The following is a 41,869-nucleotide window of genomic DNA, read 5'->3' as shown; positions in this document are numbered from 1 at the left end:
CTCGCCGAAAGCTTCCTCAGCATGGTCCATATCGCCGCCGCCAGATACTGGCTCAAATTTGTCCACGCCGCCTAGGTTAGTATCCGCTTTCACTGCCGCTTCCAGTTCCGCGCGTAGCGCGCCGAGCTCGGCGTCCTTGATGCGCTCAATCCGATCGAGCTGCGCGGCTACGAGGGTTCGAAGCTGATGGGACACGTCGACTTTATGCTGGGCGCGCGTCGTCAGAATATTCGTCTGCTCCCGGACGCCGGTTTCAGTGCGCTGAAAGCTGAAAACGACAGCTTCGCGAACCAGCGGCGTGCCAAGCAATTTTTCCCCGGTCCCGTAGTGCGCGATTGCCTCACTTCTCAACTTCTGGATGCGCTTGTGCGTCGCGCGCAATGACGCCGGCACGTCGCTATCGTTCAACAACGCCATGCGATTGTTGCCGCCCTGCGCCGTGGCGCGGGCGTACAGAATGATGGCTTGGGAGAACAGTGCCCCGGTGATGGTCGCGTCATCCTCGCGAGAAAGTTTCTCCTTCGCGAGGTCGTTCCGATCCTGCATGCGCTCGATCACATTTAGGCAACGGCCACACTCGCGGAGATCCTCGCTGATCGTCCCCAATGCCGCTACCCGATCGACCAAACCGACAAATTTCAGGTGCCGGCGCTGCGGGCGGAGCCAATCGGCCAACGCTTTCAGATCCGTGCTGTGCATGACCTTCGATCTGATGCTTTCGCCATCGTGAGAACGCGGCACGATCCATACCATTCAGGGAGGTGGATTGGCGAATGAATTGGAAAGGGGAAAATGCCAGGTTCTTCAGGGACGGCCGACAGCCATCGTTTCGCACACTGCCGCAGGATTGCTGGATCGCACGCCGCCGACAGGTTCCGGCGCGAGCGGACGTTCGAGCGCCGGCCGCTGAATGGCGTAAGTTGGTCGGGAGCCGCCAGGCGGCTTCGCGCCTCAATGTTGGTCGTCTGCTGAAACTTCCCACCCTCCTACAAGCTGCCGTCGTTTTGATCGAGCTTGCCCGCTTCTCCGGTAGGGCATGGCGACTCGGCGGCAATTTTGCTGAACATCCCCCGCCGGCTATATCTTGCGCCGATCAGCTGCGGCGTGACGCCGTGCCCGACTTGCCAGCTTATTTGAGCGCGCAAAAAATCCTTGGGGGGCGAAGGTGACGGACGAGACTGTCAAAGTCCTGATCGTGCTGGTCCACGGGACCTGGAACCCCACCTCGCTTTGGCTCCAGCCAAGATCCCATTTCCGCAACCGGATAGCCGCCGCCCTGCGGAGCGAAGGAGTGAAGGAAGTCCGATTCTCAAGGCTGATCTGGAGCGGTGCCAACAATCACCAGGCGCGTGCCGCGGCGGGAGATGCACTGGCCGAGCGGCTGAAGTTTCTTCGATCGCGCTTCCCGACGCATCGCCTCATCGTGGTGGGGCATAGCCATGGAGGTAATGTCGCCCTGCGCGGTGCCCTTCTGCGTGACGCGGGCGGCCAGACGGTCGATGGCGTGGTAACGCTGGCCACGCCCTTCCTGGCCTTTGAGAAGGTGAATCCTGCGACCGCACTGCTGATCGCGGGGCTTCGCAATGCCGCCTGGATCGGGCTGACGCTGCTGCCGATCGCGGCGCTCGGTCTCGGCTTTTTCTGGCTGATCCATGCGACGATGCCCTGGCTGCTCGACCTGAAGCTGGGCATGCTGCGCTTCGGCCGGAATTGGCCGATCCAGCTTTGCGAGCTGACGCCGCTCTCGGCCCATTGCACCGCCATCCTGCACGGCACGCTGGCATCCTTCGAGGCCCTGTCGAGCTTCCTGCTGCTTGTCGGAATGCTGATCGTTGCCTTCGCCCAGGCACCTCGGACGATCGCGCGGCCGCGCGCTGCCTCTCGCAAGACGGCCATGGCGCTCGCCTGCTTCGACACGCGCCGGCAGGCGCCGGCCGTGCCGCTTTTCGTGCTCACCGCGCCGCTGGACGAACTGGTCCAGGTCCTTCTGGGCGCGCAGTGGTTGCACCGTACCGGTCTCTGGCTCGCGCGCAGCTTTGTTCTGATCGTGCTCGCGAGCGGCCTGGCGGCGGCGGGCATCGGCCTGTTCGCCTTGCTCTGGCGCCAGGAACAACTGCTGACGAATGCGGGCAGCTCAAGCTGGGATGTCGTCCTCCTGGCACTGCTCTGCTTCAGCGTCGCACCCCTGTTATTTGCCTTCGGCGCCGGGCTGGCGCTGGCGCTCGGCTTTCTGGCGGGACGGGCATTGCCCTTGGTCGATACGCGATCGGGATCCGCCAATCTCCATTGGGCGGCTCGGGCACGCCATCTGCCGTTCGCGAATACTCTGGTCAAGTCGAGGCGCTTCCGATTGGCCGAGCTACGCGGAGGCGGCTCCATGCTGCGGCATTCGCTGCTCTATGGGAGCGATCCGGCGATAGACGGGGTGGCTGCGTTCATTCTTTCCCTCCCGCCGCAGGTGCGTCCGGTATAGCGATGCGGGGGTTGCGGCGGGTCCGCTCCGGCACCAACTCGCCGATGCAGCCGCCATCCTGGGTGCGCTCCGGGAGACGGTGGAACATGATAGAGAAACAGGCCATCGCCTCCGGGTCGGATCGCGCGCGCTATGACGACCGGATCGTCTATCTGCCGCGGGTCGACTTGCTTCGCCCAGGAGACATCTTGCTGACGCGCAACGCGGAGGCGGAAAGGCGCCGCGACATGAAGCAATCCGACATCATCCAGCGGATGACGGGCGGGAGGTTCAGCCATGCACTGATTTGCTCCTCGCCGCCGGCCTTTATCGAAGCGGTCGGTTCGGGCGTCTCGATCCTGTCAATGGCGCGCAGCTTCACCCATGACGTCGAGAATGTCCGCCTGTTGCGCCTGCCCGACGCGGATATCGCCGCCAGGGCGGCCCAGCTTGCCCAGGACGAAGTCGGTCGCGACTATTCGGTCGCGCGCGCGGTCGGTTCGATCCTTCCGGTCGAGCTCGTCGAGCGTATGGTTCGCGATCATGGCACCTTCTGCTCCGCGCTGGTCGGACAGGCCTTTGCACGCGCCGGGGCGGCGCAGTTCGCCGCGACGCCGGCCGACCGGATCACGCCTGCGACGATCGAGAAACTGAAGGGGCTGGAGGACCTGACGGAAACGGTCTTTCGTCCTAAACTCGCCCCCAACAATCTCGAGGAAATGTCGGCACTTGACGGCGACCGGGCGCCGACGCTTTCTTCCGAGCAGACCCGGATCTCGGCGGATTGCGCCCGGAAGCTCTGGCCCCGCGCGACCGCGATCACCGAGGAGTATTCCGAGCTCGACCTGGAAGTGGTTCCCACCCTGTACGGGATCTTGCGGTTCGTGACCAAGGCCGTCGAGAACCGGGACGATATCGGTGGGAATCGGCATACAGGCTTCGATCAGGCGCTTGCCGAGCTCGATTGCGAACTCGCCGCCTTCATACGCGCGAGCCGGTTGAGCGCATTGTTCCGCGATATCAGCGCGCATGACGACGCGATCCTCCAGCGCAACCTGAGAGAATCCTTTCAGGTCCGCCCCGATATCGACGTCGAAGCGATGCGCGCCTTTCTGGTCGCCGGGCGTGCCATGTACGAGGCTCGTAGCCAGTCGGTGCAGAACTGGCAGGATTGGGGCCTCGAACGCTCGGCGGCGATGGCTGCCTGGGCCGAGATCGATCAGGTGGCGGCGAACGCGACGCGCCTGCGCAACCTCGTGGTCGAGGAGGTCTTGGTGCGCCTGGGAATACCGCTCCCCTAGGAATGGTTCGAGCGCATCGCGAATATTGCGAGCCTCGATGGGCACGCTGTAATCTTGCGCGATGAAGACCAAGATGAAACGGATCCGCGTGGACGCGCTGAGGCCCGGGGACATTGTCCTCACCGCGCGGCGAACAGCGAGCGGCAAGGGCGTCCGGCTGTCCACGGCGGGCACGGTGTCCCACGCGATGATCTGCGTCCAGCAGGGCTCGATCATCGACTCCACCTCTGACGGGGTGCAGGCGCGCAACGTCCAGCGCGAATTCTTCTGGCCCGCCGATCAGGTCCATGCCTTTCGGTTGAAGGAGCCCCTGGACGAAGCGACCCTCTTGCGGCTGGTGGAGTATACCCGCTCGCAGATCGGCACGCGCTATTCGCTGCGGGAGGCCGCGCGCAGCGTCACCGGCGGTGCCAGGCCACGCGGGAAGCGACAATTCTGCTCTCGCCTCGTCGCGCTGGCCTATGCCTATATCGGCATCCATCTCGTCGCGGACGAGGATTACTGCACGCCCGAGGAGTTGCGGCGCAGTCCCTTGCTCGATCAGCTCGAGGACCCGACCGAGACGGTTTCGGCCGAGGAAGTAGCATTCTGGCGCGATCGTCCCGATCCGATCAAGCGGACCCATGACAGCCAGACCCGGATCTTGCGGGTTGCCCGCAAGTTCGACGCGACGATCGAGAATTTCGAAGGCTTGCCCAGGCTGGTGCGCGAACGCCCGGATGCGGACGCCGCCATTGCCGAGGTGCTTATGTCGTCAGGCTATCTGCGGATCTGGGACATGGAGCTCAAGGCAAATCCCTGGCGTTTCGATCTCGAGATCATGGAATCGCTGGCGACCCCGGATCGCGTCGGGGAAGTTCGGGACTATTGCGGTACGACGATCGCGGAGGCCTATTCCGGTGGGCACCGCTTTGCCGTCGTGCTGGGGGCGCATCGCGCGGAATTCCAGATATGGCCGCGCACTTCGACCGCATTGCTGATCGCCTTGTACGAGCGCCTGGTCCGCGACGATCAGCGGCGGCGCGAAACCGCCCTGCGCTGGCTGCAGCGCCATTTTCCGGATGACGCGGTGAAGCGGCTCGAGCGGGTCGAGCCGCACTCGGCCCTGTGGTTCCACTATGTGGACCGGGTCGAGCCTGCGCTGGGGGAGGCCGCGCGACGCGCGATCGCAAGCGAGGGTGCATTGCAAGTGTGTTCGAGCTGCGGCGACCTGCCACGCGACTATCGGCTAATCAATGCCGCAGACGCCATGCCGGGCGTGCCGTCGCTGCGCCTCTGCGACGACTGCGTCGCGATCCGCCGTGCGATGGGCGAAGCGCTTGTGCTCTTGCCTTGACCGTAACGGATGCACGCTGGCCGAGGCGGGCATATCGCCTGGTGGAGCCAGGTCAGTGACCACCCAGTCCGAGCGGCAAGCCTATCCAGCTTGCTTCGAGCGATCCCAGCTTGCAGCCGCCGGTTTCCGCCGGGCTGGTCGCGCCGATCAGCGCCGCTATCGCGTCGGCGATTTCGCGCTGACAGAGCTGGTTCTGGTCGAAATGGGCACGTAGCGCCTGCAAGCGCGCGGCCTCTGCCGGCTTCAGCCAGGGGCCGACTGCCTGGAGCGAATCATCGATCGCGACCCGCGAGCTGCCCGACAAAGCCCAGCTCATCGCTGTTTGCCTGCCTTCCAGAATAGGGCCGAGATTGAAGAAAGCCCGATAGGTCGCCGGCAGGCCGATGGCCCGCGCGCCCGACAGTCGCTTGGCGCCGAGCACGCCGCGCGAGGTGCGGGTCATCAGAAAGGCCTGCAGCACCGAGGTGAAGCCGGTGCCCGCCTGGAAGCGGGTCGCGTCGGGCAAAGCGACTCCAAGCGTGATGCGGGCAGTTCCCGCCGGGTCCATCCCGTTGGGATATCGGGCCAGATCTGCCTTGGTGGCCGGATTGCCGAACGCGGCGTCGTCATTGTTGATCTCGATGATCAGGATCGGGCGGCTCGGCGCGACGGTCGAGCGCAGGTAGCGTGCGACGTCGTAAATGGTCTCCAGGCCGCCATTCTCGAAATAGCCGCCATCGACGATATGGTAGCTGCCTCCCTTCGGATAGGGGATCGTGCCCGCCGGACTGACAAGCGGAAAGCGCGCCGAATTCAGCACCGCGGTCGAAGTCGAGACCGAAGAGCCCATCAGGTCGAAGAAGTCATGGCTGTCCTCGAAGATGTTCGCGTCGATCCAGACCGGCGCGGTGATGACTCGCTTTCCATTCTCGACCAGCGTTCCGTTGGCCAGGACGAGGGGTACCCATGGCCCGTTGCCCTGTAGCGAATTTTCCCAGATGCGGCGGAAATCGCCGGAGAAGCGGTCGGGATTGCTATGGTCCTTGCAGCCGCGTTCCTCCTTGACCGCGGACGACCAGCCATATTCGAAGCCTTCCTCAAGGCTGTGCGCCCGGTCCTGGAAGAGCGGGAATGGAACGAATTTCTGGACCAGATCGGGATAGAGCAGCCCGGCGATCGCGGGCGAGAGATAGTCGCCGCCGGCAAAGGCCTGGTCGAACTTCAGCCTTTGTTCGTGCGAATAGGCGCAGTGCCCGGTTCCCATCGGGTGGTCCGCGACCCAGGCCGCATAGCCGAATGCTCCAAGCGTGCCGCCGGACACCGAGCTGATCGCGAAGACGTGGCGCGCGAAATTGCCGTTCGTGCGGTCGTCCAACGCACGCAATACCGTCGAGGTCCAATAGCCTGCCCGGGAAGCGCCGCCGGCGGTTGCCACCAGGATGATCGGACCATCATAGTCGCGATTGGCGGCCTGCCATTTTGCATAGGCTTCGAAAAGGCTCGGGCGCGGCGCTTGCAGGGGTGCGGCGGCTGGCCGGATTCCATGATTGTCGTTGATCATGCTGAAGAGCAGCAGGAGGATCAAGCCGATCGTGAAGATCGGCAGCCGGACGCCCGAGACGAAGAAGGCCAGCGCGCTGATCGTCGCGATGATCGAGCCGATCGCTCCAAAGGCGATCGCGCCCGAACCGACAAGATTGGCGAATAGCGTGCGTGCGTCTGGAAGCGCGAAGATCAGCAGCATCAGGAGAGATAGCCCGAAGGTAGTGACGATGAACGCGTCATCGCCTCGGGTGAGACCGATATCTGACCGCGATCCGGTGCGCAGCAGGAACGGGCCGAAGATGAGTGAGCGGTTTCGGAACCAGCGATTGTCCCGCATCCGCTCCACCAGCGTGCGCCGTCGCACGAAGAAGAGAAGCATCACGATCGCCGTCAGGACGAAGAGCAGCAGGGCGATCCAGACGTTCCGGGGGTGCGATGCGCCCAGCTCGATGATCGCGCGAATGGCGGTTAGGATCGGTGCCAGCCCGAGGATGCGGCGGACCCACAGGAACCAGCCAGGTTCGGCATCGTCATGCCGCGTCCTGGTGAGAAGATGCGGCCAGTACCAGGCGATCAGCCCGCTCCAGATACAGGTGCCGAGGAGGCAGGCCCATTTGAAATAGGAAGCGACGGCCGGCCAGGACCAGATGCCTTCGGAAGGGCCCCGGATGTAGAGGTTCGACGAGTCGACCAGGCTGCGCACGACGTCCTTGCCCTGGGGCAGGCTCAGGACGAGTGCCACCAGCAGGACCGGCACCAGGCTGATGCGTGCATCGAGAAGTCTCAGCCATGTAGACCGAATCGAGGCGGCGGCCTGTCTAACGCGGAGAGCGCAGTCCCATGTCTTCGGTTCGCTCGCCATATCCGTTTCTGTTCCACTACCTCTAACCGTTAAGGATTTGAAGTTGCCGCTCTCCGAGTGCCATCCCAGGTAAGAGGGAAGCGTAATAACCTAACTTAATTCACGACGTTGCAAAAGTGTATTGCGCCAATACAGCGTAACTACTTTAATAAGATGTTTTGTCGGTCACGATTTTGATTGGTCTTTGCGGAAGGGCGCAGCGACGAGAGGAATATGCGTGTCCACGGATAGGGGGTCAACGGGGATCAACGGCAGATGGCAGCTATCGAACTTACTGCGCCAAGAGCCGAACGTCGGCTCGCGGCCCATGTACGGCCATAGGCCGCCTCGGTTATTGCCCCTCGGCCTTCGCGAACTTTGCTGTGAGCACTTTTGCGCCATCGCGGAGAAAATCGAGATGGTCGGACCAGTGCTGCATCATGCGCACGCGTTCGTCCCAATACTCGCCGCGGGTATAGGCACGACGCACCGCATTGTTGTCGCAATGCGCCAGCTGCCGCTCGATCGCATCGGCATGCCATAGCCCCATTTCGTTCAGCAGCGTTGCGGCCATCGCCCGAAAACCATGCCCGGTCATTTCGTCCTGAGCATAACCCAAGCGGCGAAGGGCAGCGTTGATGGTGTTTTCCGACATCGCTCGCTCGGTCGATCGGCGCGAGGGAAACAGGAACGAACTGTAATCGGCATCGTGCTCGATCGAGGCAATGAGCCTGAGCGCTTGATGGGAGAGCGGGACGATATGCGCTCGCCGCATCTTGGTCTTGTGCGGCGGAATCGTCCAAATCGCTTTGTCGAGATCAAAGTCGGCCCATTCGGCAAAGCGCAGTTCGCCCGGTCGGACAAAGACATGCGGTAAGAGCCGAAGCGCCACCAGGGTATTCGCATGCCCCTCGAACGCATCGATCGCGCGGAGAAGCTCGCCTGCTGCCTTGGGCGTGGTGACGGCGGCCCGATGGACGGGCTTTGGAACGATCAGTGCGCCACGGAGGTCTGCCGCCACATCACGCTCGGCGCGCGCCGTAGCGATCGCATAGCGAAATATCTGTGAGCAGGTGCTGCGGAGCCGCTTGGCGGTCTCATAGCGTTCCTTGCCTTCCATTTTTCGCAGCATCACCAGCAGCTCTTGCGCCGAGATGGACGCGATCGGGCGTTTGCCGATCGACGCGTTGATGAAGCCGAGCAGCCAGCGCAGCTTCTTCATCGTGACCGCCGAACGGCCTTCCTTCTCGATCTTGAGCAGCCACTCATCGGCGACCGCCTGGAAGCTGTTGGACGCAGCCACCGACGCCGCGATACGGTCGAGCTTGATCCGCTCTGCGGGATCATCACCCCGCGCCAATACTCTCCGCGCGGCGTCGCGCTCGGCGCGCGCTTCGGCGAGCCCCGTCTCCGGCCAGACACCGAACGCCAGCGTCCTCTGCTTGCCGAGATGGCGATAATTCATCCGCCAATAGCGTCCGCCAGACGGAGTCACGAGCAGGTAGAGCCCGTCGCCATCGCCAAGCTTGTACGCCTTGTCGCGACCCTTCGCCGCTTTGATCGCCACGACCGACAACGTCATGATGGTATCTCCCATCTGGACGACCGGCAAATGCCATCAAAAATACCATCAGATTGCTGGTATGCAGTGATATTTGGCCGATCCAACTGGGATGACTATACCACGAAAAACCCTAGAAAACAGCCATTTACGGCACATTCTGGGATGCCTTGGGAAGGCATTTTGGTGACCCCTACGGGAATCGAACCCGTGTTTTAGCCGTGAGAGGGCCACGTCCTAACCGCTAGACGAAGGGGCCGAGCGCGGTCGAAGGCGCGATCTAGGGCCGCGCCTGCATGCCGTCAAGCCGCGACGCGCCGCCGTTCGGTCATCTCGACGTTGAGCATTTCGGCGAGCAGAAACGCCAGCTCAAGGCTTTGCCCGGCGTTGAGGCGCGGGTCGCAGTGGGTGTGGTAGCGATCGGCCAGGTCCATCTGCGTCACGTCCATCGCGCCGCCGGTGCACTCGGTGACGTTCTGGCCGGTCATTTCGACATGGATGCCACCCGCAATCGATCCCTCGGCGCGGTGAACCGCGAAGAAGCCGCGCACTTCGGCGAGGATGCGGTCGAACGGGCGCGTCTTATAGCCATTGTTGGTCTTGATGACATTGCCGTGCATCGGATCGCAGCTCCACACCACCGGATGCCCCTCGCGCGCCACCGCGCGGATCAGCTTGGGCAGGCCGCTCTCGATCTTGTCATGGCCATAGCGCGTGATCAGCGTCATCCGCCCCGCGACGCGGCCCGGGTTGAGCGTGTCGAGTAGCCGCAGCAGCGCATCAGGCTCAAGGCTCGGCCCGCATTTCATGCCGATTGGGTTGCCGACACCGCGCAGGAATTCGACATGCGCCGATCCCTCAAAGCGGGTACGGTCGCCGATCCACAGCATGTGCGCCGACGTGTCATACCAGTCGCCGGTCAGCGAATCCTGCCGCGTCATTGCTTGCTCATAAGGCAGCAGCAGCGCTTCATGGCTGGTGTAGAAGGTGGTGCCCTTCAGCTGCGGCACGGTGTCAGGATTAATCCCGCAGGCTTCCATAAACTCGAGCGCTTCGCCGATGCGGTCGGCGACATCGGCGAATTTCTTGGCCCAGGGGCTGCGGCCCATGAAGTCGTGCGTCCAGCGGTGGACTTGGTGGAGGTTAGCATAGCCGCCGCTGGCGAAGGCGCGCAGCAGGTTGAGCGTCGCCGCCGACTGGGCATAGCCCTGAATCATCCGCTGCGGATCGGGCGTGCGGCCTTCGGGGGTGAAAGCGATGTCGTTGACATTGTCGCCGCGGTAGCTCGGCAGTTCGACGCCATTCTGGACTTCGGTATCAGTCGAGCGCGGCTTGGCGAATTGCCCCGCCATCCGCCCGAGCTTCACCGTCGGCAGCTTCGACGCGAAGGTGAGGACGACTGCCATTTGGAGCAGCACGCGGAAGGTGTCGCGGATGTTGTTGGGGTGGAATTCGGCGAAGCTTTCGGCGCAATCGCCGCCTTGCAACAGGAAGGCCTTGCCGTTCGCGACGCGCGCCAGATCGGCGGTCAGGTCACGCGCTTCGCCGGCAAACACCAGCGGCGGATAATTGCGCAGCGTCGCCGTGGCCGCCGTCAGTGCGGCGGGATCGGGATAGCTTGGCAGCTGGCGCGCTTCATGCGCGGTCCAGCTTTCGGGGGCCCAGTTGGTGGCCATTGTCGCGTCCAGTCATTCAAAAAATCGGCAATCCCATGCGCCCAATCTCAGAAGGCTTCAATAGCCAGCGTCTAGATCGACGACGTTAGTCATCGGCGCGCCCGCCATGAAAGCCGCAAGATTTTGCAGGAACAGTGCGGTCGCGCGCTGGAACATCTTGGTCTGGCTGCGGCCCGACAGATGCATCGTGTGGATGCTGTTGGGGGCGCTCCACAGCGGATGTTCGGGCGGCAGCGGCTCGGGGGTGACGACGTCGAGGAAGGCGCCTGCGATGCGGCGCTTGGTCAGCGCTTCGATCAACGCATCCTGATCGACCATGTCGCCGCGCGCGATGTTGATCAGCCAGGCGCTGGGCTTCATCGCGGCAAGCTCCGCCGCGCCGATCAGCGCCTTGGTCTCGCTGGTCGAGGGTGCGGCGAGGATTACCCAGTCGAAGTCGGCGATCTGCGTGGGCCATTGATCAGGGGTGAGCGTGTCGTCGCGCCCCGATCGGGTGACGCCCGTCACTTCGACTCCAAACGCGCGCAGCCGGTCGCCGATCAGCGTGCCGATCGCGCCCATGCCGATGATGAGCGCGCGGGTTTCGAACAGCTCGACCTGGCCCGGCGCCGAGATCGTCCATTCGTGGCGATCGGCGATCCGCACGACTTCGTCGAAGCGCTTGGCGGCGACGAGTACCCCCATCACCGCATATTCGGCGACCGCAATCGCGTTGATGCCGACGCCGTTGGTCAGGATCGTCCCGCGCTCTTTGAGCAGTGGCAGCGGGAAGGCGTCGAGCCCCGCGTAGATGGTGCTCACCCATTTGAGCTTCTCGCCCGCCGCGACCGCTTCGCCGGTCCACGCGGGGCGCTGCATGTCGACCCAGGCAATATCGGCATCGACGACCTGCGCCAGCGCTTCTTCGTGATTGGCGAACCACGCGACCTCAAGCCCAGCGGGCAGTTGCGGCTCGATCAGCGGGCGGGCGAGTGCCGGGAGGACAGCCTTCACGCGGCCACCGACTCAAGCGCGCGACGGTACGCGGTCATGTCCCAATCGGGCCAGCGCGCTTGCGTGCGCTCGATCGTCGTCGGCGTCCAGAAGCGGTCGCCGGGGAGCGGAATGCCGAGGCAGGCGAGTTGTTCGGGCGCTGCATGGCCGATCAGCTTCTTCCAAGGGCGCATGAAGTGGAGCGGCCAGGCGATGCGGCCGATCATGTCGTTGCCCGCCGCCTTGTAGCTTGCGGTGATCGTATAGCGGTGCCCGCCGGGGCGCGTCAGGTTGGTGCCGCGGTGGTAGACGTCGATCCCGTAAGCGAAGATCGACCCCGCCGGGGCCGCGCCCGATCGCTCGCGTGCTTTCAAGGCTAGCTGCACGTCATCGGCACCCGTAGCCGCCTGCGGCAAAGCAGCGTGCCCGCTGCCGACGATCAGCGCCGCATCGGGGGCGGCGACATAGTGGATCGCGCCAAGATCGTCGGTGACATCGGTGACGTAGATCATGAAGTTGATAGTGCGCTCGGCCGCATCGTCGCCGGGGACGGTCAGCGTGTGGTTGGCGAAATCGCAGTGGAACGGCTGGTCATAATCGGCATCGCCGGTGAACTTGGCCCAGGCGTCGCATTGGTAGAGGTGGACATGATCGACTCCCAGCGCTGCCTTGGCAAAGGCGATCAGCTTTGCGTCGAGGCCGATCAAGTTGATCGCGGGAGATGCGGCAAAGGGCAGTTGCTCCTGATTGAGGAACTGCGCGGCGTCGAACGCGCCAATTCCCCCCTTGGACTTGCGATCGATTGCGTTGCCGCGCTGGCCGCGCCCGTCGAACAAGGCATCGCAATCGGCGCGGACGGGCGCGATCTCGTCTTCGCTGAAGAAGCGATCGAGGATGACCGCGCCGTCGCGGTGCCAGATGGTGAGATCGTCGCGCGTTGCCGCTGTGCTGTCGTCCATCGGCCTTGCGCTTCCTTCAATCAGAACCAGGCGCGGTCGCCCTGGACATAGCGCCGCTCAAACTCGTCGTCGGGCGTCACCAGATAGATGATGAACTCGATGAAAGCGATCACGCTGACGATGATCGTCGGGATGAACAACAGGATGATCCCGAACAGCGTGCTGCACAGCATGATGATGCCGGCCGTGTTCTTGCCCAAATAGAATTTGTGGATGCCGAGCCCGCCGAGGAAAAAGGCGAGCAGTGCGGCTACGATCTTGTTCTTGTCACCTGACATCGCGGCTCCCCCTGCTACCCGATAGATGGAGACGGCATGGCCGCCTTCGATTTGGAAGTCGACCGCTTGCCCGGGTGCCGGACGCAGATCGTCGCGCCAGTCAGCCCGCGTGAAGCGGTAGCGCTGCTGGTCCTCACCAGCGATGTCGCCGTCGCCGGTTGCCATATTGCCGTCGCCGGTTGCCATATTGTAGCCGAGTATCTTGCCGCGCATCGCTTGCCCCCGTCGCTTGTGTTTGACTGATCATGCCCAGCCCTCGCCGCAGGGCAAGCGAATCCGTCAGCTTAGGGTCGTTTTCCAGTCCCAGCCGAGCGGGTCGCCATCCATAACCTCGACCCTGGCGGCGGCGAGGTCGTCGCGGATGGTGTCGGAACGGGCGAAGTCCTTCGCGGCGCGCGCTTCCTTGCGCGCAGCGAGGCGCGCGTCGATGTCGGCTTCGTTGAGGGTGGCGGTGGCGGGACGGACGCGCAGGTCGGTGCGGGTCAGCGTGCCGAGTTCGAGACCCAGCACGGCGTCGAACACCAAGGCTGCCCGCAGGCGCACCGTTGGCGACAGCTTCTTGTCGGCCAGCAATTCGTCGAGCACCGGCAGCGCCTTGGGCGTGTTGAGATCGTCGCTGACGGCGGCGTCCAGCCGGTCGAGATAGGGCAGGGGGTCGCCCTTCTCGCTGCCATCGTCGCGGCTGCGCAGGCTCTCCAGCGCCATCACCAGCCGCTTTAGCCGCACCGATGCGGCCGCGAGATTGTCCCAAGTGAACTCGAGCTCGCTGCGATAATGCGCCTGCAGGCACATCAGGCGGTAGGCGAGCGGGTGGAAACCGGCATCGACCACCGTTTGCAGCCGCAGGAATTCGCCCGCCGACTTCGACATCTTGCCGCCGCGATCGACCAGGAAATTATTGTGCATCCAGATGCGCGCGCCTGTATCCGCGCAGCCGCAAAACGCCTGATTTTGGGCGATTTCATTGGGGTGGTGGATCTCACGGTGGTCGATCCCGCCGGTGTGGATGTCGAACGGATGGCCCAGATGCTGGAGGCTCATCACCGAGCATTCGAGGTGCCAGCCCGGCGCGCCTTTACCCCAAGGCGAGTCCCATTCCATCTGGCGCTGCTCACCCGGCGGTGACGTGCGCCAGATCGCGAAATCCTGCGGATGGCGCTTACCCGACACGGGATCGATCCGGCTTTCGCCGTCGTCGGTGGTGGCCCGCGCTAGGCTGCCGTAGTTCGGCACTTTCGACGTGTCGAAATAGAGCCCGCCGTCGATCTGGTAGCAATCGGCCACGATCTTCTTCGCAAAGTCGATCATCTGCGGGATGTGGTCGGTCGCGACGGTCCATTCGCTGACGGTGGTGATGTTGAGCCGGGCGACATCCTCTTTGAAGGCCGCCGTATAATGCGCGGCGATTTCCCAGATTGATTTCGCCTGCGCTGCCGCTGCCTTTTCCATCTTGTCGTCGCCGGCATCGGCGTCGCTCGTCAGATGACCGACATCGGTGATGTTGATGACGTGCTTGGTCGGATATCCTTTCCAGCGCAGCACGCGGCCGAGCGTATCGGCGAACAGGAACGCGCGCATGTTGCCGATGTGCTGATAGTTATAGACTGTCGGCCCGCAGGTGTAGACGCGCACGTCGTTCGCATCGATCGGCGTGAATGTCTCGATCGAGCGAGACAGGCTGTTGTAGAGCATCAGTGGGGCGGCGGTCATGGCGCCAGCGCATAGCGGGCGCGTGACGCGCTCGCAAATGGTGCGCGCGTGCTTGCCTTTTAGGACTTGGCTGCGTATGGGGCACCGCTTGCGGCGCGAACGAAGGTTCGTGGCGACCTAAATCTATCGATTCGGAGACTGTGCGGTTTATGCAAATCATCGTGCGCGACAATAACGTCGACCAGGCGCTGCGTGCCCTGAAGAAGAAGCTGCAGCGTGAAGGCGTCTATCGCGAGATGAAGCTGCGTCGGCACTATGAAAAGCCGTCGGAAAAGCGCGCGCGCGAGCGTGCTGCCGCTGTCCGTCGGGCCCGCAAGATGGACCGCAAGCGCGCCGAGCGCGACGGCGTCCGCTAAGCCTTTTCGGGCGGTATTCGCCCGCTAGAGACTGTCCGGCGGGCACCTCCCTGTCTGCGCCGGAACGACCGAATCAACGCCTTTTGCGGGTAGCCCAACAATGTCGACCACGACCGTGCCGATCAAACCGACCAATCGCAGCGTGCTCTACATGTTGTGGGCGGGTATTTTGATCGCGATTCTGGGTGGCATCGGGCTTGCGACGCTCACCCCCGGTGATCCGATCGTGTCGTTCCTGGCGAAGAACCGCCGCGCACCCGGCGTGGTCGAGACGGCATCGGGCCTGCAGTATAAGGTGATCAAGCCCGGCACTGGCACGGCGACGCCGACCAATGCCGATGTCGCGTTGATCAATTACGAAGGCAAGTTGTTGAACGGCGAGACGTTCGACAAGTCGCAACAGCCGACGCCGCTGCCCGTGAAGGGCGTCGTCCCCGGCTTCGGTGAGGCGCTGCGCCTGATGAAGAAGGGGGCGAGCTACCGCTTCTGGATCAAGCCGTCGCTCGGCTATGGCGCCAAGCCGCCCGAAGGCGCGCCCCCCCCCGAAGGCAAGGCCGCCGAACTCGCCAAGCAAGTGCTGGTGTTCGACGTCGACCTGATCGACTTCCTGCCTGAAACCGTTCTGCAGCAGCGGATGCAGCAAATGCAGCAACAGCAGCAGCTTCAGGGCGGTGCGCCCGGTGCCGGTGGCCCACCTCCCGGCACCATCCCCAACCCCTGATCCTGGTGGTCATCCGACCGCAGGATTGAACCCTGCGCGTCGTTTCGGATTAACATCGGTACCTTTTACCTGCACGCTGCGTTATCACGCCTGCACGCGCTGCACTTGTCCGCCTTCCCGGCGCGGTGCAGAGGCGGGGCCGAAAGGTACAGTGCATGTTCGAAGGGTTCGATCCCGTTATCCTCGCCAGGATACAATTCGGCTTTACCGTCAGTTTCCATTTCATTTTCCCGAGCTTTTCGATCGGGCTGGCGAGCTATCTTGCCGTCCTGGAAGGGCTGTGGCTGCGCACCGGCAAAGCGGTCTATCTCGATCTCTTCAATTTCTGGGTGAAGATCTTCGCGGTCGCCTTTGCGATGGGCGTCGTGTCGGGCATCGTCATGTCCTATCAGTTCGGGACCAACTGGTCGGTCTTTTCGGACAAGACCGGGCCGGTGCTCGGGCCGCTGATGGCCTATGAAGTGCTGACCGCCTTCTTCCTCGAAGCCGGTTTTCTGGGCGTGATGCTGTTCGGGCGCGAGAAGGTTGGACCGGGGCTGCATTTCGCCGCGACCTGCATGGTCGCCCTCGGCACGTTCATCTCGGCTTTCTGGATACTGTCGGCGAACAGCTGGATGCAGACGCCGACGGGCTATGCGGTCAATGCGCTCGGCCAGTTCGTGATGAAGGGGTCGTGGCTCGACGTTATCTTCAACCCCAGCTTCCCTTATCGGCTGATCCACACGGTGACGGGTGCCTATCTGACGACGGCGCTCGCCGTCGGCGGGGTGGGGGCGTGGCATTTGCTGCGCCAGCGCCGCGCGCCCGACGGCGCTTCGCCCGAAGCCGCGCGCATCATGTTTTCGATGGCGATGTGGATGGCGGCGATCGTCGCGCCGATTCAGATCATTGCGGGTGACGAACATGGCCTCAACACGCTCGCACACCAGCCCGCCAAGATCATGGCGATGGAGGGGCATTTTCAGAGCCATCCGAAGGGCGCGCCGCTGATCCTGTTCGGCTTGCCGAATCAGACCGAGCAACGCGTCGATTATGCAGTCGAAATTCCGAAACTGTCGTCGCTGATCCTGAAGCATGATGCCGATGCGCCGCTGGCCGGGCTCGATACGATCGCGCGCGACAAGCAACCGCCGGTTGCGATCGTTTTCTGGTCGTTCCGGGTGATGGTGGGGCTCGGCATGGCGATGCTCGGGCTGGGGCTGTGGAGCCTGCTCGCGCGGGCGCGGGGCAAGCTTTACGATTGGCCATGGCTGCACCGCGCGGGTGTGCTGATGTCCCCGGCCGGATTCGTCGCGGTCATTGCCGGGTGGATCACCACCGAAGTCGGCCGTCAGCCCTATACCGTCTATGGCCTGCTCGAGACGGCCAAGAGCGTGTCGCCACTCGCGGCACCCGCTGTCGGCGCATCGCTGGTCGCCTTTGTTGTCGTCTACTTCGCGGTGTTCGGCGTTGGCACCTGGTACATATTGAAGCTGATGGCCAAGGGCGTCCAAGCCCATGAGACCGAGCTGCAGGATGGCCCGATCCGGACAGCAGGCACCACGCCCGCGCCGCAAGTGCTGGCCGGGGGGACGGCGGCATGAACGTCAATCCCGAACTGGCCATGATCTGGGCCGGGCTGATCGCCTTTGCCGTCTTCGCTTATGTCGTGCTCGACGGGTTTGATCTGGGCATCGGCATCTTGTTCCCCGAATTTGCGGTCGGCGAGGAACGCGACCAGGCAATGAACGCCATCGCCCCGGTGTGGGACGGCAATGAGACGTGGCTGGTGCTCGGTGGGGGCGGGCTGTTTGCCGCTTTTCCGCTGGCTTATGCGATCGTGATGCCGGCCTTCTACCCGCCGATCATCGCGATGCTGCTCGGTCTGGTGTTCCGTGGCGTTGCGTTTGAATTTCGCTGGCGCGACCCGTCGCATCGCAAGTTCTGGGATTTCGCCTTTACCGCCGGATCGGCGACGGCGGCGCTGGCGCAGGGGATCATCCTCGGCGCGCTGCTGCAAGGCGTGACCGTTGCGGGGCGCGGCTATGGCGGTGGCTGGCTCGACTGGCTGACGCCTTTCTCGCTGCTGACGGGTGGCAGTGTGGTGGCGGGCTATGCCCTGCTCGGCGCGTGCTGGCTGATCGCCAAGACTGAGGGGCAGGCGCAAGCCCATGCCTATCGCCTCGCGCGCCGATATGGGGTGATCACTTTAGTGGCGATTATTGCGGTGAGCGCGGCGACGCCGTTTCTGTCGCACGGCTATGCCATGCGCTGGCTGGCGTTTCCGGGGGTGATCGTGACGGCGCAAGTGCCGCTGCTGGTAACGATTGCAGCCTTCCTGTTCTGGCGCGCGCTCGGGCGGCAAGCGCAATATGCGCCGTTCGTGCTGGCGCTCGGCATTTTTGCGCTGAGTTTTGTCGGGCTGGGCATCAGCATGTACCCGTTCATCATCCCGCCCGATGTCACCATCTGGGCAGCGGCAGCTCCCGCCGATAGCCAGGGCTTCATGCTGGTGGGGGCGGGGATCATGCTGCCGGTGATCCTTGGCTATACCGGCTGGGCCTATTGGGTGTTCCGCGGCAAGGTCGGGGCGGGGTATCATTGATGGCATCGGGGCCGTCATCCTGGCGCAATCGGATAGCATGGCTTCTGGCGATCTGGACGATGAGCGTGACCGCGCTCTTCCTGTTGGCCGGCGTGCTACGTATGTGGCTGACAGAATCATAAATTAAAACTCGGCGCGGTAACGTTTTCGATTCAGCCAAAAATCGATTTCGGTGGAATCGATGGTCGCGTATAAGGCTGCGATGGACGGCGAGATAGTGGCTCGACTCTTCTTCGCACATGCAATAACGCCCCGGTGAGGGCTCAGAGAATGACGTAGCGTTCGTGCCGGTTTCGATAGGTGCGCATCGCAAAATTGGTTTGTCGGCTGTGGCTTCAGGCCAGGGTTCTGGGGAGTTGGTTGAAAATGCTCATGCAGCTCAGCGCGGCAGTCCATCCGGCGCGCGGTTCGACCGTGCTGGCGTCACTGCGCCTACAGATCGTGACGATCTGGGTTGGTGCCGTTTTGCTGCCCGCCGCTGCTATAGTCGGGCTAGGGATCGTTCCGCTCGCGGACCTCACCTTATTGAGCAGTATGTTCACTGCGGCGGTCGCGCTCGCGTTCGGCCAGCTCATGATTCGGCGCGTGTCGTCATTCCCCGGTGCCCGGGCCTATTCTTTCATTCTTCCATCGCTGGCGGGATCGTTCGGCGCCGTCATCGTTGTCATGCTTCTGCTCCGCGTGTCCTATACGCGGTCGTTCTTCGGGTCGAGTTTCGTGATGGGCGTCATCATCGCTTTCATGATCAGCTATTGGGTCGATCGGTTTTCCAGGGTGCGGTTCCATGTCGTGCCGGAAGGCCGCGAGGAGCGAATTGCTTCGCTCTTGCGACTGACCAGTGCCGATTGGCCGATTTTGTCCGAAGCCGACACGCTCCCGCCGCGGCGGGAGCCAATTGTCGCCGATTTGGGCTGCGATCTCGGCACGCATTGGGAGCGGATGCTCGCCCGCGCCGCGCTGGCCGGCCATGCCGTTTACGACGCCAAGCAGTTGAGCGAGTCGCTGTCGGGCCAAGTCACGATCGAGCATATTTCGGAAAACAGCTTCGGCTCGCTGCTGCCGAACGACGCCTATCTCACGGTCAAGCGGATCGCCGATGTCGTCGGTTGCGTGCTGCTGTTGCCGGTGCTGCTGATCCCGCTGACGGCAATCGCCATCGCGATCAGGCTTGACTCGCCCGGCAACGTGTTTTTCGTGCAAGAGCGCATGGGGTATCGGGGGCGTGTCTTCCGAATGGTCAAATTCCGCACGATGCGGCCGCGACCTGTGTTCGAAGATAGCGAGGCCGCACGGGCCGATGCGATGACGCGCAACGACGACGACCGGATCACGCGCGTCGGTCGTTTTCTGCGCCGCTGCCGCGCCGACGAGCTGCCGCAAATCCTGAATGTCCTGAAGGGCGACATGAGCATAATCGGGCCACGGCCCGAGGCGCTGGCGCTGTCGCAGTGGTACGAATCCGAAATCCCCTTCTACTCCTATCGCCACATCGTGCGGCCGGGGATCACCGGCTGGGCCCAGATCAACCAGGGACATGTTACTGACTTGGATTCGATCGCGATGAAATTGTCGTATGATTTCTACTACATCAAATATTTTTCCGCCTGGATCGATATCATTATCGTGATGAAGACGGTGCCGACCGTGCTCAAGGGGCTTGGCGCACGCTAAGTCGGCCATCGCATTCCAGCAAAATCCGAAAAAAATCAGGGAGTAACAGCATGAACGTACGCGTCGCGCGGAAGGGAATCATTTTGGCTGGCGGCGCGGGCACACGGCTTCATCCGATTACGTTGGCGATGAGCAAGCAGTTGATGCCGGTTTATGACAAGCCGATGATCTATTATCCGCTCTCGGTGCTGATGCTCGCCGGGATCAGGGAAGTGCTGATCATCACCACGCCGCACGATCAAGCGGCGTTCCGCGCGTTGCTCGGTGACGGTAGCCAGTGGGGCATGCGGATCGAATTCGCCGTCCAGCCATCGCCCGGCGGTCTGGCCCAGGCTTTCCATATCGGCGCCGAATTCGTCGCGGGTGGACCGAGTGCGCTGGTGCTCGGCGACAATATCTTCCACGGCAGTGGCCTTGGTCGCTTGCTGGCAGCAGCGGATGACCAGGTCGACGGCGCGACCGTCTTTGGCTATCATGTGGCAGACCCCGAACGATATGGCGTGGTTTCGTTCGACGCCGACGGGCGCGCCGAAACACTCGAGGAAAAGCCGGCCGCGCCGCGCTCGAATTACGCCGTGACCGGGCTTTATTTCTATGATTCCCGCGTCGTCGATTACGCGCACCAGATCAGCCCGTCGCCACGCGGCGAGTTGGAAATCACCGACGTCAATCGCCTCTATCTCGAAGCGGGGACGTTGCGCGTGGAACTGATGGGGGCCGGCTATGCCTGGCTCGATACGGGCACACACGCCTCGCTCCTCGACGCGTCGCTGTTCACCAAGATCCTCGAGGATCGTCAGGGCATCAAGATCTGCTGCCCCGAAGAAATCGCCTGGCGTATGGGCTTTATCGATGATGACGGGCTGTCGAAGATCGCCGCGCCGCTGCGCAAGAGCGGCTACGGCGATTATCTGCTCAAATTGCTGACCGAGGGTGGCACGCGATGAACGTCATCGAGACGACACTGCCCGGCGTCCTGCTGATCGAACCGCGGGTGTTCGGCGACGCGCGCGGCTTCTTTCTCGAAACATGGAGCAAGCGCGCCTATGCCGAGGCCGCGCTCGATCTTGATTTCGTTCAGGACAACCATAGCCGTTCGGCCAAGGGCGTTTTGCGCGGCATGCATTACCAGATTGCCCATACGCAGGGAAAGCTGGTCCGCGTTGCCACCGGGAGCGTCTTTGACGTCGCGCTTGATCTGCGGCGCAGTTCGCCCACCTTCGGCAAGTGGGAGGGCTTCCTGCTGAGCGAGGAAAACAAGCGCGTGCTTTGGGTTCCGCCCGGCTTTGCGCATGGTTTCCTTTGTCTGGAAGACGGCACCGATTTCATGTACAAATGTACCGATCTTTATGCACCGGCGCATGAGCGCACGGTGCTTTGGTCCGATCCTGCTGTCGGTATCGATTGGCCGCTCGAGGGGATTGGCGAGCCGCTGGTGGCCGCCAAGGATCAAGCGGGCGCGTTGCTCGCCGACGCAGAGACTTTTGCATGAAAGTGTTGATAACGGGCCATCGTGGCCAGTTGGGCGACGCCCTGCTCAAATGCGCGCCGGCCGACGCCGAAATTACCGCCATCGATCGCGACGAGCTCGATTTGACCCAGCCCGACGCGGTGACGGCTTTCGTCGACGACTGCGCCCCCGACCTGATCCTGAATGCAGCCGCCTATACGGCGGTCGATCGGGCCGAGATCGATCAGGCGGCAGCGCAAGCGGTCAATGGCGATGCGGTGGGCACGCTGGCAAGCCTCGCCAGCAAGCGCGGCGCCAAGCTGATACACATCTCGACCGATTTCGTGTTCGGCGACGGCGCGTCGCGGCCGATCCCGCCCGACGCGCCGACCAATCCGCTCGGGGTCTATGGCGCGACCAAGCTCGACGGCGAGCACCGCGCGATCGCCAATGCGCCCGACGCGCTCGTCATCCGAACCGCCTGGGTCTATGCCCCGCACGGCGGCAATTTCGTCAAGACCATGCTGCGATTGATGGGCGAACGGCCCGAAATCCGCGTCGTCGCCGACCAGATCGGCGCACCCACCTATGCCCCCGGTCTCGCTGCCGCGATGTGGACGCTCGCCGATGCCGGCGCGCAGGGGATCATGCACTACAGCGATGCAGGCGCCGCTAGCTGGTATGATTTCGCCGTCGCGATCCAGGAAGAAGCGCTGGCGATCGGGCTGCTCGACCGTGCCGCGACGATCGTCCCGATCCGGACCGAGGACTATCCCACACCGGCCCGCCGCCCGGCCTATTCGCTGCTTGACAGCAGCGCGACTTGGGCCGCTTTGGGGTGGCCCGCCCCGCACTGGCGAACGAACCTTCGCACGATGCTTCAGGAACTGCTTCATGGCTAATCTGCTCGTCACCGGCGGCGCCGGCTTCATCGGCGCGAATTTCGTTCATTACTGGGCCGCGCATCATCCGAGCGATTCGATCATCGTCCTCGACGCACTGACCTATGCCGGCAATCGCGCCAATCTGGGCGGACTCAATTCGATCGAGTTCGTCCATGGCGACATTCGCGATACCGATCTGGTCAAGACGTTGCTGGGCGATCATGCGATCGACACGATCGTCCATTTTGCAGCCGAAAGTCATGTCGACCGATCGATCGACGGCCCCGATGCGTTCATCGATACCAATGTCATCGGCACCCACAGCCTGCTCAAGGCCGCCAAAGCGCGCTGGCTCGACGCGGGCAGCGGCATGCTCCACCGGTTCCACCATATTTCTACCGACGAAGTCTATGGCAGCCTGGGGCCGAACGACCCGGCCTTTGCCGAGACCACGGCATATGCGCCCAATTCGCCCTATTCGGCGTCCAAGGCGGCGAGCGACCATCTCGTGCGTGCTTATCATCACACCTATGGCCTCGACGTCACGACGACCAATTGCTCCAATAACTACGGGCCTTACCAGTTTCCCGAAAAGCTGATCCCGCTGTTCCTGCTGAATGCATTGCACGGCCGCGCACTGCCGATCTACGGCGACGGCATGAACGTGCGCGACTGGCTGCACGTCGAGGATCATTGCCGCGGGATCGAGGCGGCGATGCTCAAGGGCCGCGCGGGCGAAACCTACAACATCGGCGGCGGGCAGGAACTGCCCAATGTCGTGGTCATCGACGAGATCATCCGCACGGTCGACGCGGCGTTTGCCGCCGATCCGGCGCTGGCGGCGGCATTCCCAGAGTCGCCGGCCGCTCGCGGCGGATCGACTGCTGAACTCAAGACCTTCGTCAAGGACCGGCTGGGCCATGATCGCCGCTATGCGATCGACGAGACCAAGGCGCGCGAAGAGCTCGGCTATGCCCCGTCGCGCACCTTTGCCGAGGGTTTCGCCTCGACGCTGGCCTGGTATCTGGCGAACGAATCCTGGTGGCGCCCGCTGCTCGACCGTCCGAAGGGCTGAGGGCGGCGCCGTGCAGGCCAAAGTCCTATCCAATGCGATCTGGAACGCGATCAACGGCAGCTCGAGCGCGGTCGTTGCCGTGCTCGTGCCGCCATTCCTCACCCGGCTGCTGACGCCGGAGGCCTATGGTGCCTGGGCGCTCGCGCTCCAGATTGGCACCTATGTGTCGCTGTTCGGCTTCGGCATCCAGATGGCGGTCGGCCGCTATGTCGCCTATCACGAGGCGCGCGAGGATTATGCTGCGCGCGACGGCATCGTCGCGACGGCGTTCTGGTTCCTGGCATGCGCGAGCGTGATCGGCTGGCTGGCGATTTGCGGCGTTGCGCTGACGATTGAATGGCTGGTGCCGAACCTCGCTCCCGAACTGGTCGGCCAGACGCGCTGGGCCATCGTGCTGGTCGGGTTGGCGCTTGCGATCAATCTGCCGTCATCGGTTTTCGCCGCGGTCTTTACGGGCATGCAGAAATCGGATGTACCGGCCAAGATTCAAGGGCTTGGTCGACTGGCTCTTGCGTTGGGACTGGTGATCGCTGGGCTGTCTAGGAACTTGGGCGTATTGGGGCTAGTGTATGCCATCATTTCGATCGGCACGGTGGCGGGTCTCGCTTACGCGTGGCGTACGCGGACGCATGCCCCCGAACTCAGCATCGGCTACGTCGCTAAGAAACATGTGAGTGAGCTGGCCAGCTTTTGTTTCAGCCTGACGATCTGGAACTTCGCGATGCTGCTTATCAGCGGCCTCGATTTGCTTATTGTTGGGCGATACGATTATGCCGCCACGCCGTATTACGCAGTTAGCGCGAGCCTAGCCGCAGTAATCAATGGAATTCTAGGATCTCTAGCTAACGCTCTCGTTCCTCCTATCGCAAAGAGCTATGCAGAAGGCGCCCACGAAGACGCGATGCATACCGTTGAATCGGCTTCTAGATTCATTCTCTCAATAGCAGTCGTCGCGTCATCAATTTTTATATTCTGCGCTCGCGATGTTGCGGATTTATGGCTCGGAAAATCGTATGGGTACCAGTCTTCAGAAATAATTATGGTTTTGGCTACCGCAACTCTAATTCGTTCGATTTTAACGCCTTATGTCTCTGCTGCTATTGCGACTGGAGGACACCGATCCATCGCTTGGACACCGATTATTGAAGGGATCGCTAACGTTTCTTTAAGCGTTTGGCTTGGGTCAATGTATGGGCTGGCGGGCATCCTGACCGCAAAAGTCGTGAGTGCTTTCGTTGGGATAGGTCTGGTTCTATACGTGAACCCTCTGCGGAACGTATTCGACAATTATGACATTGTGGTTTATATACGATCAGCTCTTTACAGGCCCTTGGCGGCTATATTAATCATAAGCTTGATTGTAATTCCCGCCGACTATGCTCAAATAGACCGCAATATGGGAGGCGTGCTTTACATACTTCTGGTATTATCGGTGAGCTCAATTGCTTGCTTTTTTGTCGCGCTGGATAGTGCTGATCGAAAATTGGTCATCCAACAAATGAACGAATTACGTTCGAGAGGCAGTAAGATGATGCGCCACTTTGGAGGGATGTAAAGATGAATGATCCGAATGTAGATAACGACGACTATTTTGACCACGATCAGAGTCAATTGCTGGACGCGATAACGGTCACGGGCTCATCCGCTCTTGAGATCGGTTGCGCTACTGGTTCATTTTTGCAGGCACTAGGCGAACGTGGATATAGTCGCTTAATTGGGATCGAACTTGAGAACCAAGTTGCAGAACGAGCCCGTGCTCGCAATCCGAATGCGAAAATCATCTGCGGATCGATTGATGACATAGACGATGAAGAAATTGGGAGCGATCTCGATCTGCTCGTCGCCAGCCACGTGCTAGAACATTTGGTTGATCCCTGGTCAACGCTCAAACGGCTCGTTGATCTGCTTCGACCAGGGGGGCAGTTTATTGGTGCTGTTCCAAATATTCAGCATATTTCCGTTACGGTACCATTAATCACGCGAGGCCGGTTTGAGTATCAAGCCGAGGGAATTTTAGATCGGACCCACCTGAGATTTTTTACTGAACAGTCTGCAGCAGAATTGCTAGCGCGTTCTGGTCTAGAAGATTGCAAGGTTGTCCCCTTGCTCGGAGGCGGAAAATCGCAGATACTGAACACTTTGACGCTAAGCATCTTCAAACCGAATTTTTGTTGGGCATTTCAGTTGAGTGGATACAAGCCGTCTGTAGGCGGTTTATGATTGCTGCAATAACTGTTACGTATAATGCCATTAGCGCAGGCGTATTCCTTAAATTCTTGGATAGTATTGTTCCTCTGCTCGGCTCTAATGTTCGCCTGATAATTGTCGATAACTCATCAAGCGATGACACGAGGAATTTTCTATCTAATTTCAGTAGTCCATTTGTCGATGTCATATTGAATGATGTGAATGTTGGCTTTGGATGTGCGTGCAATCAGGCCGCACGATTTTCGGAGAGATATTCGCCGGATAGGTTTTTGTTTATAAATAATGACGTCTTTCTGACAGGTGATCCGATAGTTGCGCTTTCTGAATCGCTCGATTCGCAGGGAGGAGGCGCTATATCCCCTGTCATTATTTACGCCGACGGCACTCAGAAAATTTGGTATGAAGGAGGGGTGTTTAGCTCGCTCCGGGGAATCATAAATTACCACCTCAAGCAGGGCAGGGTTCGGACATCGGGCAAATTTGGCGTCGCAAGAACGCAGTTTGCGCCTGCTTGCGTGTTTCTCATTGATAGACTCGCGTTTGAAGATGTGGGTGGTTTTGATGAGCGATTTTTTGTATATTGGGAAGACGCGGACCTTTGCCTTCAACTAATTCGAAGAGGGTACTCTATATACTTGGATTATGAAGTAATCGTAGAGCATGTTGTTAGCGCGACGACAGGTGGCGCTAGGAGTGAATTTTCAATTGTAATGAACTGTAAAAACCATATTATATTTGTTCGAAAGAATATGGGATATTTGTCAGCTATATTTGCGGCGAGTATGTCCATCGCTAAATGGACTCTCAGACTACTGACCGGACAAGAGACAGTGAGAAACTCCTTGCTGGCCTATAGATCAGTACTTTCGGGCCTAGCCGCGTCGGTTGGTTAATGGATAGTCGGGGCGAAGCTGCAGGAGATCGTAGGGTGTACGTCGGACTTGCAAGGATGCAGATAACGAAATGGGGATGGAGCGCGCCGATAGTGGTTGCCGGGCTATGACACGCGGCGTGCTGGTTCCGCCGATGGCGATGCCGCAAAATGGCGACCGGACGTCAGTCATGGAGGACATCGGCCGGACGCTCGTTCTTGTGCTGATGCCGTTCCTGGTGCCGTCGATCTTGCGCTATCTGTTTGACGTCGGCTCTTTCACGACCGGTGTGGTTACTGCATGCGGTGTCATCTGCGTATTGGCGGTGATCGGCATTGTGCGCGCGCCCACGGCGTCGTCGCTGACCACCAGTTTTTTGATTTCAGCGCTGCTGGCAGTCGTCATCGGCTCCCATGCGATCATTGTAAGCTATTTCAACGATATCGATCTGGTCCGCGCGATAACGTCGCTGGTGCCACTGGTGACGGTGATTTTGACCACCACCGTGTTGCGGATCAATTTGTTCACTTTGCCGGACACGTCGGTGGATCGCATCGTCTGGTTCAGTTTCGCAGTCTTCGTGGTGATCGGTGTCAACGGCCTCGGCGGCTACCAACCGGCGAGCATCGTCGGCGGTGACAAGACCGTTTTTCCGTTCACGGAACCGTCGCATTACGCCTTGGCGATGGCGCCGTTCATCATCTATCTGGCGGTGCGATCCAAGTTGGTTGCTCGTTACAGTGTCATCTTGATTTCACTAGCATTAGCGCTGTTGCTTCAGAACCTGTCGCTGCTCGTCTGCACGTTGCTTGGCGCACTGATCCGTGCTGACCGTATTCTCGTGCTGTTGTCGATCGCGGGCGCACCGCTGGCGGCGAATTACATCGATCTTTCTTATTTCACCGATCGGCTTGATTTTAGCTACGGAACGACGAACTTGTCGACGCTCGTTTATCTGCAAGGCCTGGAACTTGCCGAGGGCGGTTTGCGAACGACAAATTTCCTGGGTATCGGCTATCAGCAGCTCGGCGTCGTGAACCTGTACAGCCCCACGACCAATCTGATCTATCGACTGCTTCGCGACGATCTCAATCTCTTCGATGGCGGATTTACCGGCGCCAAGCTCGTTGCCGAACTAGGGGTGTTCGGACTGGTGTTGGTCGCAACCTTTGTGATGCTCGTCGGCTTTTCGATCCTCAAGCTGCGGGGGAAGCGGGGCCAAGCGGCCCCGTCGGCATCGACCACGCTTGCGCTTGCCTCTGTGGTGGCGTTTTCGGTCGAGATGTTCGTGCGCGGCGCAGGCTATTTCACGCCGACGACGCTGCTTCTTCTCGGCGCCTTGCCGATCGCCTGGGCGACATGTTTTCGCCGGTCGTCAGGGGCGAAGGCATGAAGCCCAAGCTGGTCGGGGTGAACCTGACGTTCATCGAAGCGCGGCCGCTGACCGGGCCGGGATATCATGCCGTCGAAATGTTCGAGCAGATGGTGGCGCAATTGCCCGAGCGGCCACATCTCACGTTGCGCGGTTATGCCCAGGCCTCGGCGCGACACCATTTCAGTGACGCGGCGGCGCCGTACATCAGCTTCATCGATGGCGAGCGCGGACGCATCAAACGCGTTCTTTACGAGCAATTTGTCCTCCCATGGCGGACCCGCGCCGACAAGGTCGATTTGTTGCTGAGCCCTTCCTTCGTCAGCCCGCTGTTCGGCGCGCCCAAGCTCGCGGCGCACATCTACGACATGTATTACCGGGTGGAGCCGCAGTTCGCGAACCGGTTCCAATATTATTACTGGGGCTTGATGATTCCCGCTACTGCGCGTGTATCCAAGCTCTTGTTGACCATCTCGGAAAACAGCCGCCGCGATATCATCAAATATCTGGGTGTCCCGGCCGAGCGCGTGGTCGTGACGCCGTGTGGCAGTCGCCTGAACGATCGCTCACCACGTGCAGGCACAAGCGGTATCGAGGGGCCGTTTTTGCTGATGGTGGCGAACCTGATGCCAAACAAGAATGTCGGCGTGGTCGTCGATGCGGTCAAGCGGCTGCGCGCGCGCGGATTGCCCTTGCGGCTTATCCATGTCGGGTCGGATCCGGTAGATCAACTGAAACACGCCATCGCTGCGCACGACGCGACGGCCTTTGTCGAGGCGACCGGCAAGATCGATAATGAGCGTCTCGTCGCCCTGTACCAGGACGCCTTCGCGCTTGTCGTCGCGTCGCTCTACGAGGGCTTTTGCATGCCGATCGTCGAGGCCCAGTCGGTCGGCGGCATGGTGATTTCGTCGAACAGTTCCTGCCTTCCCGAAGTCGCCGGCGAGGGTGCGCTGTTTTTCGATCCGCACGATCCCGACCAATTGGTCGACCAAGTGGTGCGGCTCGAAGCCGATCCGGCTTTGCGGGGCTTGATGATCGAGCGCGGACGGACGAACGCCGCGCGGATGACGTGGAGTCACACCGCGCGCCTGACTTATGATGCGCTCGAAAAGGTGCTCGCCGGATGACCGAGCCATTCGTCCTGACCGCGTCATGCGTGTTGTACAACACGGCGCCTGAGGAAGTCGCTCGGCTGATTGCCCAAACGGCATCGATCCCGGTGCCGACGCACCTCTATCTGATCGACAACAGTCCCGAACCGGTCGCATTGCCGCTAACCGATCCGACCTGCGTGACGGTCATTCGCCCCGGCGCCAATCTGGGCTATGGTCGTGCGAACAATCTCGCCATCCGCGATTCAGCGGGACGATCACGCTATCATCTCGTCGTCAATAGCGACCTGCAGTTCGCCGGGCCGGATGTTGCTCGACTGATCGCGTTCATGGACGAACGACCTGATGTCGGATTGGTCTTGCCGCGGGTCGAATATCCCGATGGCCGCCTGCAGACTCTGTGTCGGCTGCTTCCCACGCCGGTCGACTTGCTGGCGCGGCGTACTTTTGTGGATACGCGCTGGGCGCAACGCCGCAATCAGCGCTATGAATTCACCGATTGGAGCTACGACCGGATTGCGAGCTTCCCGTTTCTTTCGGGTTGTTTCATGTTGATGCGTCAGGAAGTTCTACAAAAAGTCGGCGGCTTTGACGAACGTTATTTCCTGTACGGCGAAGACATGGATCTGTCGCGGCGCATGCATCAAGTAAGCGAGACGCTCTTCTTTCCCGACGTCAAGATCGTCCACGAATTTCGGAGCCGGGCTCAACCCAGTCGCAAGCTTCTGCAATATCTGATTGTGAACGTCGGGCGCTATTTCAACAAATGGGGCTGGATCCGCGACCCCGAGCGTGACGCCATCAATCGGCGGTGCCTCGAACAATTTCCCGACTTGATCGCGCAGCGCCGCAACAGATAGCGCTCAACCGGGAAATACACCACGATTTGCGAAGTCGAGCGCCGACTGCAGGTCGGCGAATCGCAGGATTGCTGCGCCGCCGAGCGTGATCGATGCGGCGTTGGTCGACCTGTGCAGCAGTCCAAGCGGCCCCGGCGGCGTTTCTGCGATGCGACAGAGCCCCACCAACATCCGCCAACCGCCTGCACGTAATTGGCCTTTGCCGCTTACCCCGAGCGCTCCGTTGATTTCGATCGTCGGGCCGATACCCCCCGCGCGATCGCCGAGCTCATAAAGATAAAGGGTGACGAGCCAGTCGCCGCTGGCGGGGCGGGCGCTGCCGATGAATGCATCGGCGTTGGCGGCCAAATCAATATGATGGGCCGTTCCCATGGCAACACGCGACCCCAACGCAGGCGTGGTGGTCGTTCCCTTGGGGTGACGAATCTCGAGGCCTTGCCCTGCGTCGCTTCGCCACAGCACCTGCTGGTTCCATAGCGGACTGCGCGCAACCGGCAGCGGCATTTCGAACCAGGGCGTGCGGAGCCCGGACGGTTGAGTCGGCGGCGCGATGCTGGTCGCCACGCCCGGCGGCGTGCCTTCGAATGCATAGGCATGTTCGTGACTGACCGACGAGGCATTGTCGCTATCGACGCTCAGCATCGTGAGATCGCAGTTGCGCGTCAGCATCGTCGCGGCTTTCAGGATGCAGTGGCCCGGCGGCGTGTTCTCGATCAGGATCGGCGCAGTGACCGCCTGCGCAAACAGAAATGCCGCGCGCGGATGTTTCCGCCCGTCGACTTCCAGGTCGCGCGCCGTGCCGGCGGCCTCGTTCCATTGATCCCGAATCACGATAGCTGGCGCCAGGCTGGCATTGAACGCCTTGATGTAAAACACGAAGCCTGCGCCGAGCTCGACGATGTTGCCGTCGAAGATGATCTGTCCCGACCCTGACGTCGGACTGTCGATAAATGCCATCGCTCGGCGGAAATTGGTTAGCCAAGATCGTGAAACGTTCATGCAGCCGCCATGCATGGCCGAAGCGCCGGTCTCGAGCTTGGTCCCGCGCACCAGAAAATGAAAGTCATTGGCATCGAAGCGGCAGCGATCGACCCAAAGTCCTATCGAGCCCTTTTCGCGACGGATCGCGCAATAGGCGCCCTCGAATCCCACGCGGGTAAATCCCGTTCCGCCCGAATAGGCGGCGTCGCGTCCGCTACCTGTCCCGGCTGCAAACAGCGTTCCCCGGCCAGCCACCGCCCCCGCCAGTCTAAGATCTGATATCTCGACACTTTGCGGGTCGCCGTTCTGGTAATCGGCGGATATCGCCACGCCGTCCGGATCGGCGGGTATGAGCGTCGTCGCGCCAATGCCTGCGCCCGTCAGGTTGACCGAGCGACTATGCAGCCGCAGCTGGACTCGGAATCTGCCTGGGGGGAGCGCTATCGTTCCCCCGCCCGTTCGCGCGACGTGGTCATAGACTCTCTGCAGCGAAGCGCTGTCGTCGGCTCGCCCGTCGCCCGCCAGTTTCAGATCCAGCGGCAGTGCCGCCGCGCTTTGAGCGCTGGCTGGAAACCGCACCGCGCCGGGCGCGAGCAGCATGCCCGCCTGCAGCATCCGGCGCCTTGATTCGTCGATCATCTTTTGCTGGACCCCTACTTGCACTCAAGTCCCAGATAGGGGGCGGCGACGCGCGCCGATAGGGCAGTTGCCGTGATGGAGCGAGCCGTATAGATCGCACCCATGGCCAAGATCGACGCATATCCCTACCTTGATCGCCGCAATGCGGCGCCTTTGGTCATGGTGTTGCTGCTGGCGGTGATCTCCGTTGCCGGCGGATCGTCCCGCGCCGATTTCGTCGGCCAGGCAGCCGTTCGCCTCGCCGCTGCGCTCGCGATCGGAGCCGTTCTGGTGCTTCCTGCGCCCGAGGCAAGACGCGATCTGCGGGTCGTCATGGGGCTGATGATCGCATCGACATTGGTGGTCGTCATCCAACTAGTGCCTTTGCCGCCGTCGCTTTGGGCGATGCTTCCGGGCCGGGAGCCGTTCTTGGCGCTTGTGCAGGCGGCGGGGCAGGGGGATCGGTGGCGGCCGATCGCCTTATACCCCGATGGCGCATTCAATGCGCTTGGTGCCCTGTTGGTCCCTTGGTCGATCCTTGCGTGCTACCGTGCGCTCGACGCCGACAGGACTGCAGTTGTCCTGTCGGCAGCTCTGCTTCTGGTCATCGCCAGCGCGTTCGTGGAATTGCAGCAGATTACGTCGACCGGTTTCCTGACCGACGGCGGGGCCAATGAAGTCGAATCGATTTCGGGATTGTTCGCCAACCGGAACCACCAGGCGCTCGCGCTTGCGATCGGTATCGTGTTGGCGGCGCGCTGGGGAAGCGCGGGCAGCAAGGAGCAGAATTGGCGCATCTGGGTCGCGCTTGGCCTGATCGCGCTTTTCATCTTGTCGATCGGCGCCACAGGCTCGCGCGCGGGATTGGCGCTGGGAGCGGTCGCGCTCGTCGGCGGTGCCGCCTTCGGGTGGCGTGCGGCAGCGGCGCAAACCATCGGCCGCGTGAACCGGCGAGCCTTCATCATCGCGCTGATCGCGGCCATCGCGGCAATTGTCGGCCTGGTGGCGATCAGCATCCGCAACGGGCGCGCGACCACCTTCTTCAGACTGGTCGACCAGCAGGGGATGAATGACCTTCGGGTCAGGGCCTTTCCTGCGGTAAAGGCGCTGGTCGCCGATTATTTTCCCGTGGGCACGGGGCAGGGCGGCTTCGATTATGCGTTCCGCTCGCGCGAGCCGTTGGCGCTGCTGAGCCCCAAATATTTCAATCATGCGCATAATGATCTCATCCAACCCATCATCGAGTCGGGCTTGGCCGGCCTCGTGCTGCTGACGATTGCAATCGGATGGATTGCGTGGCGGTCGGTGATCGTGTGGCGAGACGATCGAAATCTGCTTGGCCATTGCGGGGTTTTCATTCTCGCCTTGGCGATCGGCGCGAGCTTGGTCGATTATCCGGTGCGGACCCCGATGATCATGGCTCTCGCCATGATCGGCGCGATTTGGCTTAGTCCGGTGGGCCGCGCGCCGCCGACAACGACTTTACCCCATTCAAAATGAGCGATATAGGCCCGCAGGGGCCCTAGGGAATTTCACATAATCATGCGAAAAACAATTGTGGGGCTTTGCCTCGTCTTTCTGGTGTCGGCATGCGGGGGCAAGATCCCGCTCCAGAATGCGCCAGGCCTCACGGTGGTGGAGGGGCTCAATGCGTTGCCGCCGCCAGAGCGCGCCGATCTGGTTGCTGCAGACCGGCCCGCCTTGGTTGGTCCGCTCGACAGCATCAAGGTCGACGTCTTCAATGTTCCCGAACTGACGCGTGACCTTCAGGTCGACGCGAGCGGGTACATCGCGATGCCGCTGATCGGCTCGATTGATGCGCGCGGCAAGACCGCCGGCGAACTTGCCCGCTTCATTGAGACCAAGCTTCGCGATCGCTTTGTCAAAAATCCTGACGTGACCGTCAATATCAAGAGTTCGGTGAGCCAGGTGGTCACGGTGGACGGGCAGGTGACCGAGCCCGGACTATATCCAGTGACGAACCAGAGCACGATGCTGCGGGCAATCGCGTCCGCGAAAGGGCTTGCCGAGTTCGCCGATCCCAAGGACATAGTGATCCTGCGCACGGTCGGCGGACAGCGCATGGCGGCGCTTTATAACATCGAAGCAATCCGCCGCGGCATCTATCCCGATCCGGTTATCTACGCTAACGACGAAATCATAGTAGGTGACTCGCCAAGAAGCCGCGCGTTGAAGACACTGATTCAGGTTACGCCTGCGCTCGCTGCGCCGCTAGTGGCCGTATTTCAAAGGTTGTAACAGCACATGAACAGCCTTACTCCCGCTCGCGTGCCACCCAATGCGCTGAAGGTGGCCGACACCAGTCTTATGGTCGGACAAGGCACAGCGATGCCTGTGTTCCGGCAGTATATTCAGATTGCGTATCGCTGGCGATTGGTCATCCTCGGGTCGATTGCTGTCTGCTTCCTGATCGGCTTGATCATTACGTTGTTGATGACGCCGCAATATACGGCGACCGCAACTCTCGAGATATCGCGCGAGTCCAACAAGATCGTCGATATTCAGGGCGTGGAGCGCGACGCGAGCATCGCCGATCAGGAATTCTATCAGACGCAATATGGATTGCTCCGGTCGAATGCGCTGGCGGTTCGAGTGGCGCAGCAACTCGGCTTGCCGGAAAACAAGCAGTTCTTCGATAGCTTCGGCGTCAAACAGTCGTCAGACGCATTCAAGCGCGTAAACAACGTCTATCCGGCGGCCGGACACAAGGCGCGCGAGCGCGCCGCCGCCGAAGCGTTGCTGAAACGGATCGTCATTGCGCCGACCCGGCTGTCGCGGCTGGTGGACGTGCGCTTTACGGCGCCCGATGCGCAGCTGGCATCCCGGATCACGAATGCGTGGACCGCGAATTTCATCCGGTCGACGCTTGAGCGCCGTTACCAGGCGACTTCTTACGCGCGCAAATTTCTTGAAAGCCGCCTCGACCAGCTACGCAACAAGCTCGAGCAGTCAGAGCGTCAGCTGGTCGCCTATGCAACCAGTCAGCAAATCATCAACCTCCCGGTATCGGGGGGGCAGGCAAATGATGGCAAGGTGGCCGAACGCTCGGTCGTCGCCGACGATCTTGTAGCGATGAACCTTGCCCGGGCATCGGCAACTGCGGACCGTATCCAGGCCGAGGCGCGCTACCGGCAGGCCGGCGGCAATGCTTCCGCCGAGTCGCTTAGGAATGACGCGATCACGGGCCTGCGCCAGAAGCGCGCCGAGTTGGCGGCGGATTATGAGCGGCTCTTGACGCAGTTCCAGCCGCAATATCCGGCTGCGGTCGCCATCCAGTCACAGATCAAGCAGCTCGATCGAAGCATCGCGCAAGAGGAAGCGCGCGTCTCACGCTCGATCGCCGACGCCTATCGCGAGGCGGTAAGTCGCGAGGCGGGTCTCAATTCGCAGGTGACGTCGCTGAAGGGCAATCTGCTTGACCTGCGCCGACGCAGCATTCAGTATAATATCTTCCAGCGCGAGGTCGACACCAGCCGTCAGCTCTATGAAGGCCTGCTGCAGCGCTACAAGGAAATCGGCGTGACGGGCGGTGTTGGCGTCAACAACGTTTCGATCGTCGACGATGCCGACGTGCCCGAAAAGCCGTCAAGCCCGCGTCTGCTGATCAACCTGTTCGCGTCGATCGTGGCTGGTATTCTGGTTGGTATCCTGCTCGCCTTCATCCTGGAGCAGGTCGAGGACGCAATCGCCGATCCGGCGCAAGTCGAACAGCTCATCGGCCTGCCGCTGCTCGGCACCGTACCGAAGCTCGAGGGCGTCTTACCTTCCGAGGCTGCACTCGACCGCAAGTCGGATCTGGTCGACGCTTATCTGGCAGTCATGACCAACCTCCAGTTTGCGACCGAGCACGGTACACCCCGCACGCTTGCCGTCACGAGCTCGCGGCCTGCCGAGGGCAAGACGACGACGGCGCTGCTGCTTGCGACTGTCCTGGCACGTGCGGGACGCAAGGTCCTGCTCATCGACGGCGATATGCGGTCGCCGACCTTGCACTTGCTGGTTCACACGACGGGTAAGGTTGGCCTCAGCAATTATCTGGCTGGCAGCGACGCGATCGAATCTTTGCTTATCCGCGAAACAGGGTTCGGTTTTGTCGGCATGGCTGCGGGGCCACTGCCGCTAAATGCCGCAGAATTGCTGACCGGCGATCGTCTGTCGCAACTGTTGACCGAGGTGTTGCGCGAGTTTGATCACGTCGTCATCGATTGCCCGCCGGTCATGGGATTGGCCGACGCGCCGCTGATCGGCGGCAAGGTTGAAGCCGTGGTCTATGCAATCGAAGCGCATGAGGTGAGGGCGAGCATGGTGCGTGCGGCGCTATCGCGCCTCCACAGCGCCAATGTGCGAATCGCCGGCGGCGTGCTGACCAAGTTCGAAGCGCGCAAGGCCCATTACGGCTATGGCTACGAATATGGCTATGGCTATGGCTATGGCGTCGATGCCGCAGCCGAGGCGAAAGTGAAGGCGCATTCGCGGCTGACTTGAGCCGCAGCTTGATGGGGCAACAGACATGAATCCGATCGTCCGCATCGCTGCGGCACTCGCTGTCGCCTCAGCTGGGGTTTATGTCGCTGCCGACAGCTTGGGCTCAGCGCTTGCCGAGGCCAATCCGACGTTGGCGTTGCAACTGGCACCTCGCAATGTCGTTGCCCTCCAGACCATGGCCGGCAACTTGCTTGGCGACGTCAACGACCCCGCCGCGCGGCGGAGCGCCGCCGCGCTTGCGGATCAGGCGCTGTCGCGTGATGCCGGGGCGGCCAGTGCAGCCATCACATTGGCAATTATTCAGGGTGTCGAGGGCGGTAACGCGAAATCGGCGGCGTTGATGGCTGCTGCGGAGCGCCTTACACGCCGCGACTTGCGCGCCAACATCTGGCAGGTCGAAAACAGCGTCGCGCGGGGCGATGTCGCTGGTGCCTTGCGCCATTTCGACTTCGCGTTGAGAACGTCTGAATCTGCGCCGGACTTGATGTACCCCACGCTGAATGCAGCGATCGGCGATCGTCGGCTGGCGGGTCCGATCGCACGCTTGCTGGCAACGCGGCCGCCTTGGGCCATTCCTTTTCTCGGGCAGCTTGGGAGTGCCGCCCCGGATCTTGCCGGTGCGGCCGAATTCTACCTCATGGTCAAGCGTCTCGGCCTTGATCCCCCCGCCATTGGCTGGACGGCCGTGGTCGATCGCCTGACAACCGCCGGCGACGTCGCTCGCGCCCGCAATGTTCACACGGTCCTGCGCGCGAGCGATCCGGCTGCCTTGATCAACGATCCCAATTTTCGCGGCGTCGCCGACAGCCCTTCGGTGTTCGACTGGTTTCCGTCCGTCGATGAAGGTCTGCAGGTTCAGATCGGCGGTGGTGTGCCGCAGCTGAGCTTCAACGCTCCTGCGGGTTTCAATGGTAATATCGCCCGTCAGATGCTCGTCCTCGCGCCCGGTCGCTATCGGCTACGCAACACCGCCATGCTCAGCGATGATAACGGATCGACGCCGGCCTGGAAGATCAGCTGTGTCGGCGGCGACAGTTTCGAATCGATTCCGGTCGCCACTGCCGTGACGGCGCCGGTGGCCTTTTCGGTGCCGGCGGGATGCCGCGCGCAGTGGATCGTGCTCGCGCTTACCCTGGTCAATGATGAGCGCCCTACAGCAGCGCAGATTTCAAACGTTCAGATCGAACGCATTCCATAAATGCCGGTCAGTTCGCGGTAAGCATCCAGCGCAGCGTCTCTTCGAACGCGATCGGCTGCCAATCCGGCATCGACGCGCGCAACCGTCGATTGTCGCCGACCAGGAAGCCGATCTCATTGGGTCGGACGAACTCGGGATTGACGACGGCCTCGATCGCATGGCCGGTCATCGCGCTTGCGGCGGCAAGGATTTGGCGCACCGTATGACCAACACCCGTACTGATGTTGATCACGCGCTCCGCCGGGACGTTTTCGATCATGGCGCGATAGACGGCGGCCACGTCGCGCACATCGCTGAAATCGCGTGCGACATCGATGTTGCCGAGCTCGATCCTCGCTTCGCGCCGCATGAAGTGATCGACGATCTTCGGCACCAGGAAAAGCTTGTCCTGGCCCCGCCCGGTATAGTTGAACGGCCGAACGATGACGATGTTCAGTCGGTCCGCCCAAAAGCGTGTCCCAAGCTCCATCGCATATTTGCTCAGGGCATAATGGTTGAGCGGATTGGGCGCCGTGGTTTCCGCCAACGAAGCCGACTGCTGCGCGCCGTAAATGTTGGCGCTGCTGGCGACGACGACGGTCGCATTGGGCGAATGCCTGGCGACGGCATCGAGCAAGCCGAACGTGCCGACCTGGTTCACCTCATAGAATCGCGCCACATTAGGAGAGTGGACAAAGGCTATCCCGGCAAGATGGATGACGGCTTCTGGCTTGGCCGCCGCGACGGCCGCATCGATTGCCGCCACGTCGGTCAGGTCGGCGTCGCCCAAACCGACGACGTCGTGCCCGCCCTCCTTCAATGCATCGGCGACATAGTGACCCGTGAACCCGTTCAGGCCCGTCACGAGGACACGCATCAGAACGATGCCCCGATCTTGTTGCGGCGCAGATCGGCTTCGACCATCATCTGGCAAAGCTGCTCGAGCGTCGTCGTCGGTTTCCAGCCGAGCAGGTCATGCGCCTTGGACGCATCGCCGATCAGCAGTTCGACCTCGGCCGGGCGGTAGAACGCCGGATTGATGCGCACCAGCGTACGACCGGTCGCCGCATCGACTCCCGATTCGGTTTCTCCGGACCCCCGCCAATCGATCTCGACCCCGATGTGACGAAAGGCAAGCGTTGTGAACGTGCGGACCGTTTCGGTGCGCCCGGTCGCCAGGACGAACGTGTCGGGAACGTCGTGCTGCAGCATGCGCCACATCCCTTCGACATATTCCGCCGCATATCCCCAGTCGCGCTTCGCGTCGAGATTGCCCAGCTCAAGGCATTCGGCCTTGCCCAGGCTGATCTTGGCGACGGTGTCGGTGATCTTGCGCGTGACGAATTCGAGCCCGCGCAGGGGTGATTCGTGATTGAAGAGGATGCCGCTCGAGCCAAAAATATCGAAGGACTCGCGGTAGTTGACCGTCATCCAATGCGCATAGAGCTTGGATACGCCATAGGGGCTGCGCGGATAGAAAGGTGTCGATTCGCTTTGCGGGACGGCCTGCACCAGCCCGAACATCTCGGACGTCGACGCCTGGTAGAATCGGATCGAGCGATCGACCACGCGAATGGCTTCGAGCAGGCGCGTCGTCCCGAGCGCTGTGATGTCACCCGTGGTCAATGGTTGGTCGAATGAAATGCCGACGAAACTCTGCGCCGCCAGATTATAGACTTCGGAGGGGCGTGCGCGCTCGATGAGCCGAATCGCCGATCCCAGATCGGTGAGGTCAAATTCCACCAGCTTCAGCCGGGGATGATTTTCCACGCCGACTTCGGCCAGACGCCAGAGATTGACCGAACTCGTCCGGCGAAATGTTGCGTGGACTTCGTAGCCCTTGTCGAGCAGGAGGCCCACCAAATAGGCGCCGTCCTGGCCGCTTGCGCCGGTAACGACAGCTGTCTTCGTCATCGAGTTTCCTTGGTTAAGTGGCCGCAGACGACCTGCTCCCGCCGCCAGCGAGCGTCATGCTCACTTGGCCGCATAGCGATTGTGCATCTTGGTCTGCGATCGATGGCAAGCACAACGTGCGCGCCTAGCAAACCGATTCGGCGGCTAGTCCGCCAGAACGACCGAATCAAGCATCGTCGCTGGCACTAGCCATGACGTACGGCAAAAAAAATGGCGGCCGAAGCCGCCATTTTCTTTACTGTTTATATACTTAACGGCTCGAGCCGCCAGTGGTGCCAGCAACGATGCCGCCGATTGCGCCACCAACGACAACCACGACGATCGCAATCGTGGCGCCCTGGCTGAGCTTGCTCTTCTTGGCGGTCGGCGCCGAAGCGCGGAGCGACTTGATCGCAGGCGCCAGCGAAAGGCCAGCAGCCGGGTTGGCCGAAGCGGCCATAACGGGCGTAACTGCCATCGAAGCAGCGGCGACCGCAGTCAGGATTTTTGCAAAGCTCATTGGTAACTCCCTCTTTTAATTGCATTCCCTCTGTCGAACAGGGGGTGATCTGACAACGCCTTACCAGCGCTACCCACGCACATCCAACTCGCGACGGCCGCTGAAAACTGCTCGTCGACCAGCGCTATATGGTGAACTCAATGAGATTGCACCAGCTATTTGCGCTGCGCTGCAAGAAAAATTGTATCAGTCGATTGTCACTGCCTCGATTGGGATGCTCGCCAATCGCAACAGGTGGGACCGCTGAGTAAAATGATTGGCTGGCACGACGCCGAAAACTCAGCGGCCACCCACAAATGACCGTAGGCCGCTGAGGCGTTGAGCCACCAGCGACCTACGGTTGGACTTAGTTATGGACAGCAGTGAAAAACTTAACGGCTCGTCGCGTTATTACGGCCAGTGGTCCCAGCAACGATACCAGCAATCGCACCACCAGCAGCGATTACCACGATTGCAATCACGCCGGTCTGACCGATCTTGCTCTTCTTGCCAGCAGGCGCCGAGGCGCGGAGCGACTTCAGAGCAGGCGCAAGCGACAGGCCAGCTGCCGGGGTGGTCGAAGCGGCCATAACGGGCGAGACTGCCAAGGAGGCAGCAGCGACCGAAGCCAGGATCTTTGCAAAGCTCATGTGTAACTCCCTCTTTTAACCAACATCCCCCTGCCACAGAGGGTATAATTTGGCAACGCCCTATCCGCGTCACCCACGCGCACCAAAACGACGACGGCGGCTCAACACTGCGCGTCGGCAGCCCTATATGGGGAATTCAATGAAAATGCACTAACATTCTTTGCTGCATTGCAACAAAAATTGTATCAATCGATGATCGCAGCTTCGATTGGCCACCGTGTGCTGCCTTCGAAGCCCATCGCCGACAACCGACCGGTTGCGTAGGCACCGGTGTCGATCCCGATTCGATTGGCATGCGCGTCAATCGACGTGCTGATCGTATGGCCATGCACAATGATTCGTTCGTGCGGCGCAACAAAATCGAGAAATTGTTCGCGTATCCAGCGCAAGTCGCTGGGCTGTTGATCCGCCAGTGGGACCGATGGTTTGATACCGGCATGAACAAAGGCATAGTCGCCGACGATCACCATGTCTTCGAACGATTCGATGAACTTGCGGTGCGCTTCTGGAATCATGGCACTGATCGCTTCGATCAACTCTGCATAATCGAACCGATTATAGTCCTGCTCGCTCATCCCATAGCTCAGGATGGTCTCGCGACCGCCGATTCGGCAGAAGAATCGCATGGCCTTTTCGTCGCCGGCGATGGCCTTCAGGAAGACCTCTTCATGGTTGCCCATCAGCAAGCGGGTATTCGGCAGGGCGGCCGCGACGGCCATGGCGCGTTCGACGACGGCCGCCGACGCGGGGCCTCGATCGATCAGGTCGCCCAAGAAGATGAGCTGCTGGTCGGCAACGTCGCGCGTCGCATCGTCTTCCATGATCTTGTCGAGCAGCATGTCGAGCAAGTCGTCGCGCCCATGGATGTCACCGATAGCGTAGAGCCGCTGACCTTCGGGAACGGACGCTTTGGGGCGGGACGACACTCTTTTTTTGCGCAGCGGGCCAAACATCTTTGTCACTTTTGTCGAACGCGTCGGTCTGCGGCAGAAGGCTGCAGTTCGAACGATCGACCCATTAGGGGATGACCCGGGCGCCAACAACCAGTAAACCACAGGCTATGGTTCGGCGTTGGGCGCAGATTTCGAAGATTGCGCTGTTGCTGTCGCTGGCGGCCGCCGCGCCAGCGCCACAGCCGACGATCCGTGAATTGCTCGAGCTGCTGCGGCGAGATGATATTCGCCTTGCCAGTGTCGGTCAGCGGCTGGCGGTGCGCAACGTCGCGCTGTGCCGGGAAAAGCGCGCTTGGGTCGGGCTCGTGGTGCATACGGTCGATCAATATCAGCCGTCGATTCGCGCGGATGCGATTGCGCTGTTCGCCTTCCCGACGCCCGTCGCGGTTGAAGCGATACTCCCTGATGGCGCAGCCGCCAACGGCAGCATTGTCGCGAACGACGGGATCGTTGCCGTGGGTGACCATGCGTCGCTGCTCAACCCGCCGCTGCCCGCAAATCCGGCAAGTACGAAACGCCGCGACGCTGCCGAGCGCGCGATCGCTGACTTAGCGCCCGAGGTTCCCGCGCGATTCGCGATTCGGCACGCCGGAGTTGATCGCACCGTGTCGCTGACGCCCCGCGCCGGATGCCAAGCCCGTTTCGAAGTGCACGAACTCGACGAGGCTGCCGCCGACGGCAGTATCGTCCAGATCGGCGCGTCGTACATGGACGGGTTCGACCCGGAATGGTTGCCGGTGATCGTTGCGCATGAGCTCGCCCACATCATCTTGAAGCACCGCGCGCGGATGGATGCGGCTGGCGTCAAATACGG

37 protein-coding genes, 1 tRNA gene and 1 pseudogene are annotated in these 41,869 nt (G+C 61.5%); 24 read left to right on the top strand and 15 right to left on the bottom strand.

Annotated features, from left to right (window positions below; translation table 11 throughout):
* Positions 1 to 753: hypothetical protein (locus tag K2W81_RS13210; protein ID WP_294105039.1), on the bottom strand; the 753-nt coding region annotated here is incomplete at its 3' end.
* A gap of 412 nt (positions 754 to 1,165) precedes the next feature.
* Between K2W81_RS13210 and K2W81_RS13205 the strand changes: the two genes are divergently transcribed.
* From K2W81_RS13205 to K2W81_RS13195, 3 genes are all read left to right on the top strand, one after another.
* Positions 1,166 to 2,473 (top strand): hypothetical protein, encoded by a 1,308-nt coding sequence (locus tag K2W81_RS13205; RefSeq protein WP_294105037.1) that lies wholly within the window; start codon positions 1,166 to 1,168, stop codon positions 2,471 to 2,473.
* A 2-nt stretch (positions 2,474 to 2,475) separates the two neighbouring features.
* Complete coding sequence (locus K2W81_RS13200) at positions 2,476 to 3,753, top strand: hypothetical protein (RefSeq protein ID WP_294105035.1); 1,278 nt, start codon at positions 2,476 to 2,478, stop codon at positions 3,751 to 3,753.
* A gap of 61 nt (positions 3,754 to 3,814) precedes the next feature.
* A complete protein-coding gene (locus tag K2W81_RS13195; protein WP_294105033.1) occupies positions 3,815 to 5,089 on the top strand; it encodes a YiiX/YebB-like N1pC/P60 family cysteine hydrolase in 1,275 nt (424 codons plus the stop codon).
* A gap of 52 nt (positions 5,090 to 5,141) precedes the next feature.
* On the opposite strand, the gene K2W81_RS13190 is transcribed toward K2W81_RS13195, so the two are convergent.
* The 8 genes from K2W81_RS13190 to cysS all read right to left on the bottom strand — a co-directional run bounded on the left by K2W81_RS13190 (position 5,142) and on the right by cysS (position 14,610).
* Positions 5,142 to 7,355 carry a hypothetical protein gene (locus K2W81_RS13190; RefSeq protein WP_294105032.1) on the bottom strand — a complete coding sequence of 738 codons (2,214 nt, stop codon included), beginning with the start codon at positions 7,353 to 7,355 and terminating at the stop codon, positions 5,142 to 5,144.
* A 451-nt stretch (positions 7,356 to 7,806) separates the two neighbouring features.
* A complete protein-coding gene (locus K2W81_RS13185) occupies positions 7,807 to 9,036 on the bottom strand; it encodes an integrase arm-type DNA-binding domain-containing protein (protein ID WP_294105028.1) in 1,230 nt (409 codons plus the stop codon).
* Positions 9,037 to 9,199: 163 nt separating this feature from the next.
* Positions 9,200 to 9,274, bottom strand: a tRNA-Glu gene (locus K2W81_RS13180).
* 43 nt (positions 9,275 to 9,317) lie between these two features.
* A complete protein-coding gene (locus tag K2W81_RS13175) occupies positions 9,318 to 10,691 on the bottom strand; it encodes a class II 3-deoxy-7-phosphoheptulonate synthase (RefSeq protein WP_294105026.1) in 1,374 nt (457 codons plus the stop codon).
* A gap of 57 nt (positions 10,692 to 10,748) precedes the next feature.
* Positions 10,749 to 11,684, bottom strand: a complete 936-nt coding sequence (locus tag K2W81_RS13170) for a D-2-hydroxyacid dehydrogenase (RefSeq protein WP_294105024.1) — start codon at positions 11,682 to 11,684, stop codon at positions 10,749 to 10,751.
* Positions 11,681 to 12,622, bottom strand: a complete 942-nt coding sequence (locus K2W81_RS13165) for a phytanoyl-CoA dioxygenase family protein (protein WP_294105022.1) — start codon at positions 12,620 to 12,622, stop codon at positions 11,681 to 11,683. The genes K2W81_RS13170 and K2W81_RS13165 overlap by 4 nt, the downstream gene beginning before the upstream one ends.
* 20 nt (positions 12,623 to 12,642) lie before the next feature.
* Positions 12,643 to 13,113 (bottom strand): TM2 domain-containing protein, encoded by a 471-nt coding sequence (locus K2W81_RS13160; RefSeq protein WP_294105019.1) that lies wholly within the window; start codon positions 13,111 to 13,113, stop codon positions 12,643 to 12,645.
* A gap of 66 nt (positions 13,114 to 13,179) precedes the next feature.
* A complete protein-coding gene (cysS, locus tag K2W81_RS13155; protein ID WP_294105017.1) occupies positions 13,180 to 14,610 on the bottom strand; it encodes a cysteine--tRNA ligase in 1,431 nt (476 codons plus the stop codon).
* Between the two features lie 149 nt (positions 14,611 to 14,759).
* On the opposite strand from cysS, the gene rpsU reads away from it, so the two are divergent.
* The 16 genes from rpsU to K2W81_RS13075 all read left to right on the top strand — a co-directional run bounded on the left by rpsU (position 14,760) and on the right by K2W81_RS13075 (position 29,778).
* The gene (gene rpsU, locus K2W81_RS13150) at positions 14,760 to 14,966 is read left to right on the top strand and encodes a 30S ribosomal protein S21 (RefSeq protein WP_066647198.1); all 207 of its coding nucleotides are present in this window, start codon (positions 14,760 to 14,762) and stop codon (positions 14,964 to 14,966) included.
* A 100-nt stretch (positions 14,967 to 15,066) separates the two neighbouring features.
* On the top strand, positions 15,067 to 15,687 hold the full coding sequence (locus K2W81_RS13145) for an FKBP-type peptidyl-prolyl cis-trans isomerase (protein WP_294105008.1): 621 nt from the start codon (positions 15,067 to 15,069) through the stop codon (positions 15,685 to 15,687).
* Positions 15,688 to 15,842: 155 nt separating this feature from the next.
* Positions 15,843 to 17,270: a cytochrome ubiquinol oxidase subunit I gene (locus K2W81_RS13140; RefSeq protein ID WP_294105006.1), complete on the top strand. Its 1,428-nt coding sequence runs from the start codon at positions 15,843 to 15,845 to the stop codon at positions 17,268 to 17,270.
* Positions 17,267 to 18,271: a cytochrome d ubiquinol oxidase subunit II gene (gene cydB, locus K2W81_RS13135; protein ID WP_294105003.1), complete on the top strand. Its 1,005-nt coding sequence runs from the start codon at positions 17,267 to 17,269 to the stop codon at positions 18,269 to 18,271. The genes K2W81_RS13140 and cydB overlap by 4 nt, the downstream gene beginning before the upstream one ends.
* Positions 18,271 to 18,393 carry a DUF2474 family protein gene (locus K2W81_RS13130; RefSeq protein ID WP_294105002.1) on the top strand — a complete coding sequence of 41 codons (123 nt, stop codon included), beginning with the start codon at positions 18,271 to 18,273 and terminating at the stop codon, positions 18,391 to 18,393. Before cydB ends, K2W81_RS13130 begins: the two co-directional genes overlap by 1 nt.
* Positions 18,394 to 18,637: 244 nt before the next feature.
* Complete coding sequence (locus K2W81_RS13125; protein ID WP_294105000.1) at positions 18,638 to 19,942, top strand: sugar transferase; 1,305 nt, start codon at positions 18,638 to 18,640, stop codon at positions 19,940 to 19,942.
* Between the two features lie 50 nt (positions 19,943 to 19,992).
* Complete coding sequence (gene rfbA / locus K2W81_RS13120; protein WP_294104998.1) at positions 19,993 to 20,889, top strand: glucose-1-phosphate thymidylyltransferase RfbA; 897 nt, start codon at positions 19,993 to 19,995, stop codon at positions 20,887 to 20,889.
* Positions 20,886 to 21,434, top strand: coding sequence for a dTDP-4-dehydrorhamnose 3,5-epimerase (gene rfbC, locus K2W81_RS13115; protein ID WP_294104996.1), 549 nt, complete (start codon positions 20,886 to 20,888; stop codon positions 21,432 to 21,434). The genes rfbA and rfbC overlap by 4 nt, the downstream gene beginning before the upstream one ends.
* Positions 21,431 to 22,294 (top strand): dTDP-4-dehydrorhamnose reductase, encoded by an 864-nt coding sequence (gene rfbD / locus K2W81_RS13110; protein ID WP_294104994.1) that lies wholly within the window; start codon positions 21,431 to 21,433, stop codon positions 22,292 to 22,294. The genes rfbC and rfbD overlap by 4 nt, the downstream gene beginning before the upstream one ends.
* Complete coding sequence (rfbB, locus tag K2W81_RS13105) at positions 22,287 to 23,351, top strand: dTDP-glucose 4,6-dehydratase (protein WP_294104992.1); 1,065 nt, start codon at positions 22,287 to 22,289, stop codon at positions 23,349 to 23,351. The genes rfbD and rfbB overlap by 8 nt, the downstream gene beginning before the upstream one ends.
* A 10-nt stretch (positions 23,352 to 23,361) precedes the next feature.
* Positions 23,362 to 24,906: an oligosaccharide flippase family protein gene (locus K2W81_RS13100; protein WP_294104990.1), complete on the top strand. Its 1,545-nt coding sequence runs from the start codon at positions 23,362 to 23,364 to the stop codon at positions 24,904 to 24,906.
* A 2-nt stretch (positions 24,907 to 24,908) separates the two neighbouring features.
* Positions 24,909 to 25,571 (top strand): class I SAM-dependent methyltransferase, encoded by a 663-nt coding sequence (locus K2W81_RS13095; protein WP_294104989.1) that lies wholly within the window; start codon positions 24,909 to 24,911, stop codon positions 25,569 to 25,571.
* Positions 25,568 to 26,452 carry a glycosyltransferase family 2 protein gene (locus K2W81_RS13090; RefSeq protein ID WP_294104987.1) on the top strand — a complete coding sequence of 295 codons (885 nt, stop codon included), beginning with the start codon at positions 25,568 to 25,570 and terminating at the stop codon, positions 26,450 to 26,452. Before K2W81_RS13095 ends, K2W81_RS13090 begins: the two co-directional genes overlap by 4 nt.
* Before the next feature lie 76 nt (positions 26,453 to 26,528).
* Positions 26,529 to 27,824, top strand: a complete 1,296-nt coding sequence (locus K2W81_RS13085) for a hypothetical protein (protein WP_294104985.1) — start codon at positions 26,529 to 26,531, stop codon at positions 27,822 to 27,824.
* Positions 27,821 to 28,933 carry a glycosyltransferase family 1 protein gene (locus K2W81_RS13080; RefSeq protein WP_294104983.1) on the top strand — a complete coding sequence of 371 codons (1,113 nt, stop codon included), beginning with the start codon at positions 27,821 to 27,823 and terminating at the stop codon, positions 28,931 to 28,933. Before K2W81_RS13085 ends, K2W81_RS13080 begins: the two co-directional genes overlap by 4 nt.
* The gene (locus K2W81_RS13075) at positions 28,930 to 29,778 is read left to right on the top strand and encodes a glycosyltransferase (protein WP_294104981.1); all 849 of its coding nucleotides are present in this window, start codon (positions 28,930 to 28,932) and stop codon (positions 29,776 to 29,778) included. The genes K2W81_RS13080 and K2W81_RS13075 overlap by 4 nt, the downstream gene beginning before the upstream one ends.
* Before the next feature lie 3 nt (positions 29,779 to 29,781).
* Here K2W81_RS13075 and K2W81_RS13070 read toward each other — a convergent pair whose 3' ends face one another.
* Positions 29,782 to 31,398 (bottom strand): glycosyl hydrolase family 28-related protein, encoded by a 1,617-nt coding sequence (locus tag K2W81_RS13070; protein ID WP_294104980.1) that lies wholly within the window; start codon positions 31,396 to 31,398, stop codon positions 29,782 to 29,784.
* Between the two features lie 102 nt (positions 31,399 to 31,500).
* Here K2W81_RS13070 and K2W81_RS13065 point away from each other — a divergent pair, with 102 nt between their 5' ends.
* From K2W81_RS13065 to K2W81_RS13050, 4 genes are all read left to right on the top strand, one after another.
* A complete protein-coding gene (locus K2W81_RS13065) occupies positions 31,501 to 32,877 on the top strand; it encodes an O-antigen ligase (RefSeq protein WP_294104979.1) in 1,377 nt (458 codons plus the stop codon).
* A 42-nt stretch (positions 32,878 to 32,919) separates the two neighbouring features.
* The gene (locus K2W81_RS13060) at positions 32,920 to 33,636 is read left to right on the top strand and encodes a polysaccharide biosynthesis/export family protein (RefSeq protein WP_294104977.1); all 717 of its coding nucleotides are present in this window, start codon (positions 32,920 to 32,922) and stop codon (positions 33,634 to 33,636) included.
* Positions 33,637 to 33,642: 6 nt separating this feature from the next.
* Positions 33,643 to 35,883, top strand: coding sequence for a polysaccharide biosynthesis tyrosine autokinase (locus tag K2W81_RS13055; protein ID WP_294104975.1), 2,241 nt, complete (start codon positions 33,643 to 33,645; stop codon positions 35,881 to 35,883).
* A 130-nt stretch (positions 35,884 to 36,013) separates the two neighbouring features.
* The gene (locus tag K2W81_RS13050; RefSeq protein WP_294104973.1) at positions 36,014 to 37,081 is read left to right on the top strand and encodes a hypothetical protein; all 1,068 of its coding nucleotides are present in this window, start codon (positions 36,014 to 36,016) and stop codon (positions 37,079 to 37,081) included.
* Positions 37,082 to 37,088: 7 nt separating this feature from the next.
* On the opposite strand, the gene K2W81_RS13045 is transcribed toward K2W81_RS13050, so the two are convergent.
* The 5 genes from K2W81_RS13045 to K2W81_RS13025 form a co-directional block, all read right to left on the bottom strand.
* Complete coding sequence (locus K2W81_RS13045) at positions 37,089 to 37,937, bottom strand: GDP-mannose 4,6-dehydratase (RefSeq protein WP_294104971.1); 849 nt, start codon at positions 37,935 to 37,937, stop codon at positions 37,089 to 37,091.
* Positions 37,937 to 38,974 (bottom strand): GDP-mannose 4,6-dehydratase, encoded by a 1,038-nt coding sequence (gmd, locus tag K2W81_RS13040; RefSeq protein ID WP_294104969.1) that lies wholly within the window; start codon positions 38,972 to 38,974, stop codon positions 37,937 to 37,939. The genes K2W81_RS13045 and gmd overlap by 1 nt, the downstream gene beginning before the upstream one ends.
* A 250-nt stretch (positions 38,975 to 39,224) precedes the next feature.
* Positions 39,225 to 39,473 (bottom strand): hypothetical protein, encoded by a 249-nt coding sequence (locus K2W81_RS13035; RefSeq protein ID WP_294104968.1) that lies wholly within the window; start codon positions 39,471 to 39,473, stop codon positions 39,225 to 39,227.
* A gap of 371 nt (positions 39,474 to 39,844) precedes the next feature.
* A complete protein-coding gene (locus K2W81_RS13030) occupies positions 39,845 to 40,102 on the bottom strand; it encodes a hypothetical protein (protein ID WP_294104965.1) in 258 nt (85 codons plus the stop codon).
* Positions 40,103 to 40,287: 185 nt separating this feature from the next.
* On the bottom strand, positions 40,288 to 41,055 hold the full coding sequence (locus K2W81_RS13025) for a metallophosphoesterase (protein ID WP_294104963.1): 768 nt from the start codon (positions 41,053 to 41,055) through the stop codon (positions 40,288 to 40,290).
* Between the two features lie 107 nt (positions 41,056 to 41,162).
* On the opposite strand from K2W81_RS13025, the pseudogene K2W81_RS13020 reads away from it, so the two are divergent.
* Positions 41,163 to 41,869: pseudogene (locus K2W81_RS13020) on the top strand (peptidase M48 family protein); the annotation flags it as partial.

It is taken from the genome of Sphingomonas sp. (assembly GCF_019749955.1).
GTDB lineage: Bacteria > Pseudomonadota > Alphaproteobacteria > Sphingomonadales > Sphingomonadaceae > Sphingomonas.
Note: the sequence above shows the minus strand (reverse complement) of the source record. Positions and strands in the feature narration are given on the sequence as shown.

Coding starts and splice junctions, on each gene's coding strand:
- K2W81_RS13070 (WP_294104980.1), bottom strand. CDS start 31,398: ATGATCGACGAATCAAGGCGCCGGATGCTGCAGGCGGGCATGCTGCTC.
- rfbA (WP_294104998.1), top strand. CDS start 19,993: ATGAACGTACGCGTCGCGCGGAAGGGAATCATTTTGGCTGGCGGCGCG.
- K2W81_RS13195 (WP_294105033.1), top strand. CDS start 3,815: ATGAAGACCAAGATGAAACGGATCCGCGTGGACGCGCTGAGGCCCGGG.
- K2W81_RS13145 (WP_294105008.1), top strand. CDS start 15,067: ATGTCGACCACGACCGTGCCGATCAAACCGACCAATCGCAGCGTGCTC.
- rfbD (WP_294104994.1), top strand. CDS start 21,431: ATGAAAGTGTTGATAACGGGCCATCGTGGCCAGTTGGGCGACGCCCTG.
- K2W81_RS13090 (WP_294104987.1), top strand. CDS start 25,568: ATGATTGCTGCAATAACTGTTACGTATAATGCCATTAGCGCAGGCGTA.
- K2W81_RS13095 (WP_294104989.1), top strand. CDS start 24,909: ATGAATGATCCGAATGTAGATAACGACGACTATTTTGACCACGATCAG.
- K2W81_RS13140 (WP_294105006.1), top strand. CDS start 15,843: ATGTTCGAAGGGTTCGATCCCGTTATCCTCGCCAGGATACAATTCGGC.
- K2W81_RS13065 (WP_294104979.1), top strand. CDS start 31,501: ATGGCCAAGATCGACGCATATCCCTACCTTGATCGCCGCAATGCGGCG.
- K2W81_RS13085 (WP_294104985.1), top strand. CDS start 26,529: ATGGAGCGCGCCGATAGTGGTTGCCGGGCTATGACACGCGGCGTGCTG.
- K2W81_RS13035 (WP_294104968.1), bottom strand. CDS start 39,473: ATGAGCTTTGCAAAAATCCTGACTGCGGTCGCCGCTGCTTCGATGGCA.
- K2W81_RS13125 (WP_294105000.1), top strand. CDS start 18,638: ATGCTCATGCAGCTCAGCGCGGCAGTCCATCCGGCGCGCGGTTCGACC.
- K2W81_RS13055 (WP_294104975.1), top strand. CDS start 33,643: ATGAACAGCCTTACTCCCGCTCGCGTGCCACCCAATGCGCTGAAGGTG.
- cysS (WP_294105017.1), bottom strand. CDS start 14,610: ATGACCGCCGCCCCACTGATGCTCTACAACAGCCTGTCTCGCTCGATC.
- K2W81_RS13130 (WP_294105002.1), top strand. CDS start 18,271: ATGGCATCGGGGCCGTCATCCTGGCGCAATCGGATAGCATGGCTTCTG.
- K2W81_RS13160 (WP_294105019.1), bottom strand. CDS start 13,113: ATGCGCGGCAAGATACTCGGCTACAATATGGCAACCGGCGACGGCAAT.
- rfbC (WP_294104996.1), top strand. CDS start 20,886: ATGAACGTCATCGAGACGACACTGCCCGGCGTCCTGCTGATCGAACCG.
- K2W81_RS13030 (WP_294104965.1), bottom strand. CDS start 40,102: ATGAGCTTTGCAAAGATCCTGGCTTCGGTCGCTGCTGCCTCCTTGGCA.
- gmd (WP_294104969.1), bottom strand. CDS start 38,974: ATGACGAAGACAGCTGTCGTTACCGGCGCAAGCGGCCAGGACGGCGCC.
- K2W81_RS13200 (WP_294105035.1), top strand. CDS start 2,476: ATGCGGGGGTTGCGGCGGGTCCGCTCCGGCACCAACTCGCCGATGCAG.
- K2W81_RS13060 (WP_294104977.1), top strand. CDS start 32,920: ATGCGAAAAACAATTGTGGGGCTTTGCCTCGTCTTTCTGGTGTCGGCA.
- K2W81_RS13185 (WP_294105028.1), bottom strand. CDS start 9,036: ATGACGTTGTCGGTCGTGGCGATCAAAGCGGCGAAGGGTCGCGACAAG.
- rpsU (WP_066647198.1), top strand. CDS start 14,760: ATGCAAATCATCGTGCGCGACAATAACGTCGACCAGGCGCTGCGTGCC.
- K2W81_RS13165 (WP_294105022.1), bottom strand. CDS start 12,622: ATGGACGACAGCACAGCGGCAACGCGCGACGATCTCACCATCTGGCAC.
- K2W81_RS13080 (WP_294104983.1), top strand. CDS start 27,821: ATGAAGCCCAAGCTGGTCGGGGTGAACCTGACGTTCATCGAAGCGCGG.
- K2W81_RS13045 (WP_294104971.1), bottom strand. CDS start 37,937: ATGCGTGTCCTCGTGACGGGCCTGAACGGGTTCACGGGTCACTATGTC.
- K2W81_RS13175 (WP_294105026.1), bottom strand. CDS start 10,691: ATGGCCACCAACTGGGCCCCCGAAAGCTGGACCGCGCATGAAGCGCGC.
- rfbB (WP_294104992.1), top strand. CDS start 22,287: ATGGCTAATCTGCTCGTCACCGGCGGCGCCGGCTTCATCGGCGCGAAT.
- cydB (WP_294105003.1), top strand. CDS start 17,267: ATGAACGTCAATCCCGAACTGGCCATGATCTGGGCCGGGCTGATCGCC.
- K2W81_RS13025 (WP_294104963.1), bottom strand. CDS start 41,055: ATGTTTGGCCCGCTGCGCAAAAAAAGAGTGTCGTCCCGCCCCAAAGCG.
- K2W81_RS13075 (WP_294104981.1), top strand. CDS start 28,930: ATGACCGAGCCATTCGTCCTGACCGCGTCATGCGTGTTGTACAACACG.